This is a genomic window from Scytonema hofmannii PCC 7110 (assembly GCF_000346485.2).
GTDB lineage: Bacteria > Cyanobacteriota > Cyanobacteriia > Cyanobacteriales > Nostocaceae > Scytonema > Scytonema hofmannii.
Window position 1 is genome coordinate 6,868,283 of the sequence record NZ_KQ976354.1, and the last position, 57,671, is coordinate 6,925,953.

53 protein-coding genes and 2 pseudogenes (2 of these 55 running past the window's edge) are annotated in these 57,671 nt (G+C 43.1%); 30 read left to right on the plus strand and 25 right to left on the minus strand.

What is annotated here, in order from left to right; all coding sequences use genetic code 11:
• A protein-coding gene (locus tag WA1_RS28645; RefSeq protein ID WP_017747169.1) for a TetR family transcriptional regulator crosses the window boundary here: on the plus strand, positions 1-262 show its 3' portion. Its footprint begins 950 nt before the window's first position; the window shows 262 of its 1,212 coding nt (coding positions 951-1,212); its start codon lies off the left edge, out of view; the stop codon is at positions 260-262.
• A 206-nt stretch (positions 263-468) separates the two neighbouring features.
• Here the strand turns inward: WA1_RS28645 and WA1_RS28650 are convergent, their stop codons facing one another.
• Positions 469-1,476, minus strand: a complete 1,008-nt coding sequence (locus WA1_RS28650; protein WP_017747168.1) for a Gfo/Idh/MocA family protein — start codon at positions 1,474-1,476, stop codon at positions 469-471.
• Between the two features lie 591 nt (positions 1,477-2,067).
• Between WA1_RS28650 and WA1_RS28655 the strand changes: the two genes are divergently transcribed.
• Entirely contained in the window at positions 2,068-2,367 is a 300-nt protein-coding gene (locus WA1_RS28655; RefSeq protein ID WP_017747167.1) for a ferredoxin, read from the plus strand.
• Between the two features lie 370 nt (positions 2,368-2,737).
• Here WA1_RS28655 and WA1_RS28660 read toward each other — a convergent pair whose 3' ends face one another.
• Complete coding sequence (locus WA1_RS28660) at positions 2,738-4,345, minus strand: SpoIID/LytB domain-containing protein (protein WP_017747166.1); 1,608 nt, start codon at positions 4,343-4,345, stop codon at positions 2,738-2,740.
• Positions 4,346-4,395: 50 nt separating this feature from the next.
• Between WA1_RS28660 and WA1_RS57350 the strand changes: the two genes are divergently transcribed.
• The 5 genes from WA1_RS57350 (at position 4,396) to WA1_RS28675 (ending at position 6,995) form a co-directional block, all read left to right on the plus strand.
• Positions 4,396-4,557, plus strand: coding sequence for a hypothetical protein (locus WA1_RS57350; RefSeq protein ID WP_017747165.1), 162 nt, complete (start codon positions 4,396-4,398; stop codon positions 4,555-4,557).
• A gap of 428 nt (positions 4,558-4,985) precedes the next feature.
• Entirely contained in the window at positions 4,986-5,249 is a 264-nt protein-coding gene (locus WA1_RS28665; RefSeq protein ID WP_017747164.1) for a ParB N-terminal domain-containing protein, read from the plus strand.
• Positions 5,250-5,401: 152 nt separating this feature from the next.
• Complete coding sequence (gene grpE, locus WA1_RS28670; protein WP_051077107.1) at positions 5,402-6,034, plus strand: nucleotide exchange factor GrpE; 633 nt, start codon at positions 5,402-5,404, stop codon at positions 6,032-6,034.
• A gap of 177 nt (positions 6,035-6,211) precedes the next feature.
• Entirely contained in the window at positions 6,212-6,475 is a 264-nt protein-coding gene (locus WA1_RS53380; protein WP_272819445.1) for an ATP-binding protein, read from the plus strand.
• A 184-nt stretch (positions 6,476-6,659) separates the two neighbouring features.
• Positions 6,660-6,995, plus strand: a complete 336-nt coding sequence (locus WA1_RS28675; RefSeq protein ID WP_017747162.1) for an STAS domain-containing protein — start codon at positions 6,660-6,662, stop codon at positions 6,993-6,995.
• Here WA1_RS28675 and WA1_RS28680 read toward each other — a convergent pair.
• From WA1_RS28680 to WA1_RS28695, 4 genes are all read right to left on the minus strand, one after another.
• Entirely contained in the window at positions 6,992-8,128 is a 1,137-nt protein-coding gene (locus WA1_RS28680; protein WP_026135074.1) for a SpoIIE family protein phosphatase, read from the minus strand. The genes WA1_RS28675 and WA1_RS28680 overlap by 4 nt on opposite strands.
• Before the next feature lie 50 nt (positions 8,129-8,178).
• Positions 8,179-8,946: a DUF1350 family protein gene (locus WA1_RS28685; RefSeq protein WP_017747160.1), complete on the minus strand. Its 768-nt coding sequence runs from the start codon at positions 8,944-8,946 to the stop codon at positions 8,179-8,181.
• 179 nt (positions 8,947-9,125) lie between these two features.
• Complete coding sequence (locus tag WA1_RS28690) at positions 9,126-9,839, minus strand: rubrerythrin family protein (protein WP_017747159.1); 714 nt, start codon at positions 9,837-9,839, stop codon at positions 9,126-9,128.
• Between the two features lie 377 nt (positions 9,840-10,216).
• Entirely contained in the window at positions 10,217-11,953 is a 1,737-nt protein-coding gene (locus WA1_RS28695) for an iron uptake porin (protein WP_017747158.1), read from the minus strand.
• 537 nt (positions 11,954-12,490) lie between these two features.
• Between WA1_RS28695 and WA1_RS28700 the strand changes: the two genes are divergently transcribed.
• The 4 genes from WA1_RS28700 to WA1_RS28715 all read left to right on the plus strand — a co-directional run bounded on the left by WA1_RS28700 (position 12,491) and on the right by WA1_RS28715 (position 15,625).
• On the plus strand, positions 12,491-12,919 hold the full coding sequence (locus tag WA1_RS28700; protein ID WP_017747157.1) for a MarR family winged helix-turn-helix transcriptional regulator: 429 nt from the start codon (positions 12,491-12,493) through the stop codon (positions 12,917-12,919).
• A gap of 97 nt (positions 12,920-13,016) precedes the next feature.
• Positions 13,017-13,631, plus strand: a complete 615-nt coding sequence (locus WA1_RS28705; protein WP_017747156.1) for a Crp/Fnr family transcriptional regulator — start codon at positions 13,017-13,019, stop codon at positions 13,629-13,631.
• A 143-nt stretch (positions 13,632-13,774) separates the two neighbouring features.
• Positions 13,775-14,686, plus strand: coding sequence for a helix-turn-helix domain-containing protein (locus WA1_RS28710; protein WP_017747155.1), 912 nt, complete (start codon positions 13,775-13,777; stop codon positions 14,684-14,686).
• Between the two features lie 201 nt (positions 14,687-14,887).
• Positions 14,888-15,625, plus strand: coding sequence for a response regulator transcription factor (locus tag WA1_RS28715; protein WP_017747154.1), 738 nt, complete (start codon positions 14,888-14,890; stop codon positions 15,623-15,625).
• A 59-nt stretch (positions 15,626-15,684) separates the two neighbouring features.
• On the opposite strand, the gene pgeF is transcribed toward WA1_RS28715, so the two are convergent.
• A complete protein-coding gene (gene pgeF, locus WA1_RS28720) occupies positions 15,685-16,497 on the minus strand; it encodes a peptidoglycan editing factor PgeF (protein ID WP_017747153.1) in 813 nt (270 codons plus the stop codon).
• 96 nt (positions 16,498-16,593) lie between these two features.
• Here pgeF and WA1_RS28725 point away from each other — a divergent pair, with 96 nt between their 5' ends.
• Both WA1_RS28725 and WA1_RS28730 read left to right on the plus strand, forming a co-directional pair.
• Positions 16,594-17,400, plus strand: a complete 807-nt coding sequence (locus tag WA1_RS28725; RefSeq protein WP_017747152.1) for a biotin--[acetyl-CoA-carboxylase] ligase — start codon at positions 16,594-16,596, stop codon at positions 17,398-17,400.
• 133 nt (positions 17,401-17,533) lie between these two features.
• Complete coding sequence (locus WA1_RS28730) at positions 17,534-19,171, plus strand: M23 family metallopeptidase (RefSeq protein WP_017747151.1); 1,638 nt, start codon at positions 17,534-17,536, stop codon at positions 19,169-19,171.
• A gap of 75 nt (positions 19,172-19,246) precedes the next feature.
• Here WA1_RS28730 and WA1_RS28735 read toward each other — a convergent pair whose 3' ends face one another.
• A complete protein-coding gene (locus tag WA1_RS28735) occupies positions 19,247-19,927 on the minus strand; it encodes a riboflavin synthase (protein WP_017747150.1) in 681 nt (226 codons plus the stop codon).
• Between the two features lie 339 nt (positions 19,928-20,266).
• On the opposite strand from WA1_RS28735, the gene WA1_RS28740 reads away from it, so the two are divergent.
• Positions 20,267-20,764 (plus strand): bifunctional nuclease family protein, encoded by a 498-nt coding sequence (locus WA1_RS28740; protein ID WP_017747149.1) that lies wholly within the window; start codon positions 20,267-20,269, stop codon positions 20,762-20,764.
• A 138-nt stretch (positions 20,765-20,902) separates the two neighbouring features.
• On the plus strand, positions 20,903-22,033 hold the full coding sequence (locus WA1_RS28745; protein WP_017747148.1) for an aldo/keto reductase: 1,131 nt from the start codon (positions 20,903-20,905) through the stop codon (positions 22,031-22,033).
• 131 nt (positions 22,034-22,164) lie between these two features.
• Here the strand turns inward: WA1_RS28745 and WA1_RS28750 are convergent, their stop codons facing one another.
• The 3 genes from WA1_RS28750 to WA1_RS28760 are packed head-to-tail and all read right to left on the minus strand — an operon-like array spanning position 22,165 to position 26,005.
• The gene (locus tag WA1_RS28750) at positions 22,165-24,444 is read right to left on the minus strand and encodes a xanthine dehydrogenase family protein molybdopterin-binding subunit (RefSeq protein WP_017747147.1); all 2,280 of its coding nucleotides are present in this window, start codon (positions 24,442-24,444) and stop codon (positions 22,165-22,167) included.
• Complete coding sequence (locus tag WA1_RS28755; RefSeq protein WP_017747146.1) at positions 24,444-25,436, minus strand: FAD binding domain-containing protein; 993 nt, start codon at positions 25,434-25,436, stop codon at positions 24,444-24,446. Before WA1_RS28755 ends, WA1_RS28750 begins: the two co-directional genes overlap by 1 nt.
• Positions 25,433-26,005, minus strand: a complete 573-nt coding sequence (locus WA1_RS28760; protein WP_017747145.1) for a 2Fe-2S iron-sulfur cluster-binding protein — start codon at positions 26,003-26,005, stop codon at positions 25,433-25,435. The genes WA1_RS28755 and WA1_RS28760 overlap by 4 nt, the downstream gene beginning before the upstream one ends.
• 287 nt (positions 26,006-26,292) lie before the next feature.
• On the opposite strand from WA1_RS28760, the gene WA1_RS28765 reads away from it, so the two are divergent.
• Complete coding sequence (locus WA1_RS28765) at positions 26,293-26,565, plus strand: hypothetical protein (protein WP_017747144.1); 273 nt, start codon at positions 26,293-26,295, stop codon at positions 26,563-26,565.
• The gene (locus WA1_RS28770) at positions 26,562-27,230 is read left to right on the plus strand and encodes a hypothetical protein (RefSeq protein ID WP_017747143.1); all 669 of its coding nucleotides are present in this window, start codon (positions 26,562-26,564) and stop codon (positions 27,228-27,230) included. The genes WA1_RS28765 and WA1_RS28770 overlap by 4 nt, the downstream gene beginning before the upstream one ends.
• 195 nt (positions 27,231-27,425) lie before the next feature.
• Here the strand turns inward: WA1_RS28770 and WA1_RS28775 are convergent, their stop codons facing one another.
• The 7 genes and pseudogenes from WA1_RS28775 to WA1_RS28795 all read right to left on the minus strand — a co-directional run bounded on the left by WA1_RS28775 (position 27,426) and on the right by WA1_RS28795 (position 31,985).
• Entirely contained in the window at positions 27,426-28,265 is an 840-nt protein-coding gene (locus tag WA1_RS28775; protein ID WP_017747141.1) for an alpha/beta fold hydrolase, read from the minus strand.
• A 65-nt stretch (positions 28,266-28,330) separates the two neighbouring features.
• Positions 28,331-28,549, minus strand: coding sequence for a hypothetical protein (locus WA1_RS28780; protein WP_017747140.1), 219 nt, complete (start codon positions 28,547-28,549; stop codon positions 28,331-28,333).
• Entirely contained in the window at positions 28,515-28,649 is a 135-nt protein-coding gene (locus tag WA1_RS55515; RefSeq protein ID WP_272819249.1) for a hypothetical protein, read from the minus strand. Before WA1_RS55515 ends, WA1_RS28780 begins: the two co-directional genes overlap by 35 nt.
• Positions 28,646-28,882, minus strand: coding sequence for a hypothetical protein (locus WA1_RS28785; protein ID WP_017747139.1), 237 nt, complete (start codon positions 28,880-28,882; stop codon positions 28,646-28,648). Before WA1_RS28785 ends, WA1_RS55515 begins: the two co-directional genes overlap by 4 nt.
• 9 nt (positions 28,883-28,891) lie before the next feature.
• Positions 28,892-29,863, minus strand: coding sequence for an MBL fold metallo-hydrolase (locus WA1_RS28790; protein ID WP_017747138.1), 972 nt, complete (start codon positions 29,861-29,863; stop codon positions 28,892-28,894).
• 309 nt (positions 29,864-30,172) lie between these two features.
• A pseudogene (locus WA1_RS53385) lies at positions 30,173-30,442 on the minus strand (helix-turn-helix transcriptional regulator); the annotation flags it as partial.
• Positions 30,443-30,962: 520 nt separating this feature from the next.
• A complete protein-coding gene (locus WA1_RS28795; protein ID WP_017747137.1) occupies positions 30,963-31,985 on the minus strand; it encodes a D-alanine--D-alanine ligase family protein in 1,023 nt (340 codons plus the stop codon).
• 309 nt (positions 31,986-32,294) lie between these two features.
• Between WA1_RS28795 and WA1_RS28800 the strand changes: the two genes are divergently transcribed.
• Positions 32,295-33,002: a DUF4142 domain-containing protein gene (locus WA1_RS28800; RefSeq protein ID WP_066613051.1), complete on the plus strand. Its 708-nt coding sequence runs from the start codon at positions 32,295-32,297 to the stop codon at positions 33,000-33,002.
• Positions 33,003-33,079: 77 nt separating this feature from the next.
• On the opposite strand, the gene WA1_RS28805 is transcribed toward WA1_RS28800, so the two are convergent.
• Positions 33,080-34,096, minus strand: a complete 1,017-nt coding sequence (locus WA1_RS28805; RefSeq protein ID WP_017747135.1) for a ribose-phosphate pyrophosphokinase — start codon at positions 34,094-34,096, stop codon at positions 33,080-33,082.
• Positions 34,097-34,736: 640 nt separating this feature from the next.
• On the opposite strand from WA1_RS28805, the gene WA1_RS28810 reads away from it, so the two are divergent.
• From WA1_RS28810 to WA1_RS28820, 3 genes are read left to right on the plus strand one after another with little or no spacing between them, the layout of a single operon-like run.
• Positions 34,737-36,509 carry a protein kinase domain-containing protein gene (locus WA1_RS28810; protein WP_017747133.1) on the plus strand — a complete coding sequence of 591 codons (1,773 nt, stop codon included), beginning with the start codon at positions 34,737-34,739 and terminating at the stop codon, positions 36,507-36,509.
• Positions 36,506-37,198 carry a dethiobiotin synthase gene (gene bioD / locus WA1_RS28815; protein ID WP_017747132.1) on the plus strand — a complete coding sequence of 231 codons (693 nt, stop codon included), beginning with the start codon at positions 36,506-36,508 and terminating at the stop codon, positions 37,196-37,198. Before WA1_RS28810 ends, bioD begins: the two co-directional genes overlap by 4 nt.
• A gap of 17 nt (positions 37,199-37,215) precedes the next feature.
• Positions 37,216-38,481, plus strand: coding sequence for a M20 metallopeptidase family protein (locus WA1_RS28820; RefSeq protein WP_017747131.1), 1,266 nt, complete (start codon positions 37,216-37,218; stop codon positions 38,479-38,481).
• A gap of 303 nt (positions 38,482-38,784) precedes the next feature.
• Here WA1_RS28820 and WA1_RS28825 read toward each other — a convergent pair whose 3' ends face one another.
• The gene (locus tag WA1_RS28825; protein ID WP_017747130.1) at positions 38,785-39,195 is read right to left on the minus strand and encodes a CocE/NonD family hydrolase; all 411 of its coding nucleotides are present in this window, start codon (positions 39,193-39,195) and stop codon (positions 38,785-38,787) included.
• A gap of 75 nt (positions 39,196-39,270) precedes the next feature.
• Positions 39,271-40,272: a DUF389 domain-containing protein gene (locus tag WA1_RS28830; protein ID WP_017747129.1), complete on the minus strand. Its 1,002-nt coding sequence runs from the start codon at positions 40,270-40,272 to the stop codon at positions 39,271-39,273.
• 495 nt (positions 40,273-40,767) lie between these two features.
• Here WA1_RS28830 and WA1_RS28835 point away from each other — a divergent pair, with 495 nt between their 5' ends.
• Entirely contained in the window at positions 40,768-42,327 is a 1,560-nt protein-coding gene (locus WA1_RS28835) for a cation:proton antiporter (RefSeq protein WP_017747128.1), read from the plus strand.
• A gap of 10 nt (positions 42,328-42,337) precedes the next feature.
• On the opposite strand, the gene WA1_RS28840 is transcribed toward WA1_RS28835, so the two are convergent.
• Positions 42,338-43,717 (minus strand): sensor histidine kinase, encoded by a 1,380-nt coding sequence (locus WA1_RS28840; RefSeq protein WP_017747127.1) that lies wholly within the window; start codon positions 43,715-43,717, stop codon positions 42,338-42,340.
• Positions 43,718-43,780: 63 nt separating this feature from the next.
• Between WA1_RS28840 and WA1_RS28845 the strand changes: the two genes are divergently transcribed.
• Positions 43,781-44,482: a response regulator transcription factor gene (locus WA1_RS28845; protein ID WP_017747126.1), complete on the plus strand. Its 702-nt coding sequence runs from the start codon at positions 43,781-43,783 to the stop codon at positions 44,480-44,482.
• Between the two features lie 90 nt (positions 44,483-44,572).
• On the plus strand, positions 44,573-47,476 hold the full coding sequence (locus WA1_RS28850; RefSeq protein WP_017747125.1) for an HAD-IC family P-type ATPase: 2,904 nt from the start codon (positions 44,573-44,575) through the stop codon (positions 47,474-47,476).
• Between the two features lie 137 nt (positions 47,477-47,613).
• Here the strand turns inward: WA1_RS28850 and WA1_RS28855 are convergent.
• Positions 47,614-48,237: pseudogene (locus WA1_RS28855) on the minus strand (acetate/propionate family kinase); the annotation flags it as partial.
• 760 nt (positions 48,238-48,997) lie between these two features.
• Here WA1_RS28855 and WA1_RS58810 point away from each other — a divergent pair.
• From WA1_RS58810 to WA1_RS28880, 5 genes are all read left to right on the plus strand, one after another.
• Complete coding sequence (locus WA1_RS58810) at positions 48,998-49,633, plus strand: urea transporter (RefSeq protein ID WP_017747123.1); 636 nt, start codon at positions 48,998-49,000, stop codon at positions 49,631-49,633.
• Positions 49,594-50,109 (plus strand): EF-hand domain-containing protein, encoded by a 516-nt coding sequence (locus WA1_RS58815; protein ID WP_017747122.1) that lies wholly within the window; start codon positions 49,594-49,596, stop codon positions 50,107-50,109. Before WA1_RS58810 ends, WA1_RS58815 begins: the two co-directional genes overlap by 40 nt.
• Before the next feature lie 53 nt (positions 50,110-50,162).
• Positions 50,163-51,644 (plus strand): bifunctional metallophosphatase/5'-nucleotidase, encoded by a 1,482-nt coding sequence (locus WA1_RS28870; RefSeq protein ID WP_017747121.1) that lies wholly within the window; start codon positions 50,163-50,165, stop codon positions 51,642-51,644.
• 46 nt (positions 51,645-51,690) lie between these two features.
• Positions 51,691-52,674 (plus strand): nucleoside hydrolase, encoded by a 984-nt coding sequence (locus WA1_RS28875; protein WP_017747120.1) that lies wholly within the window; start codon positions 51,691-51,693, stop codon positions 52,672-52,674.
• A 74-nt stretch (positions 52,675-52,748) separates the two neighbouring features.
• Complete coding sequence (locus WA1_RS28880) at positions 52,749-55,145, plus strand: pyridoxal-dependent decarboxylase (protein ID WP_017747119.1); 2,397 nt, start codon at positions 52,749-52,751, stop codon at positions 55,143-55,145.
• A gap of 292 nt (positions 55,146-55,437) precedes the next feature.
• On the opposite strand, the gene WA1_RS28885 is transcribed toward WA1_RS28880, so the two are convergent.
• Both WA1_RS28885 and WA1_RS28890 read right to left on the minus strand, forming a co-directional pair.
• Positions 55,438-55,857, minus strand: a complete 420-nt coding sequence (locus tag WA1_RS28885) for a CheR family methyltransferase (RefSeq protein ID WP_017747118.1) — start codon at positions 55,855-55,857, stop codon at positions 55,438-55,440.
• 83 nt (positions 55,858-55,940) lie between these two features.
• A complete protein-coding gene (locus tag WA1_RS28890) occupies positions 55,941-56,264 on the minus strand; it encodes a carotenoid oxygenase family protein (RefSeq protein WP_336389812.1) in 324 nt (107 codons plus the stop codon).
• A gap of 479 nt (positions 56,265-56,743) precedes the next feature.
• Between WA1_RS28890 and WA1_RS28900 the strand changes: the two genes are divergently transcribed.
• A protein-coding gene (locus tag WA1_RS28900; protein WP_158516713.1) for an ABC transporter ATP-binding protein crosses the window boundary here: on the plus strand, positions 56,744-57,671 show its 5' portion. Its footprint extends 824 nt past the window's final position; 928 of the gene's 1,752 nt are visible here — the first part of the coding sequence; the start codon lies at positions 56,744-56,746; its stop codon lies off the right edge, out of view.

The window sequence follows — 57,671 nt, forward strand, 5'->3', positions numbered from 1 at the left end:
TAATAGTGTGCCAATCTCAGAGATAGAAATACACCAACGCTGGCAAATTTTAACCGAAGGGTTATTGACACCTGAAGGGCAACAACCAGTTATTGAGCAAGCTCAACAAACGTGGTGTGTGGATATGTTGATGAAGGGAATGAATTTGGAAGATATGAGTTTAATTACATGTTGGAACTTGACTAAACTACAACCGTATGCTCGTCGAGCTAGAGAAAAAGCGGCTCTGAAGCAGGCTATTGTTTTAGATCGGAAACCTTAGGAAGAAAGGGAGTAGGGAGTAGGGAGTAGGGGGTAGAGGGTAGGGGGTAGGGGCTATTCCCTCTCCAGTATGAACGGGCGGGGACGCCCGTTCCACAACAAAATGCCACAACAAAATGCTGTGGTTCTAGACTCTGGTCACTGGTCACTGGTCACTGGTCACTGGTCACTGGTCACTGGTCACTGGTCACTGGTCACTGGTCACTGTTAACAAGCACTGTTAACAAGCACTGTTACGCCCTCTTCAGTAGAACGCCTTGCTGCATCTGCAACTCTAAGAGTGTATAAACTTTCCTCTGGAGTTAGATACAAGGGAGTGCCATTGATTAAACGATCCAAAACCATTGTTGTATCTTTAGCAAATAAACCTCGTCGAGTTCCAATTTCTATAGGTTTTCTTTCTCCTGCTTGTACCAGAACACCCGTATCGTCATTAAAAAGAAGTCCTCCATTTTCGCCATGAACTTCAAACTTACGTTCTAGTTGCCATAGAGTCTCACCTTTACCATAAATAACGTGACCTAACAATCCACTGCGAAAGGAAAGTTGAGCTTCACAGAAACAGCTTTGGTAATAATCTGTTTCTACTGTCCAAAATCGGTTATGACAATTTACCGACATAACTTCACCAAATAAATCTATAAGACGGTGCAATCGGGACAAACCACCTATCAACGGAAAACCAAAAAGCTCGTGATTGTACGTCCATTTTCGAGGTGCGGGATGTTCGGGTTTGATAGTGTTGTAACGGACAAAAAATGCTTGACCAATTTTCGGTAAGTGTTGCTTTACAGCTTGATGTAATCCACCCAACATTTCAATATGTTCGACGTGTAAAAGTCGGTTTTGTGTTTTTGAAAGTGCGATTAATTCTTCAGCTTCTACCACATCAAAAGAAAGTGGATATTCTACTACCACATGTTTGCCATTCTTCAACGCTTCCCGTACAACTGCGCCGTGATCCCTATTGACACTACAAATGACAACCAAGTCTACATTTTCTTGCTGCACAAGATCTTGCCAAGAATCGACCATTTCTGCTTGGTAGTTTCTGGCAAAGGCTTCTGTCTTTTCTGGTGTATTGCCAGCCACTGCAACTAAATGGGAACGCTCATCTTGTAGAAATGCCTCAGCCCTGAGCTTTGCGGCAGCTCCAGTACCAACTAAACCTACTCGTACAGAATTTTCTTGCAAAAATACTGAGTTACTATACATTGGAGTCACCAATCTGTCTACCCTATCGTACTTACACTTAGATTTTTCATCAAAGTGCGTTTTTCTACTTCCAGTTTTGTCTAAAAATTATAACTTTCTTTAATAAATTAGCAATGAGGAATCCTGTTTGATTTCTAAAAATATACGTAGGTAGGGCTAAAACCCATTAGAAGTGTTCTATGGTGGTCTTTCGCTCTACCTACAGTAGTTAGTACCTACTGACGCATCTAATCTCTCAGTATAATTAAGGAAGTCTTTGGCTTGTAGTCGTAAATTCTTTCGCTAATTAGGCAATTGTATAATAAACTGCGATCGCAAGTAACGAATTGACCTGTATTTAAATTTTTTTTGTAGTCATAAAATTATCTAATCATCTAGCAAGTTGCTGCTGATTAATATAAGTAAAACTAATCGTGATTGGGTAACTAAATTTCATTACTAATCGGGCTTAAATTCCAGTTGCATCCTTTTAGTTTTCTCGTAGTATCAAAAGTGAAGCAAATTTGGAACAGCGGCAGATCTGTAAAGATAAGCCGTTATATTTGCTTTAAGATAACTTATACTGCCGTTGAACAAAGAGAGGATTACCAAATGCCTACGTACAAAGTCACACTTATCAATGAAAGTGAAGGTGTAAACAAAACAATTGATGTAGCAGATGATGAGTACATTCTAGACATTGCTGAAGAGCAAGGTCTAGAACTGCCTTACTCCTGTCGTGCTGGTGCTTGCTCCACTTGTGCAGGTAAAATGGTTTCTGGTACTGTTGACCAGTCTGACCAATCATTCTTGGATGATGACCAGATTGAAGCAGGATATGTACTGACCTGCGTTGCTTACCCAACCTCTGACTGCACCATCGAAACTCACAAAGAAGAAGAACTTTACTAGAGGCCATTCCTCTTCATACCATTTTGGATAGGTGGATTTTAGATGAGTGGATTGAGACAGCCTTGCTTAGACTTAATCTCAACCAACTATCTGTCTCATTCTTTTTTCAATTTGGTATTAAATATCAGCTTTTTCCAAAAACAATTGCTGTCGTAAAGACAGCATAAGAAAAAAGCAGCACAGACAAAAGATTGTTGGCTTTGCTGTGTCTGCTTTATACACCTACTTTGGCAATTAGTCTAAGTTTATGTTAAATAGTACCGAACGCAGCGCTAACTGTGTTCGGTGCTTTATTGACCTAATATTTAGTGTGACACCTATTTGCAAGGCATGGGGCATTTGTCACTGGTCACTGGTCACTGGTCATTTTCTATCCTGGTAGTTTGTTGTTTTGCTCGATCGCATTCCTGAAAACTTCCATTTTTGTTCCAGGATAATAAAATTGGAGGATTTTTGGGCTTGACCAGCCGAGGCGGGCTAAATTTTGAGCACCTGTTTGGCTTAAGCCTACTCCGTGTCCCAACCCACCACCAATAAAGGCGTATCCCCAAAGACCAGGTTGCCCTTTATTGAGGGGTTTTAGATAGAAAAATGTACTGACAGGAGCGGCAAAAGCACTGCGAACTTCGTCTTTATGTAGTGTAAAAGCACCTATATTTGTATCGACTTCTAATTTGAGAATACGTCCGCTCTTGCTTCTTTCTACGACTTGCATCTCTTTAATAGTTTTAAATTTTGCATAGGGGCTTTTCTTCACTTTCAGAAATTTTTGCAAGTCTTGGGCAATATCTTCTAGTTTAGTTTCCCTTTGCCACCGGAATAAGTCCCTCTGACTCTCGTTAAATCCTTGCTTGAGATTGATAAACTGTTGAAAGTTATTTTCATTCTTCAAACTTTGCCCGGATAAATTCCATAGATTGTTACTTGGGGCATCTACCACGGGTTGTAGGTAAGGACGGTCATCACCATTCCAAACATCACTAAAAGACGCTGTCACGCCACCAGTGGTGGAAGAATAGAGGGCATCTACTAGCTGATTTTGATAGATCAGTACCATACCTCGTGTTGCTGCGATCGCTCGATCCGTATTCGCAGTGACTCCATTCAAACCATAGTAAACTTGACAGTGAGTATCCGCGCATAATTGATACCCATCTATAGCAAATCTATGTACATTTCTTAAGGCATAAGTCCGCGCAATAACTGCTTGCACTTCTAACGCTGCTGTTGGTGATGAAGCGCCAATTTCATAGGGTACAACTCCACGCAGATAGGTTTCTAAAGGCACTTCGTTAACCAAAGTAAAACTTCCGTATGCATTGGGCTGAACTTCCATCCTTCCGGCATACAGACGTGCATTCTCCGGTTTTTGACTTTCATTGACCCGAATTAAATTCTGGTTGCTGCTAATCTGTATATTCTTCTGAGTGTAGCTTTTGCCATTTGCTTGCCAGCTTAAAAGCGGTACTTGTTGCAAAATTTGGGTATCGACAAATACCGTCTTATGACCGGCGGCTAGTACGCTTTGTACGAGCAAGCGTCTGAGTAAAGGCGTTTTGTATACAGACCGTTTTGCCCACACTTGCCAGCGATCCGGCTGAGCAATCTCCACTTCTATGCCCCGTTCTCGCCACTTTCTAGCACTATCTTCAGCAGTCTCATAAGTACGGTAGACTCCTAAAACCACTCTTTCCTCGACTGCGGCTTGCGGTAAAGGTTGCATTTTAACTTCTAGCTTTACCGGCTTGTTGGTGACAACGATTTGTTGTCTGTTGCCGTCCTGAAATTTTAGCTTCAGACTATCGCCTTTGGTAGGTTCGAGTAACAGCTTTTCTGTAGGTTCGTCTCCAAACCGCTGCACTATGCCAATCCTGAGTTCTGCATCCTTTGTTTTGCCCGCAGGTCCCGATGCACCTGTTAGACCTAGTAAACAAAATAAGGGGAGTAAGGTATAAGAAATACGCCAGATAATTTTCATGAATCTTAGTATTGCCGCCAGATCTATCTAGGGGTAGTTGTTTTTTGATTATGAATGATGAACTGTTGCTGGTCAGCTTACGTCGTTTAATTTGGGAAGTTTTATTTGGTTCAGTCACTGCCCTATTTTTTAAGGCAGGACTAGGTTTGTCAAAGAACTTGCTTAGAAGTTCAACAACTATAAAGAGCGATAATGGCTTTGCAACTATTTAGTTGAGTGTTGCGATTGCCACATTTATCACCTCCTTTGCACATCTTACAATAATGTGCAATATTATTCCGGATAAACAAAAAATACAGTTCATTGGTACGAAACAGTGCCGATACCGTTGATTCTGTTACCCAAACGATTGGCTTATTTACTGCAATCGTTATAAGAATAAATACTTAATTTCACTTCCTACAAAATCTATGGAGAAAGATGAAATCTCAGCATTTTCTACATGGAGACGGCTATTTCACCACCAGTGTTCCTCATCATACTTTTGCAATATCATAAAATTTCTGGAACAATGTCGTGTTTGTACCATAAATTTTTTGATGATAGTACTACCCATCTGACTTACACAATCAGTTGCTAGTTAAAGTCATAACGACTATGATTTATCTAAAGGCAATAAAATTTACTAACAAAACATACTATGGTCAGAGTTCAAGAAATTCCTTTAAACCAAATACAGCGACCTTTGCCCAGAAAGAACGATCCAGAGAAAGTCCTAGCTTTAATGGAATCGATCGCAGAGATTGGACAGCAAGAGCCAATAGACGTTTTAGAAGTTGAGGGAAAATATTACGGATTTTCTGGGTGCCATCGCTACGAGGCATGCCAACGTTTGGGTAAAGAAACTATCATAGCCAGAGTCCGCAAAGCCCCTAAAAGTGTTCTCAAGATGCATTTGGCTTAAGAACAGTGACCAGTGACCAGTCACCAGTGACCAGTGACCAATTTTTGTTTAAGATTTGAGTAGACGCGTAAAAACTAAGGGTGGCTTCAATCCAAAATCCAAAATCCAAAATCCAAAATCCTGGTAGTTTTACCCAAAAGTTGCAGGACTTAATGCAACGGGTGGAAATTTCTAGCTTTAAAGCTCTGAGTCTTGCTGCTGGCGTCTCAGAGCGCCAAATTTTGCGTTTGCGACGGTTGGGAGTTGAACAGATGCGAGTGGATGTGTTGCTCAAGCTATCGCAAGCGCTACAAGTTTCTTTAAATGAATTTATTACAATTTTTTCTCAACTGGAGTTGGTAAAGGATGCAACTCCACCAAGTCAAGAATTATTAAAACAAATCATGGATATAAGAAAAGAGTACGAGCGAGTACAAGACCAACTTCAACAGCAACGGCAAGTTTTGATACAAGAGTTCCAGCAGTCGAGTTTGCAACTGCTGGAATCTTTGTTAGTGCAGTTTCCTACGGCGGCACACAAAGCTAGAGAGAATACTCAATTACCTGCGGTTAATATTTTGCCACTGATACAAAAGCCTTTGGACAAACTTTTACAGCAATGGGGTGTGGAGGCGATCGCATCTGTGGGAGTAGAATTACCTTACGATCCCCAATTGCATCAGTTAATGGAAGGCAGGGTACAACCAGGCGCAATGGTCAAAGTCCGATATACGGGTTATCGTCAAGGTGACAAGCTGTTGTACAGAGCAAAGGTTAGCCCAGTAACAGTGAACAGTGACCAGTGACCAGTGACCAGCGATCGGTGTCGGGGGATGAAGTGATGAGAAAAAGTAAAGAATTGTAAAGTAGATTATGAATTTGTAACTGCCACGTTGAATTTTGATGAAAGTGGATGGGAATACTATTAAGGGGAAGCTACCCTTCCGATTTCTAATTCTCAATGTCCAATCCCCAAAACTCGTATTTATACTGAAGTTTTTCAACAAAATTATGTGAAAATTTCTATTATTGATAATGGAGTGAGAATCTCAAAAGAGATAAAACAACGACTTTTCGATCCTGTCTTTACAACTAAGTTAATTAACAAAGGGAGTGAAATGGGGCTTTTTATCAGTTACCAGATTGTTACGCAAAAACATGGTGGTTCGTTGGAGTGTTTTTCCATACCAACGGGCGTTGCTCCTGCATGCGATCGTTGTTCCGCTTCGCCAATAAAGAGTCATTAGTATGGTGGAACAAGAGTTTACCCGGATATGAATAAGAAATTAAAACGAACAATTCATGATTAATTTACATTAATAACTTATATCTTACATTTTTTCTATGGCAGTCATTTTTCAAATGAATTACTATTGAGATGTACTGACCAACTCAACACATCATTAGTATAACTACAAGTTCCAAAATCATATGGCAAATCCAGTTGTGAAAGTTATTCAACCCAATGGAATTTTAGACTCTACTCAGGGGCAAGAGTTTAGACAAACAGTTAACGAAATTTTGGAACAAGACAATGGCACAAGAATCGTATTAATCGATTTTAAAAATGTGACATTTATGGATAGCTCGGGTTTGGGCGCTTTGGTTTTAGCCTTTAAAGCTCTGCGTGCAGCAGATAAAAAACTGATTATCTGTGCCATAAACGAACAAGTTAGAATCTTGTTTGAATTGACTGGTATGGATAAGGTATTTGAAATATTCCCCAATGAAGAGGAATTTAATAAAACTGTTATGTCTAGAAGTTAATCAAACTGAATTTGGATTATAGATAAGTCATCATCAATAGCATCTTTGGAGTTTAAAGTATTGATATAATTGAGTATAGAATCAAGGTTATTGTCAAAGCGGTGCTCTAAGTTAATCAGAACTTGAATAAAAGCATCTAAAGTCCAAACAGTGCCATCTGATAGACTGATCTCATAAGCCCCGTCACTAAAGATGTAAAGGCAACTGGATTCTTCTATATGACAGATGCCATCAACATACTTTACTTGAGGAAACATGCCGACTGGCATACCGGGTGTCCTCAATCTTTTAACCACATTGGTTTTTGAAGATTGCTTGGATATCAAAATAGCAGGTGGATGACCGGCGCTAGCATAGGTTAACTGTCGCTTGTTTCGGTTGTAAACTCCATACCAAATGGTAAAGTACTTATCATTTTGATAATTCATTTGAAAGGTGTCATTCAATGCCCTCAATACGTCGCTAGGCTGGTAATAATTTAGTCCTTTAAGAGCATGCGATCGCAGTAAATTGAGTACGGAAATTGAGGGAAGAGCCGCTCTCAATCCATGTCCGGCAGTATCTAAGAGATAAATCGCCAGATAATCAGGGTCTAACCAATAATAATCCAGGCAATCACCTCCGAGCTGTCGTGAGGGAATGAATCGGAAATTAATTTTAAAGGGTTGCATCATTGGAGGTGGCAGAAGAGACTTTACATATTCTGCCGCTTCTGACAATTCTGACTCCAGAATTTGCTTTTGAATTTGTAAATCTCGGCTAGCTTGATGCAAGCGCAACCCTGCTCTAACTCGAGCTTGTAATTCATTTTGTTCAATAGGTTTTGTAATAAAGTCATCAGCGCCTGCATCTAACCCCTTAACACGGTCAGCCACTGAATCTAAAGATGTTAGTAGGATAAAAAAGGTGGTGGACAATTTGGGATTTGCTTTAACTTGTTTACAAACCTCGATTCCGTTTAAACCGGGCATTATCCAATCACAAATAATAAGTGCAGGACAGCAAGAAATTGCCTTGGCAATTCCTTCCTCTCCATCATTGGCTACCATCACCCTGTAACCCTGTCTTTCTAGCATTCTTTTCAGAAGTATTTGTACGGCAGGGTCATCATCAACTACTAAAATTTCAAACACATTAGTCATTAGTCATTGGTCACTGGTCACTGGTCACTGGTCACTGGTCTTTATGGAGGTGATAGGGGATTTAGCCACAACAGGACAGTACGTTGCAACTCCTGAAGGTCACGGTATACTTCTTGCCTGAACCACTGTCCTAAGGCATCAAAAGGCGAAAACGATTCACCTGTTTGCCATTTAATATCTTGCCCTAAAGGAGTTGTGTGAGTTCCTGTAAGTGTTTGTACTGTCACCATGTCTGAAAAGCGCTGTTTTAATAGTTCAGTTAAAGCAGCTGATTGGTCAAGGGTGTCGTTGCTAAATTTTACTAGCAGGTTTCGACGGACTACATATTGCTCTTGTACGAGTTGGTTCATTTTTAACGGCGAAGGAGTAAACTCGACAGCAGCAGCCAGGTTGAACTGTTCGACTAGGGGAATGGCATCTCTGGCGGCATAGTTGTTATAGGATATCAGGATATTACCAGCACGTTCTACAGCAAAGAGGCTGCCAATCAGCAAGTGGAGTTTACACCCCATGCTGTGTCCAACCCCATAAATGGGAAGGTAGCGCTTGCGAATCGCTGACGAATCTTGTAAGCGTTCTAAGGCGCGTTCAAAATTTAGCAGTACAGACTTTGCGATCGCGTAATGATCCAAAGTATTGATGAACGGCGTAGCAATAACAGCATAGCCTTTAGTTGCCAGTTGTTCTAGTAACCAGCGATAGGTAATGTGAGGTGCTGTCGCGACAAATGCACCTCCGAGAAAGTGAACGATGCCAATGGGATTTCGCGGAATGAGAACCCAGTTACCAGATATTTCTTTCCAGTCCATGTACGGAAAATTAGCAGTAGAAATTTAGAAGTTAATACTTCTTCATCGTATAGCTTGTTTACCTGTCTGGAAAATGGGGAGTGGCGAGTGGGGGGGCAAGATGCCCATTCTCGATCAAAGGCGGGCAAGATGCCCGCACCACAATCACCGGATAATTTATTTACCAGAAACCCCGATAATTAAGCCGCCACAGCTTCTTCATAGGGAACGAAGGTTTTCTTCGTAGCGCCACAAATTGGACAGTGCCAATCTTCAGCAATTGCCTCAAAGGGTGTCCCAGGTGCAATTCCTGAATCAGGATCGCCTGCGACAGGATCGTAAATCATGGAACACTGACGGCAAATCCATTTCTGAGTAGCTGGATTGCTACTAGTTGCTTTTTGTGCGGGTGCAACTCCATCTAAAGATTGTAATGCTTCTGTATACTGACGGGCATGATGGTGTTCGATGGGTGTCAGCAATCCAAAGTTGTGTACTGCTTTACGGAATATTTGAGCGTGTTCGCGAGACTCTACCTGCTGCGCTTCAAATTCTACTGCTGCTTTGGTATCCCGATCTGCACGTGCTGCTTCTGTAAAGTCAGGATACATAATCGTATATTCGTAGGTTTCACCCTCGATCGCTAATTCCAAACAACGGGCAGCAATGGCTTTCTTCTCCTCTTCAGTTAAGGAAGCGATATCATTCACTACCAACTCTGGATGCATTAACCTGAAGTGAGCAAAAGCGTGTTCTGTCTCTTGATTTGCTGTTTCTCGAAACAGTTTTGACAATTCCGTCATTCCTAACTGACGGGTAACTTCTGCAAAGAACAGATACTTGCGGTTCGCCATTGATTCTCCAGCAAAAGCGTCAGCTAAATTCTTTGCGGTGTTAGAGTTGGATAAGTCCATTACTTCTCTTCTCTTAGTTATTAATTTACGGATTGCCGCTATCGGGACAATCTTGATAACTCGTACTCATAATGAATACGCTTAATTAGATTGTACTCATTACGAGTATGGATAAGCAAGTTTTTTAAGATCTTTTTACTTACGCATTTGTGGTATGTAAAAATAAAACCCCCTGGAGTTGGGGGTCTAAAGGTATTATGGTTGTGGCCCGGAGGGCTAACTATATATAGAAGACAGTACATTTAACTTATGCAGAAAAATAAAAACCCCCTTATTTTGCGTAGGGGGCTACCGTATTGTGGTTGTGGCCCGAGGGCTTAGTTATATATAGGAGCAAATCGGTTCTGTTTATGCACTTCTTAGAAAAGATCGCATCTCTAAAAAGAAAGAACTGTTCGCAATGTGCCTGTTACAATCGTACCGTTTGATTCTTGGTTAGAGGGATTGGTAATCACTTGAACCAAAGGCGTCACTTGGATGTTGTAACTTATAGGAAAGTTATAAAACGCTTCAAAGTTGGTTTGAGTCGAGTCACCAATTTCATTAGCAATGAAGGGTTGCCCTGCGGCGATACCAGCTAAAGCACCCCTAGTAAACAAGTCTGGAAAAGCGACTCCTGCCATCCAGTAGTTAGGTTTGATGTCGCCAACGAAGGTGTTGTCGTAGTTCCCATAGCCATAACGACCAAATATGGCGAATTTTGATGAAAGTGCTAGCTCGAAATTAGCCCCAAACACGTCGTAGCGGTTATCTAGAACTTCACCACCACTGTACTGAAGGCGTAAAGCAAATTTTCTAGAAGGAGCATATTCTAGTTCAAATGTACCTTGATATGTGTCACCAAATATGCCAGCGTCGCCAAAGTTTCGATTGGGACTAATGGGATACAGTAGGGGAATAAACGATGCTGTCCCTCGGAGAACATCACCAGCATTTTCTAGATTCAAATTGCCTGGTTGGGATGCTCCTGATGCTGCATACAAAGCTCTGACTGAGAATGCTCCTCCACTAGGCTTCCAATCAATTGCTGCACCTGATGATGGACCGCTAATCGGGAAGAGAAGATAGTTGTTGGTAAATGCTTGAGTGCTAAAGTCGCGGAAACTAAGGTAAGCATAGCTGTTGCGATCAATATAGTCAGTTGTGCGAATATCAGGTCCAATAGAAACTCTGAAGTCTTTGAACGGTTGAAAAGTGTAAGATACCCTTGCCAGCGCAATATCAGTGTCATTGGGTGGTTCAACAGAAAAGTCAAGGACGCTACCAAAGGTTGGCTCTAAAAATCCCGCCGCATCGTCAATACCTCTAACTGGACCACTACCTGTGTTGATAGTTGTACCACTGCCCGTGTCAATACGAATCAGTAACAAATCATTACCAAAGAAACTTGTGTTGAAATCTATACCGGCTCGGTATGATATCGTAGGGTTTGGGTTTTCAGTGGCAAGGACTTGATCTCTGGGATCGATAATGCGATCGCCATCAAATCCACCTGCATTCAATCCTATGACCACTTGACCGGTTAATTTTGTGGTTGTGGAGAATTGATTTGCCTCTATTTCCGCCGTTTTTGCTTCCAAAGCATCGACTCGTCCCCGCAATGTGGCTAATTCTGAAGAAAACTCTTGTTGAAGTCTTTGCAAAGTTGCTAGGTCATCACGAGAAACTAAATCTGCTGTACTTGCTGCAATCAGTTCATCAATCCTTGCCAAGGCAGCATTTAAACCTGCTGCAAATTCATAACGTGTCATGGCACGGTTTCCCCGAAATGTTCCATCGGGGTAGCCTGCAATAACTCCATAACGCTCAACTAACGATTGGAGTGCTTGAAACGCCCAATCAGTAGGTTGCACATCTCTCAGTTGGCTAACTGAGGTCACTCGATCGCCTGGATTAGAAGCTCCAGAAGTTGGGGGTTCTCCCTGTTGAGGTGACTGAGTGAGAACTGGCTCTATCTGAGTGATGGGTTTGGTTACCGATTCAGAAGTGTTGCGAACTGGTTCAGATTCAGCAATGTTTTGGGTTTGAGTTGTCTCAGCTAGTCCGGCATTGTGCGAAAGCATTAGGTAAGAGCAAGCGATCGCACCAGTAAAAGTTTTGAAAATCTTTCTCATATGATGAGGGGCTTTATAGTAAATAGCGGTCTGTTTTATTTTGTGAGGAGCTACGAGATCCCCGACTTCTTTTAGAAGTCGGGGATCTGAAAACTTACCGACGAAAACAACTATAAGTAAAACTACCGCTTAAGGTTGTGCCATGTAAAGCTTTTTTTACAAATTCTCAAACAAACATACCTTTTCCGGTTTTTTCGGTCTTGTCTGTTCTTGCTGAAAATATTCTTCATCTTGCGAACTTTTGTCCGGTTTTCAACACCAACCGTAACTTGCAATTTTGAAGCCAAAAATTTTAAAGTTTACTTAGCTGGCTAAATTTACCAAAATAAGGAAGAAGAAAGAGGAAAGAGGGAAGAAGGTTGGGATTTTCGTTTATATCTCAAAGTCTAACTCTCTTTCTTCTGACAAATGGGTCAAAAGCCCCTCAATTTATTGATGGATTCATAAAGGTTTTTCACTCTGAAAATCCCCTCAATTTATTGATGGGGATACAACTTCCTTCTTCCTTCTTTCTCCTTACGAGCGTTAACTTTCCCTATGACTGAAAAACCAATGCAGGAAACCATTGGCTACCTGATGGTACAAGTTTCTAAGGTTCACCGCAACGAAGCTTGTAAAGTTTTGGGTGACATGGGGCTGTATGTCGGACAAGAAATTTTATTGATGCATTTATGGGAAAATGATGGGTTAATCCAATCCGATCTGGCTTTGAAGATGCAAGTGGAAGCCCCAACACTCACGAAAATGCTGAATCGTATGGAAAAAGTTGGTTTATTGCAACGACGCAGGGATGAAGAAGATGCACGTATTTGCCGGATTTACTTAACTGATGCGGGGAGATCGCTCCAAAAACCAGTCACTCAAGCTTGGAATCTTCTAGAAAAACGCATCTTAGCTAATTTAACACTAGAGGAGCAACTGCTGTTGCGCCGGTTGCTTTTGCAGGTTCACAACAACCTCAGCTAGGAGTTATTTTTTTGAAATTTTATTTAGTTGGCTAAGTATTCTGTCGCTCGTCATTTTAGTTATTAAATACCGAATTGCAAATTATCGAGGAGCTTGTATGGATCTGTTGACATTGAATAGTTTGCCAGAAGAATTACGCGATGCTGTAGTGCATCATGACTTATCAACAGGAGAAACTCTATTCCAACAAGGAGATCCAGCATCGTCTTTTTTTATTGTCGAAACGGGACGTATCAAACTTATGCGCTATACAAGCGATGATAAAGTCGTAACTTTCCAAGTTGCGGAACAAGGCAATAGCTTGGGTGAAATTGCTTTATTTTTTCAAACATACCCCTGCACTGCAGTCGCAGAAGTGGCTTCTCGAGCGATCGCGTATCCCAAAGAGCCTTTATTATCAGCAATATATGCAAATCCTGAGTTAGCAGAAGATTTCATGGCAATGCTAGTACAGAAAATCCAAGATTTGAAATTACGCATAGAATTGCGAGATATTCGAGCAGCCCACGAGAGATTGCTGCGTTACCTGCGTTATTTAGCACAGTCCGACGAACAAAACATTGTCAACGTCGATCGCCCCCTCAAAGAAATTGCAGCTGATTTAGGTTTGACACCAGAAACCCTATCACGAGCATTAGCTCGGTTGGAACGGGAAGGTAAAATCGCACGTACCCGCCTGCAAATTACACTTCAGCAATCGTCAGCAGCTTGATTTAAATCATTGCAATTGTTGTACCAAACCCTTTAATATGCCCAATGGTTTGAAAAATGATGAAATATAAAGGGTAAAAGCTAACATTTCATAGTTCATACAACAAAGCTGAATACTTCATACTTTAGTTGACTAGCTTAATCATGAGCAACAGCGAGCAATTAAAACAGGAAAAGACTTTACTCGTTGACTTTAAACAGGAAAGAGCAACCGAGCAAATCTTGTCTAACCCGCCTTTGATAACCAGTTATTATTCAGGATGGGATGGGATATATTTTGAGCATCATCATCAACCTAATAACGATACATTCGAGCATAGTCTGACAATGCACACCATCAGTGTTGCCTTGGGTAATCTATCAACAGAACGATGGTTTAATGGAAAAAGACAAAGTGAACATCAAACAAAAGGAACTATTGCCATTATTCCAGTTGATATACTCCACCGTTGTTTGTGGGAAGAAAAAATTCAATTTATGTTTGTGTCAGTTGACCCCTTACTTCTAAAAAGATTGGGGATGGAAGTTTCTGCATCAGAAGATATTGAATTAATTCCTCACTTTGCCACACAGCAAGATCCACTCATTCTCGGCATACTTTTATCTCTGAAAGACGAGCTAGAGTCAAAAATGAGTGGGGATAGTTTATACGTTGAGCAACTGAGAACAACGCTAGTTATTCATCTTATAAAGAAATATTGTGTCAAAAAAAATCAAGTAGTTAAATATACTGATGGATTGCCAAAATATAAGTTGCGTCAGGTTCTAGAGCACATTCACAGCCATCTGAATTCAGAGATCAAGTTAGCTGAGTTGGCAGGAGTAGCAGGTATCAGCCAGTACTACTTTTGTCAACTCTTCAAAAATTCTCTAGGTATAACTCCTTACCAATATGTACTTCAGCAGAGAGTGGAACAAGCAAAGCGGTTGTTAAGAAGTGGGAAAATGGCAATCTGTGATATTGCTCTGATATGCGGTTTTGCAAATCAAAGCCACCTGACCAAGCACTTTCGCAAAATAACAGGGATGACGCCTAAAGATTATCAGAAACAGTAGGGGGTAGGGGGGAATCAGATGCCCGACTTCTTTAAGAAGTCGGGCATCTTACACTCTGCTTATAAAATAAAAGCTTTGCCTATGACTAATGACCAATGGCACATGACCATTGAAAAAAAACACAGAAATTTCTTAATTTAGGGATACAAGCTACGTGTTCTTTCCCTTAATATAAATAATTTAAGGAAAAGGAGACCTGCCATGAGAATATTGCTGGTGGGGGACGATCAACCTTCAATGGTCATGCTTAAAAGGAAACTGCTTGCAGCTAACTACATCATTGATGCAGCAACTGGTGAGGAAACAGCACTGGCTTTGGTACAAGCATCGATGTATGACCTTCTCTTGATAGATATGCAGTTTTCTAAAGTAGATTGTGTCAGTTTATGTAGTCGATTGCGATCGCAAGACTGCATAACACCAATTCTACTACTTCTGGAAGAAGGTTCTACCACAGATAAGATTGCGGCTTTAGATGCAGGAGCAGATGATTATGTTCTCAAACCCTTGAACCTGCAAGAGTTAATGGCAAAGATTCGTGTTTTACTGCGTCGGAGTCAGGGAAACTCTAGCTATACTCTCGTGCTAACTTGGGGAGATTTACGACTTAACCTTAGTTCGTGTGAAGTCTTTTATCAAGAGGAACGTTTGAGCCTGACTCCAACTGAATATCGATTATTAGAACTTTTCTTGAGCAATCCCCAAAGAGTTTTTAGCCGTAGTGCTATTTTAGACCGTCTTTGGTCATTTGATAGCGCTCCTGCCGAAACTGCTGTGACAATGCATATTAAAGATCTGCGACGAAAGCTTAAGACTGCCGGAATTGCAGAAGAGGTGATTGAAACAGTTTATGGTTTGGGATATCGACTCAAAAGCTTAATTAACAAAAAATCTGTAACAAAAATTCCACAGAACTTAAATATAAAGGTTAGTTGTTAGTTGTTAGTGGTCACTGGTCACTGGTCACTGGTCACTGGTCACTGGTCACTGGTCACTGGTCACTGGTCACTGGTCACTCTTTTACTGACAATTCCCGACCACTGGACTTTTTTCTGGTGTTCTCGGCGGTAAGAAAAGAAATACTCTGGAGTTTGGTAAGTACAGTAAGGTGCGATCGCAATTTGTTCCACACTAATGCCTAACATTTCCATCTGTAAAGTATTGACTCGCCGCACATCCAATCGCACTCGCCCTGGTTCTGGATCTGGAAGTAGGGGAGATAGTGATATATCTTGCAGTGCATCTAGAATTGCTTTTTCATCATTATGTGGTATGAGGCTGGCTCCTACTTCTGCTGCCACATGCTCGGAGACTTGGTAAACTTCTCCAGCGATGGCAGGTCCCATGGCAATTCGTAAATTTTCTAATTTGCTCCCTTGTGCTTGCAATCGACTAATAGCTTGCGGTACTATCTTGAGCGCAGTCCCGCGCCAACCAGCATGAACCGCAGCAACCTGTCCTGTCTTCTCATCAGCAACCAGTACAGGCGTGCAATCTGCCGTAGCTACCCATATAGCTTGTAAGGGCGCAGTACTGATTAAACCGTCTCCCGATGCAAAAGCAGAATCGACTTCACCTTCATTTATTATGGATTTTGTCAACCAATCTTCGATTTCTTGTGGCGAGAAAATAGTGTTACCGTGTACCTGTTTTAAGCGGTAAACCGATGCTTCGGGATGCAATGCCTTTGTGATTTCAAAAGGGGAACTAGGTGAAAACTGCTTGGTAAAAAAGCCGTGATACCAAGGTTCCAATAAACTGCAGGTCAGGTATGGAAGTCCAGACCATGTGCGCCAGTGCCAAGCGTGCATTGTTAACTATACCTAGAAACAAATAGAAATCACTCAATCCATACTAACGCAAACTGGGACAGTGACCAGTGACCAGTGACCAGTGACCAGTGACCAATGACAAAAATAGATAAACAACAGCTAGAAACTGCTATTCAAGCAGGGCGCAAACACGTACACCTACCGTTTTCGCTACACCTTTTTGATACAGTATCTTCAACCAATCAGATCTTGTGGAATTTGCTGAGTCAAGGGGCTGAACCGGGATGCACGGTCATTGCTACACAGCAGACAGCAGGTAGAGGTCAATGGGGTCGGCAATGGATTTCTGATGATGGAGGATTGTATCTTTCATTGGCGATCGCACCCAAGCTAGATGTAACAAATGGTTACCAACTCACTTTGGCAACGGCTTGGGGAATTGCTAAACAATTGCAAGAAAGTGGTGTTCCCACTCAAATCAAATGGCCCAACGATTTAGTTTTAAAGCGTCGCAAGCTAGGTGGTATTCTAACGGAAACGAAAGTACAGCAAGGACGAATCGCGCAAGCCATCATTGGAGTTGGCATAAATTGGGCAAACCCAGTTCCGGAAACTGGAATCAACTTAAAAACTTGGCAGGCGTTGAATGATTCCAAATCAATTCCAACTCTTGAAATTCTCGCTGCTACTGTTCTCATTGGAATAGAATCTGGGATACAGTGTTTGTTGGCAGAAGGAGCCAATATATTAATATCGCGCTATTTAGAGTTACTGAGCAATATGGGCGATCGCGTATACCATAATGATATTGCAGGCACTGTAGTAGGCGTAACACAGCAGGGTGCTCTTCGGGTATGCACGGAAGCATGTGAATTTGTAACAGTACAATCACGAGAAATTTACTTCCAACCCGGTACAATCAGTTTGGGTTATGACGGCTAATGGTTGGTAGTTAGTAGTTAGTTGTTAGTGGTTAGTTGTTAGTTGTTCTACCCCTATCCCCTACTCCCTACTCCCTACTCCCTACTCCCTACTCCCTAACTCTTAAGCTCAATCACACGATTTCAAAGAACACATGACGCAGCGCAATAACTCTGCCTTTGATCGTTGGAATAAACCAGAAGAACGACCCTTGTCGAAAAAACGGTTTGCGTCCACGCTCCCCGCACAAAGCCTTAGTTTGCTGGGTAGTCTTGGTATATTAAGCAGTGGCGGTTTGGTTTTTGCCCAAACGGAATCCGCCGTGGATAATCTTGTTCCCACTGTTGAAACACAGCAAACAGCACCAAATCCAGTCCGAAGAAGTACATCCGGACAAAATTCAAGTGCGCCTGCACCAGAAACATATCGAGAGCAACCGGAATTTTCTCAACGTAGAGCGAGACTGAAACAAAGATTATCTCGGTCAAAGTCTTCTAACCCTACAGTTGTTATCAGACAATCCAGACCTCAAGAAGTTTCCAAACCTGGCATCTCTGTGAGAAAGTTAAGACCAGAAGTAGAGATTTCTGTACCTACAGCAACTGCTAGAAAACTTAGAACAAGGTTAAGAACTCCAAGGATTGCTCCTGCTATTACTAGAGAAGAAAAGCTTCAAGTAGAAACTTCGCGGTCAAGGGTATCTGTTGCTGGAGACGAAAAACCCCAACAAGAGGGTTCCCAGCAAAGTTATTCCTCTGCGCCCGGAGTTCAATCTACTGATAAGGACTACAACAACACTTATATTGACCCCACCAATTACAGCGCTGATACTACAGAAAGATACGAAGCACCAAATTCTGTGGTGATAACGGAACGTTCTGCTGATAGAGCGTCTGTTGCTAATGCTTCAAAAGAGCGGACTTCAACACCAAGTTGGCTTAGAAGAAGTCAACGGGCAACTCTAGCAACCGTGCCTCCCCTTCAGCGTAGTACAACTAGGGCAAACCGCTCTTTTGTACGCAACACTCCCAGAGTCACTTCTGGCATAGTGAGCAATAATTTTTTACGTAATTCTTCTAGAATAGCTTCTGCTAGTGTGCCGCAAAGCACTATTCGACGCCATCGTTTTATACCTAACGATTTTACTCCTAGCACAACAGTCAGTTCTACTCCTATTGCCCCACATGGTGGCACTTTGCTTCCGCCTGTGACCGCAGAAAATATCGCACCTCGCGAAAGCACGGTGGTTTATGACATTCCACTAGCAATAACATTGCCACAAATTGCTTACAGTGGAGTTTATGCTGGTCGGGTTCCCTATAACGGTTCGGGATTGATGTTCCCTCTTTCTATCCCCGCCCCAATTACTTCTCTGTTTGGTTGGCGAACTCACCCCATTACAGGGGATCGCCGTTTTCACGCAGGTACAGACCTAGGTGCAGCAATGGGAACACCTGTTGTGGCAGCACAATCTGGTTTGGTAGAGATTGCTGACTACATGGGTGGTTATGGTTTAACAGTTGTACTCAACCACAGCAACGCCCAACAAACTTTGTATGGTCATATGTCACAACTTCTTGTTCAACCCGGTCAACGTGTGGAACAGGGAACTGTGATTGGACGAGTTGGCAGTACTGGTAACTCTACAGGTCCTCACTTGCATTTTGAGGTGCGTCAACTGACACCTCAAGGATGGGTAGCAACCAACCCAGGTGCTCAATTAGAGTATGCCCTCGGTCAATTGGTTCAATCTTTACAGACAGCTCAAGTTACCAGGCAACCTGGTAGCTGAAGGAAGAAGGGAGTGGGGAGTAGAGAGTAGGGAAAACAACTCACCATTCCCTATTCCCCATTCCCTATTCCCTACTCACAAATACCCATGTTCTGTTAGGAAGGAGGGTGTGATGCCATCAAACTCGTTGTTTGTCGTTGGTTTTGGGTCTTGATTGCCAACGGAAAGAAATTTTTCGACGTATTTGCCTAAAATATCCCCTTCTAAATTTACCCAACTGCCTGGGTTTAAATATTGAAAATTGGTTTCGGCGTAGGTTACGGGAATGACGGCGACTTTGAATTGCATTGTTTCTGGTTGATAATCGGCAACAGTGAGACTAATGCCATTCACTGCTATGCTGCCTTTGGGAACAATATAGCGGGCGATCTCTTTTGGTGCATTTAACGTCATTTCCCAAGAGGTTGCTGTTTGTTCGACAGATAATAGTTGACCCATTCCGTCTACGTGTCCCATCACAAAATGACCGCCTACCTTGCTTCCCACTCGTAATGATGCTTCTAAGTTGACGTACCTCTGTTGTGTTTGCTCTTGTCCTAAGGTGGTGCGGCGTAGGGTTTCTGGTGAAGCAGTAGCAATAAATCCATCTTTTAGAATTTTTTCTACCGTTAGGCAGATGCCGTCTACTGCAATACTGTCACCAAGCGCTAAATCTTGCATAATGGCATTAGATAAGTGTGTGACACAAGTAATCTGCCAAGAATGCTCCCCTATGGGTTTTATTGTTCCTAATGACTGGATTAATCCTGTAAACACGGCGGTTTTGCTAAATTAACTCTATTTAAGGTAAGTTTTTGGCTGAAATCATCTGGTAATTCTCACACAAATTAAGAACTAATGTGTATAATTTCAAACAAAAATTTATGTCAAGTTATCAATACCTTGGTATTCATCACAAGGCATACTTGGGAAAGTAGATTATAGTCGATCTAGACCTAGTCGTCTTACTCTGGTATTCACACTCATTTAGGAGTTTAATAGAAGCAATTATAGAGAATAAACTGTTATGTTTAAACTTGTCCCATTATTGCCCAACCAAAAGTACGATTTGTTACATAGCTCTCTCACACGCAAAGGATTTTAGAGGCTTAGCCAATGATTGAGATGAAAGTCGCTGGCATAGCATTAGATGCCATAACACGCAGCCCAATTGTACTTCTGAAGGATTCTTCAGATCGCCGCGCACTACCAATTTATATTGGTCAGGAGCAAGCAAGAGCAATTATGGGCGCACTGGAGAATCAAAAGCCTCCAAGACCCTTAACCCATGACCTCATTGTGAACCTTTTAGAGACATGGAATATGACTTTAGATCGCGTTATTATCCATTCGTTGCAAAAAGACACATTCTATGCAGCTCTCATTCTCAAGCAAGGTGAGGTGAAAAAGGAAATTGACGCACGTCCAAGTGATGCGATCGCGATCGCTTTACGTACAAACACTCCGATTTGGGTTATGGAAGAAGTCATAGCTGATGCTTCCATCCCTGTAGATAGAGATGCTGATGAAGCCGAACAACAAGCGTTTCGAGAATTTGTCTCCAATCTTCGACCGGAGGATCTGATTAAACGTTTTGGTGATGGCGGAAGCTAGCAATTTTGGATTTTGGATTTTGGATTTTGGATTGAGGTAGCCTGGAGCGGGTGGAATCTCACCCAACTATCTGTCACATTCTTTTTTCAAATTGATACTACAATATCCTGTCTAAAAATCTAAAATCCAATTATTTTGATGAAATACCGACGCTTTGGAAAAACCAATCTCTGCTTGTCTGTCTTTTCTTTAGGGACAATGCGTTACCTGTCTCCGCCTGAAAATGCATGGCAAACTGTCCAAAAAGCTATAGCACTGGGGATCAATCATTTAGAAACTGCCAGAGGTTACGGTAAGAGTGAAGAATACCTGGGGGGTGCGATTACTCTTGGTTTGCCAGTTTCTCGTTCTCAGGTGTATATTACTACAAAAATCCCACCTACTGCAGATGCCGATACAATGCGTCGGTGTATTGATGAATCTTTAGACAAATTAAATATTGACTATCTCGACTGTCTAGCAATTCATGGATTGAACACTTGGGAACATCTCGACTGGGTAAAAACCAAGGGTGGCTGCATGAAGGCAGTGGAGGAAGCGAGGGAAGATGGTAGAGTGCGACACATTGGTTTTTCCACTCACGCACCTTTGGAAATTCTTTTAGATGCAATCAATACAGATTTTTTCGATTTTGTCAATCTGCATTATTACTATTTTTTCCAACGCCATGCTCTAGCCATTGAGAAAGCGTATGAAAAAGACATGGGAATATTCATCATTTCCCCGGTTGATAAGGGAGGACGCTTATATACGCCACCTCAAACCTTAAAAGATTTGTGTCATCCCTTTTCGCCGTTGGAGTTGAACTACAGATTTTTGCTAAGCGACACCCGAATTACCACCCTCAGCGTCGGTCCTGCAAACCCAAACGAATTAGAGGAACCGTTGCTATTTAGCGATCGCGACGAACCGCTAACACAAGAAGAAATAGATACTTTTCAACGCTTAGAAGAGTACCAAAAATCTGTTTTAGGGACAGATAGATGCAGCCAATGCTATGAGTGCTTGCCTTGCCCTGAGAGAATCAATATACCAGAAGCGCTTCGGTTACGCAATCTCGCCACAGCATTTGATATGACAGATTTCGGGCAATACCGCTATCGAATGTTTGAAAATGCCGGTCATTGGTTTCCTGGAATGAAAGCCAATCGCTGTACGGAATGTGGTGAGTGTTTGCCCAGGTGTCCAGAAAATTTAGATATTCCTGCTTTGTTAAAAGATACTCATAATAAACTAAATGGAGCTTCTAGTCGTCGATTGTGGGAGTAGAGAGTTTGTCAGAAGATATCTCAGATGTCTAAGGTTATCTGGATTAAAAGTATCAGGACTCTCTTTAATAATTTTAAAAATACAATATCTCTTGTGGTGCGGGCTTCTAGCCCGCCACAGATATCAGATTATCACAGCAGTTTATCAAGCGTAATCGGCAACTCTCTAATGCGTTTGCCTGTCGCGTTGTAAATCGCATTGGCAATTGCCGCCGCCACGCCCGTGATGCCAATTTCGCCGATGCCATGCGCGCCTGATGGAGCGTGTTCGTCGGGAATGTTGTTGTAAATAATTTCGATATGCGGCACGTCCAGATTAACCGGAACGTGATATTCGGCGAGTGAGGCGTTCATGATTCGCCCCTTTCGCTCGTCAAATAATGTTTCTTCGGTTAGTGCCATGCCAATGCCCATAATAATCCCACCACGAAACTGACTGGTCGCAGTCTTCGGATTCAGAATTTTTCCGCAGTCGAATGACCCTAGCCAGCGTGAAACACGGACTTCGCCAGTTTCTTCGTTGACACGGACTTCGCAGAACTGTGCGCCGTATGAACCCATCGAATATTTTTGCATCTCCGAAGGCTGGCTCGATGTCGCTTCCGCTTCGACATAATCCTGCCCAACCCTTTTCAAAATTGATGCGTAAGTTTCGCCTTTTGACGAGTTTTCCTTGCTGAAAACCCCACCGTCGCGTGCCTCAATCTCTTCATATTTTAGACCCGCAAGTGGCGAATCGTCTCCGGCGATCGCGAGCAGTTCGCGCAAAGCTTTTTCAATCGTCGCTGCAATCGCCGCGAAGTTACTAGCAGTTTGATTCGAGCCACCAGCCAACGGTGCCTGTGGCAAATTTGAATCGCCGTATTCAAACGAAACTCGCTCGATTGGCAACCCTAATCTCTCTGCCGCATGTTGAATCTGCACCGTTGCCGTTCCCATGCCCATCTCCTGCGCCGAGGTTTGAACCACTGCCGTGCCGTCAGCAAAAATTCGGACGCGAGCGGTCGAAACGAAACGGTAATACGGATAATAAGCCGTCGCCACACCCTGCCCAACGAGCCATTTACCATCCTTTTGAGATCGCGGTGCTTGATGTTGCCAGCCGAATTTCTCCGCCCCACGCTGGTAAGCCAAGGTTAAATTACGCATCGAAAATGCGACATCTCTCACCGGGTCTTTCGTTGGCTCGTTGATGCGCCGGAGTTCTATCGGATCGATTTTTAGTTCATAAGCCAGTTCGTCAATCGCCGACTCTAACGCGAAGGTGCCGATTGATTCACCCGGCGCACGCATAAAAGTGTTCGCGACCGTATCGAGATTGACGACTTTCTGTCCGATGTAAAAATTTTCCGCAGCATAAAGATGTCGCACCGGAAAAGTGAACTGTTCGGGAAAATTGTTGTGCCTCGTTGCGGCGGTAATGCCACTATGAATGAGGGCAGTGAATTTTCCGTCTTTACCAGCGCCGAGTGCAACGCGCTGTTCCGAGGGTGTGCGCCCGCCGACAATACGAAAAATGCCTTGGCGTGACACAGATAGTTTTACAGGACAGTTGACAACTTTCGCCGCCATCGCGCAAAGTGCCGTATTCCACCACATCGTGCCTTTGCTGCCGAATCCGCCGCCAACAAACGGCGAGATGACCCGAACAGCTTCGGGTTGAATGCCGAATATCACAGCAAGCGTATAGCTTAAGTTGTGAATGCATTGCGTACTGTCGAAAACAGTTAAACTTTCATTATCGTGCCAGACAGCAACCGTCGCGTGCGGCTCGATCGCATTGTGGTTATAGCGCGGCGTGCGATAAAGATTGTCAACCTTAAATTCTGCTGCATCCAATGCGTTTTCGGCGTCACCGATTTTGATTTCAGGCGGCTCGCCAAGAATATTCTCAGGCGGTTTGGCAATCTTTTTCAAAGCGTCAAAAGAAACTTCCGCCTCTGCCGTTTCATATTCGACTTTAACAAGTGTGGCGGCTTCTTCCGCCCGATCCTGCGTTTCGGCGACGATGACAGCGATTGGCTGACCGTTCCAATGCACATCTGCTTCCTGTAATATTGGCAAATCGCTTGCCGCCGCACCATTGCCACTCAATCCGAACGTCGGCGGATTTTTTAGTTTCGGGGCGTTTTCGTGGGTGACGATCGCTAAAACACCGTTCGCTTTTTCGGCTCTCGATACGTCGATTTTCGTAATTTTTCCCTTGGTAACCGAACTGTAAACGAGGGCGGCATAAGCCGTATTTTCAACTTTATACTCTGCCGTGAAAGGAGCTTCACCTTTGACTTTCAATTGCCCATCAACACGGCTCAAAGGTGTTCCGAGATAACCGCGCCGGTGAGATAGCGCATTGGGTTCTTTGTCGGGTGCATACTGCATGACGGTTTCCATAATTTTCTGCGTGTTGCTCATCAGTTTGTTTCTCCTTGTTCCGCCAGTTCCTTCAGCACGCCAATAATCACCCGTTTCGCTAATTCGATTTTGAAACTATTGTTGGCAAATCCCCTCGCGTTTTCTAATTCTGCTTCTGCCCCACGCCAGAAATTCTCTTCGGTTGCAGGTAAACCCAGCAAAACCTCTTCGGCTGCAAACGCCCGCCAAGGTTTATGCGCCACCCCGCCAAGCGCGATTCGCACGTTTTTAATTTGGTTATTTTTGATTTCCAAAGCAGCCGCCACGCTGACCAATGCAAAGGCGTAACTCGCTCGATCTCGCACTTTTTGATACAGCGAATTTTTGGCAAAATCGTTTCGCGGAATTTCTATCGCCGTAATCAATTCGCCGTCTTGCAACTCGGTTTCAATGTGCGGCGTGTTTTCGGGAAGATGGTGAAAATCATTGAACGCGATTTCGCGGCTGCCATTTGCGCCTTGAACCAAAACTCGTGCATCAAGGGCAGCGAGCGCCACGCACATATCCGACGGATGCGTAGCAATGCAGGCATCGGACGTGCCCAAAATCGCGTGAATTCGATTGAAACCGTCGATCGCATCGCAGCCAGCGCCGATTTCGCGTTTGTTGCATCGCGCCGTGTCGTCATAAAAATAATAACAGCGCGTTCTCTGCAACAGATTGCCACCGACGGTCGCCATATTTCTGATTTGTCCCGACGCGCCATAGAGAATGGCTTGGGAAAGAACGGGAAATTTCTCGCGGATCGATTCGTGATTGGCAAGCGCAGTGTTTTTCACCGCCGCGCCGATTCTGATTGCGCCGTCGGCAGTTTCTTCGATGTTAGCGGGCAGATGCGTCACATCCACCAAGGCGTCTAATCGCTCAATGTTTTCGCGCATCAAGTCAACCAGATTCGTTCCGCCGCCCAAAAATTTCGCGCCTGCGTTTTGTCCGATTAAATTTATCGCTGCGTCTACGCTTTTGGCTTTCTGATAAATAAAATTTTTCATCGTGCCGCCTCACGATCAAATGCGGTGTGAATCGCTTCCGTAATGCCGACATAAGCACCGCAGCGACATAAATTTCCGCTCATCCGTTCTCTGATTTCTTCATCGGAAAATTCATATTCTCCATTCATACTAGGCGAAACCGCGCTCGGCAGATTTTGCTGAAATTCTCTGAGCATTCCGATCGCAGAACAAATCTGTCCGGGGGTGCAGTAGCCGCACTGAAACCCGTCGTGTTCGACGAACGCAGCTTGTAGGGGATGCAGTTCCCCCTCATTTGCCAAGCCTTCGATCGTCGTGATTTCCACACCTTCGTACTGAACGGCAAGTGCCAAACACGAATTGATGCGTTCGCCGTCAACCAGCACGGTACAGGCACCGCACGCCCCCTGATTGCACCCTTTCTTAGTTCCCGTGAGTCCAGCAAACTCGCGCAAAGCGTCGAGCAAAGAAACACGCGGCTCGATTTGTAAATCGTAAGCCGCTTCATTAATTTTTAAGTTGACCGCTATCTTGCTTGGCGGCAAATTTGCCATGCCAACAGCGTTTTTGTCAACAGATTTTTGATTCATAATTATTTCCCTTCAATCGTGTTGTCAACGGCGATCGCCCTTGGCGCAAGCCGTACCCGGCTTATCGCACCGTCGTTGCTTAGGTGAACTGACATGAACCCAAAGTTATAGAAAACTGCACGACGATCTTTATCATTTTTTACATAATATCTATAATCTTTTTGCCCTGCGGAATTTTAGTAAATTCTTGCGCGATTTCCATCCCGTATCCTTTTTTTGGGAGTCACGGCTACTAGGAGAACGATCGCATTAAAATAAGAACATAAAATTGCAACAAGGTCACGTCCATGACAGTTCGACAACCTAGCTACAGCAAAGAAGAGTTCGCTCGACGTGGTGATGAAATCTATGAATCTCAAGTACGCCAGCAAGTCGAGGAAGGTAATCATGGCAAGATCGTAGCAATCGACATAGAAACTGGAGCCTTTGAAGTCGATGCTAGTGAAATCGCAGCTTGTGAACGTCTTGAAGCCCGTTATCCAGATGCTCAAATTTGGATTGTTCGCATTGGCTCTCGTTATGTTCGTCGATTTGGTGGACGGACTCGGAGACTTACATGATTACCGGAGTTGTCAATGCAGATTTTGAACCCATTATTCCACTGTCAATTCGCCGCTCTGATGGCAAAATTTTCATACAAGATGCGATCGTAGATACAGGATTTAATGGTTGGCTTTCATTGCCTCAGATGGCAGGCGAGCAACAGTTATACATATTGTATTTTCAGGAACCTGGCAAAGCAGAGGCAGAATTAGAAGCCGACGTTCGTAAATCTCTTCGCATGATACTTTATTCTGCATCTGGAGACGCACCTCCCGAAAAAAGGTGGCGCTTTCTATTCGACAAATCAGAAAAACTTCTGGACAGTGTAGCCGAACCAGAGCAACTTCCGAGTTGGTTGAGCGAGCAAGACCTTGATTTTCTGACTCAGGAGTTTGAGCGAACCGGATTTCGAGGTGGGTTGGCTCGATATCGAAACCTGGACAAGGATTGGGAGCTCACGACCTTTTTGAGTGGTGCAAAGCTCCAACAACCTGCTTTGTTTATTGGGGGAGAGTTTGATACAGCCGTGATGTTAAATCGAGATATCATCAACCAGCTAGAAGAAATAGTGCCAAACTTGAAAAAAAAGGTATTGCTGCCAAATACCGGACATTGGATTCAGCAGGAACGCCCTACAGAGGTCAATCAATTGCTCATTGAGTTTTTGATGCAAGTAGCATAACTAGCATTGAATATATTTACTCATGTTAGATTTTTCCGTACCCAGTGTTCGACCCCCAAGACCTCAATGCCTCACTGGGCATTGAACGTCTTGTCCATCTCCCACGAAACTCCTCTACCCAATGTCCCTCCAGTAACTAAAGCTACTTTACCCTGAAGTATCATGTTTCTCCTTCTCGTTTAATTGGAATACCGATTAATTTGTCTGTTGAAGGAAGTCCAGCAACACTGGATTAACCAGATCCGCGTGAGTCCAGTTGATGGCGTGCGGTCCGCCAGGGATTATTACAAGTTGGCTGTTTTTAATGAGCTTTGGTAGTCTTGCTGCGGTTGACTGTAATGGTAGAATGCGATCGGCATCACCATGAACGATCAAAGTTGGCACGTCAATACGTGGTAAATCATTCCGAAAGTCAGTGAGCCATGATGGTACACAATCGAGAGTTCCCTTGGCAGAAGCTCCTGCTGCAACATTCCAACTCATCTGGATGGCATCATTACTGATGCGGTCGCCAAGCAGCATATCGACGTTAAAGAAGTCTCTAAAAAATGCAGAAAAATAAGCTGGACGGTCTTCAACGATTGCTTTCATAATGCCATCAAAGACGCTTTTGTCAACGCCTTCCGGATTGTCATCTGTCTTTAGTAGGAAAGGAGGCACTGGAGCCATCAGCACTGCTTTACTCACACGCTCTGAGCCATATTCGCCGAGATAGCGCGTCACTTCACCCGTTCCCATTGAGAAGCCGACTAGCACGACATCACGCAGATCGAGTTTGGTCATGAGTGTATTTAGATCTGCTGCAAAAGTGTCGTAGTCATAGCCAAACGATGGTTGGCTCGAAGCACCAAATCCTCGGCGATCGTAAGTAATGACTCGATATCCCTCGTTCAACAGAGCTAATACCTGCTTTTCCCAAGAATGACCATTCAGAGGAAATCCGTGAATGAGTACGACAGGTTGACCCGCCCCAAGATCTTCGTAATAGATATCGATGTTTGCAGAGTTTTCTTGACCAACAGTGATGTAAGGCATTTAGATCTCCTATAAATTTAACTTTACTACTAAACTACAACGATTGAGTTCAATTCGGGTTGTTGTTAGCGATTTGGCATCGCTAGATTTTCTGTAATTAGCGCCCAATTAATAAACACTGCTGCCATCGTTCCCTCTGCCACAACGGTGGTAATTGATGAAAAAAGACTCACCGTATCTCCTGCCGCGTACACACCAGGAACAGACGTTTGTTCGTGGCTCACTTGGACTGCACCACTATCAACAACGTTACACCCCAACAAACTCCAACCCAATGTAGCCACTACCAAGAACAATCAGATGTTCGGGCAGCTGTTCTAGCTCCATAATCGACTCACTCGTCAGAAACCCAGTTTCTTTGAGTCCCGGTACTGATGGAATCAACGGTCGCGTGCCTGTATTGATAAAGAATCGTTCTTAAGTATTTTTTCCTTGCTACAAGCGTTAATAAGACAAGAAAATACATCGTCTACTAGTGTTTCGATTCTTTTTTGACTAATTGAAGGTTTAGAAAAGTAAAAGTTTAAAATCATTGTTCCTTGAAATGTTGTAACAGCAGCACTAAAGATACCACCAAAAACCGCTTGTGCTGGAACAAAACTGATTTGTTCAAACATTGAACTTCTTTAATCGCGCCAACGATAATCCACAGGCACCCAGCTATAACCCTGCTTTTCTGCGCGGATGTGACCCACTCCTGGAAAGGGCAAATGTGCAGTAGCGACTAGGCGGCGTGATTTTTCTGCACGAGCAAACTGTTTCTCCCGTTGCTCTGCTGCGGCATTGGGATTGACATCATAGACAACTGCAATCTTAGGATTCGGAAATTGAATCGAGGCAAAGTGAACAATATCGCCACAAAATTCAATGCTCTCGCCCCCGCTTTCAACTAAATAAAAGCTGTGTCCGGGTGTGTGTCCGGGCGTAGGAAGCGCGATGATTCCTGCTAAGATAACTGTTTCTCCAGAAAACGATTTAAGCTTGCCTGCATCAAGGTAGGGTTTGACTGTTTTGACTGCTTCATCAAAATATTTGCGATCGAGACGCAATCGCTCTGCATTCGCGGCATTCGCGGGATCGAGCCAGAAATCGACATCAGGCTTGCCAACGTAAACTGTGGCAGTAGGAAACATCAGTCGTCCATTTTCGACCAGACCGCCGCTATGATCGGCATGAATATGAGTAAGGAGAATCATGTCGATCTCATTTGGTGTATAACCCGATGCTTTCAAGGAAGCTTGCAGCTTGCCACCTAGCTTTGGTCCAAACAATTGTCCTACCCCAGTATCCACCAATACCTGTTTATCTCCGGTATCGATAAGAAACGCATTGATTGAGGCTTCAATAGGGTTCGTGCGGAAGTTTCTATGGAGGAGACGCTCAATCTCTGCCGAGTTCGCATTAGTCAGAACCTTATTAAGATCTTGTGGTACTGTACCATCGCTAAGTGCTGTAATCGTAAATTCGCCTAACCTAAAAGAGTAGAAACCTGGTACTTGAGCTTTTGCAGTTTTATCTGCAGCCATCCCCGAAGAAATATACGAGGTTGTAATAATCAGTACTGTGGTTATTACAGCTAAAATTGTTCTAAAAAACATGACAGATGTATCCTATAATCTCTAGATTTATAAAGTAAACATGAGTAAGTTGGGATGAGGAACGAAACACAACATTTAACCGAATTATTGGGCGTCATTCGATCAAATTATTGTGTGTTATTTCGTTCTACCAACCTACACAATACATTTGGCAATTTAAGATTTACTTTATAAATTAGCTCTGATAACAAAGTCGAAACAAAGAGATAGGAAACCATAGTTGTTTATTCTTCATATCCTATTTATCTGAAGTGTAATGAGTTTCAATACTCGATTTCTTTCAGATTCTTACAACGATTTATCAGATTCTTATGGTGAAGCGCGAACCTGCTTTGGTGTCATTCCAGTGAGGCGCTTAAACTGTTGCGTCAAATGACTTTGGCTAGAGAAGCCCACTTGTAAGGCAATATCCGAAATTGACAAATCCGTTTTCGACAGCAGCATTTTTGCCTGTTTTACCCGTTGTTGAATCACATACGGGTGCGGAGAAATACCTATAGCACGTTTGAATAAACTGGCAAAATAAGTGGGGCTAATATTTATGACTTCTGCAATTTGTACCAGTGATAAATTTCGGTCAAGGTGGTCATGACTTAATGAAGTTAGCCAGCTTCAAGCGTCGGAGAAGGAACATGGCTGCTCACGACAGTGCAAAACCGTAATCCATTTACAAGCCTTTAAGCTGTGTTGAGGCAAACTATAACCCGATAGGGAGTGCTCAAACGAGCAACTTAATCTAGGATTTGGTTAATTTCCAAATTCTAGATTATTTAAACTTTTCACACACAGTTTTACTACGATTGACCAAGATTTACTACGTTTTAGTGCTATTTGATAACATGACTAACAAGTCTTCAAATTGGTCATTGGTTATTCCCAGTATTTGTTTTGCACGGTGTGGATATTGTTGAATATAATGAAGTGGATTTTTCATTTTGGTAGACGGTTAAAATTCCGTTCTACCATTTTTTTGGCACTCTGATAATATTTCGGACGAGTCTATTGCGGCAGTGGGTACTACCAAATGTGCGCCAATCGATGCCGTATTGATAATCTGTCCGCCGCCTTGTGCTTCCACGATCGGTAACCGGATATTATATCATGCCAACGTTTCATTGATCGCCGTCATCAATAACTCATCTAGAGGAATTCCCCCTACTTTCGCCATACAGGGAATCACACTTTTGGGGGAAAAAGAACAATACAAACCGGCTTCTAAGAACCAAGGTTGTCCCTTTGGGTCGATCCGGAAGTCAAATAAACTGTAGTGGCGACAGCCCAAAGCCTTATGACACTCCTTAGCCACTTGCTGAACCTTTCGGGTGATCGGGTCGTTAGGATCTACAATCCAAGCCTTGATATTATCTTTAGCGGTCAAACGCAAGTTGCCATCGTCCGTTTGTTGGAGTTTATCAGCATAGTTGCGGATGGGTTTGGAGTGGGGGTCTACCAGATACTCTTCAAGAGGTAAACCGACTAGCTCCCCATCTTTGACAATGATGCCGCATCTGACTTCTCGACCGAGTTCAATGAATGCTTCTACGATCGCCTCATCCGCATATTCAAATGCTTTCTTCAGGGCAGCGTCATAGTCAGTAGCCTCTTTGACTAAGGACACCCCTAAAGAGTTGTCAGAACTTGCGGGTTTGACGACTGTTGGAGGTGTAATTGTCGGAACGTCTCCTTGGCGGAGTACTTCTCCACGTGGCACTTTGACCCCTGCTGCTTCGACAATTGCTTTGGCTCTGGCTTTGTGGGCCGCTATTGCCGTAACATCCGGAGTATTGCCTATATAAAGGATCTTGAGCAGGTCGAATAGTGCCCGGTAGTGAGTCATTCCAGGAATACAAAACATTTGTGGCAACATGAGGTCAATGTTTTGTGCTGTTATAAACTGTATAGCATCAAACAGAGGAATCGGTTTGGCGACAGCAATATCTTCTCGACTGAGGGAGTGAGGAAATCGCCACTGGCGATCGGGTGTGATGTATGCAATCTGAAAGTCATAGCGCGATGGATCTGCAGTTGCTGCCAGACAGTCTTGGGCGTAAAGGCGTGACAAATCACAGTAAAAATCATTGTCTGCAGATCCAACTAAATGAAGAATACGAAGTACTGGCATGATTCATCTCCTTATATTAATTATTATTATTGTGCAGTTCAAACCTCTTCTCAAATTGTTTTTGGGGAATTATTTTTTTGGAGGTTTCTAAAGTGATTTTCTGGCTAAAATTCTGCTATATTATGTTGTCTTAAATGATACTGTCGCTTCTGCGAGGGTCATGGTTGGATCACCATCACGACGATCGCGAGGCGGAAATGAATCAAACTACATTACAAAATGTAAATCGGTCGGAAATCCTTACCAATGACATATGACCAATGACAAGGTGACTAGTTAACTTTAATTGTGTTGACTGACTTAATATTTATGTTTAATTTTAAAAAACTTTGTAAAGTTGTGGCAGATTTCAACTTGGTGAAGTACAGAAATACCCCACCTGCGCTATCGCGCACCCTCCTCTTGGTAAGGGGAGGGTTGGTTCGGAGTGTACCTCATTTTGATGCAAAGCTGTGTAAAATAATCATCGGTTTTGCTGTTTTTGTAATCATTGTATTTCTCAAGGCTTGCAGTGTAACTCCAGTCAATAAACCTATACCATTGTCAAATGAACCAGTCGCTTCATTAGATCGGCAGTTAGCTACTGATGCTTTTCAGGGAGGAATGGCAGAAATAGAACTTGGAAAACAGGCGTTACAGAGGTCTACAAATCCTAAAGTAAAAAAATTCGCGCAGCAGATGATCGAACAGCATACAAAGGCGCAAGAGAAACTTTTGCGATTATTAAATAAGAAGGAAATTGTACCTCCAAAAACAAGCGGGCTCAAGTATGAAACAGTCGGCGCGCATTTAATACAGCTTTCCGGGAGTCGTTTCGACGAGCTATATATGAAGGAGATGGGAGTGAACCGTCACCTTGAAGCTATAGCTACATTCCAGCGAGAAGTAACACTTGGAAAAGACCCCGATTTCAAAGCCTTTGCTAGTGAAGGGCTGCAAACAGCACGCAATCATTTTGAGATGGCTGGTACAGTAACAGGTTACAGTTTACTGGACAAGACAATAAATAAAGGATGAAGTCTGAAAAATTTCAAACTTCATCCTTAAAACTTGTAAATGCTCTAATTGTGATGGCGAAGACAGATTTTTCTTAATTAGCGAAACATACTACTTACAGAACTGTCTTCATGAATGCGCCAGATGGTTTCTCCCAGCAAGTTAGCTACTGACAGCATGACTAACTGAGGAAATCGATTTTTCTCTGGTACGGGAATCGTGTTTGTGATAATCACTTCCTCAAACAAACCACTTGATAAGCGCTCAACTGCAGGTGGTGAAAAGACGGCGTGAGTTGCACATGCATAAACTTGACGAGCTCCTTCTTCACGCAGGAGTTTTGCTCCTTCAGAGATAGTCCCCCCAGTGTCAATCATGTCATCTACTAACACTGCCGTTTTGCCTTTAACATCGCCGATAACGTTTAAAACTTCGGCCACGTTGTGAGCTTGACGGCGTTTATCTATAATTGCTAATGGGGCATCATTTAGCTTTTTAGCAAATGCTCTGGCTCGTGCTACACCACCAACGTCTGGGGAAACGACAACGAGATCTGGCAGTTGCTTGCTTGCTAAATAATCCAGCAGTACTGGTGAACCGTAAACGTGATCCAATGGAATATCGAAGTAGCCTTGAATCTGAGCTGAGTGCAGATCCATTGCTAAAATTCGGTTGGCACCTGCTTCTGTGATGAGATTGGCAACTAGCTTGGCAGTAATTGACTCTCTTCCTGCTGTTTTCCTGTCCGCACGGGCGTAGCCATAGTAGGGAATAACTGCAGTGACTTGCCGTGCAGATGCGCGACGACAAGCATCGATCATTATCAACAGTTCCATCAGATTGTCATTTACGGGATGACAACTGGGCTGGATGAGGTAAACATCACAGCCTCGAATGGATTCTTGAATTTGGATATAAAGTTCTCCATCCGCAAATCGTTTGCGAATCATTGGTCCCAAATCCATTCCCAGGTAACGGGCAACTTCTTGAGACAGTGGTACATTGGCAGAGCCAGAGAACAGCCGCAAGCGATTATTTTCAGTCACGCCTGTAGCAGTCGGCTGTACTTTTATGGCAGTAGAACTGAGCACAGCAGATCCTCGATGTGCATTCATGGCAATCCTATCATCAGAGATTTGAGAAATTTAACCGCAAATAGCCGGAAAAAATTATATGTGTGCTTTTTTGAAGCTTTCATAAAAATTTTCAACATACCTCAGTAAAACTACATATCTCTATTTCTCCAGCTTTTTTATAGACAAACAATTGATAGCTTAACTGACATTAAGTGTGTAAACCATACCTAGAGTTTAGTTTTTTCTTTTGACGAGCAAAATCTAAAGCGCAGAAGTCCACTACAGACACAATTCTTGCCTCTAACATCCTAATTTTTGACTGTAACCACTGGGTTACAGTTCAACTTTCTACTTAATTCTACATTAATAAGCATAAATACTTAAAATTAGTCATTTGTGGGCGACTAGATATACAATGATACTACCTTTAGTCAATATTGGTTAAACTATCTTGAAAACAGGGAGTAGGGAGTAGGGAGTAGGGAGTAGGGGAAACGGGATCGTCTTGCTTGTAAAGAAATGGATACAATCTATACAGCTTTGTAAAACAGAAGCCCTGGCTGATTCAATCCCTTGCTTTTTCACACTGATGTATCCAAAGAGCGTGTGAAAATAAAGCTTAGCAAGTACGTTTTACTGGCGGCTCCTCCTAGAATTGCTATTACACACAATTTAGACGATGCAACCACCGATTACATCTGGCACTATCCTGCAAAACCGTTACCGGATAATAAAAACTCTAGGTCAGGGGGGATTCGGTAGAACCTATCTAGCAGAAGATCAAAGGCGTTTTAACGAACTTTGTGCAATCAAGGAATTGATTCCAGTAGTAACGGGGGGTTATGCATGGGAGAAGGCAAAAGAACTGTTTCAGCGAGAAGCGGCAATCTTGTATCAAATACAGCACCCCCAAGTGCCACAATTTCGGGAGAGATTTGAACAAGACCAGCGCTTATTCTTAGTGCAAGACTATGTTGCTGGAAAAACCTACAGCACTTTACTGGATGAGCGCAAAGCGTCTGGTAAAGTATTTGCGGAGCAAGAAGTGTTACAACTGATACATTCTTTGCTGCCAATTTTGGAACATATTCACAGTCGGGGCATGATTCACAGGGATATTGCTCCGGATAATATTATATTGCGGGACAGCGATCGCTTACCAGTTTTAATTGACTTTGGTGTCGTCAAAGAACTGGCAACTCGATTAAACTCTCCAGATAATACAATCCAAGCAACAACTGTGGGGAAATTTGGTTACGCTCCGAGCGAACAAATGCAAACGGGTAGAGCATACCCCAGTAGCGATCTCTATGCGCTTGCAGTCACAGCGATTGTTTTGCTAACAGGGAAAGAACCTCAACAACTTTTTGATGACAACCAACTGAGTTGGAATTGGGAACGCTGGGTGACGGTGAATCCTCTATTGGCGCAAGTGCTGAATCGGATGCTGAGTCGAAAACCGAGCGATCGCTATCAAAGTGCTACGGAAGTTATGCAAGCGCTGCAAGTTGTAGGAAAATCAAGTCCTCCTACGCCTGACTTATCCAATGTTCAAACAATAGCAGTTGTTCAGCGTCCTGCTCCAGTTCCACCTGCGCCAGAGCAACCCGAACCAGTGATTCCGCCACCTGCTAACAATTCACTTCTAGATAATCCTATAGCGATTGGAGTCATTACCATTATTGTTATCGTTTTGGCAGGATTTGGTTCTTGGGCTTTTGTGCGGTCTTTCCGCGATCGACCCCAGCCATCATCAGAACAAACCACAGCCCCACAAACTTTCCCCTCACCCGTCATTCCTGGGGGAACACTAACACCAACACCAACGCCAACACCAACACCAACACCAACGCCAACACCAACGCCAACGACTTCTACCCCAACACCGATCCAAACCGAAGCACCTGGTGTTTACAGAAGACGGTTGAGTTTTGATACATCCAATACAGAAACCGTTCAGGGGATTCTTGCAGCCCAGGAAACCGCCTTTTATGCTTTTCGGGCTAAAGAAGGACAACAGTTGACTGTGAGTCTTGAGAAAGAAGGTGGTGTGTTACTGACAATCTTAGGACCTAATCGGGAACCAATTGATAATTCTGCCAAGCAGGTCTCATTTTATCAAGGAAAATTACCTGTTCCTGGTAGATATACCATACAAATAAACCCTGTCCCAGGGCTTGACCAAAGTGATTACAGTTTAAATGTTGTATTAGAAAACTCGGTACAACCAACACCAACACCAACACCATCGCCTTTAGAGCCATCATCCACCCCAGCACCATTACCCACGGAAATTACACCCACTCCTACACCCACAGAACCAGTGACCAGTGACCAGTTACCAGTGACCAGTGACCAGGGAGAAGTACTAATCCCTAATCCCCAGTCTCCAATCCCCAGTCCCCAGTCTCCAATCCCTAGTCCCCAATCCCCAATCCCCAATCCCCAATGACACAGCCATTAAACGTACTACTGATTGCAGGAACTGACACAAATGCTGGTAAAACTGTTTTGACAACAGCATTAGCAGCTTATTGGCAAAAATACTGCTCGAACCGCAGTTTGGGAATTATGAAACTCATGCAGTCGGGAGAGGGTGATCGCGAGTGGTATCAAAAAATATTTTCTTTGGAACAATCTCCTGAAGAAATCACACCTTTGTATTTTAAAGCACCTCTTGCTCCTCCAATTGCTGCAGCTAAAGAAAATCGAACAGTAGATTTAGCAACTGTATGGCAAGCTTTTACAGCTTTACAACAGCGTCGTGAGTTCCTTTTGGTTGAAGCTCTTGGAGGATTGGGTACACCCGTTACTGATGAATTGACGGTAGCTGATTTAGCAGGTGACTGGCGACTGCCTACAGTATTGGTAGTACCAGTGAGATTGGGTGCGATCGCGCAAGCAGTTGCAAACGTAGCATTGACAAGACTTTCACGCGTCAATCTTAAAGGAATTATTCTCAACTGCGTTCAACCCCGAACGGAAGCAGAAATTGCTGACTGGACTCCTGTAGACTTGATTCAATCGCTGACAAACATACCTGTTTTGGGTTGCTTGCCATATGTAGATAATTTGGCAGATCTGGACAAGCTTGCACAGCTAGCATCAAATTTAGATTTAGAAATAATGATGAATTTTTAAGTGAGAAAATGTGAACAATGATTTCTACACTCCCAAACTCCACTTCTGCTGATTTATCTCGCGTTCGCTTGTCCATTCGTTCGCTGCAACCCCAACTGGTTGAGTGGCGGCGACAGTTACATCAAAAACCAGAACTAGGTTTTCAAGAAAAATTGACCTCCGAGTTCATCGCCCAAAAGTTGCAGGAATGGGGGATCGAGCATCAAACTGGCATTGCTCAAACTGGCATTGTTGCAATTATAGAGGGACAAGGGACTGAGGATAAGGGTCTACCGATGGGGAACGAATCTTCTCAATCTCCAACCCCTAAAGTTCTGGCAATTCGAGCGGATATGGATGCCTTACCCATTCAAGAACTTAATGAAGTGCCATACCGTTCCCAACATGATGGAATTATGCACGCCTGCGGGCATGATGGACATACAACTATTGCTCTGGGTACAGCTTATTATCTCCATAAACATCGAGAATCTTTTGCTGGTACTGTCAAAATGATATTCCAGCCTGCAGAAGAATCGCCAGGGGGTGCAAAGCCGATGATAGACGCAGGAGTTTTGAAAAACCCTGATGTTGATGCGATTATCGGTTTACACTTGTGGAATAATTTACCTCTGGGAACTGTAGGTGTCCGGGCTGGTGCATTGATGGCAGCAACAGAAATCTTTCAATGTACAATTTTGGGTAAGGGCGGACATGGTGCTATGCCCCATCAAACTGTGGATTCAGTTGTCGTTGCTGCCCAAATTATCAATGCCTTACAAACTATAGTTGCTCGTAATGTCAATCCTATTGATTCTGCAGTGGTGACAGTGGGTGAGCTTCATGCTGGAACCAAGTGGAATGTGATAGCTGACACTGCAAAAATGAGTGGCACTGTTAGGTATTTTAATCCAGCGTTTGAGGGTTTCTTTAAACAGCGAATTGAGCAAATTATTGCGGGTATTTGTCAAAGCCATGGGGCAAGTTATGACTTAGAATACTACTCACATTATCCACCAACCATTAATGATGCTGGGATGGCGGAATTTGTGCGATCGGTTGCGGAACAAGTTATAGAAACCCCTGCAGGTATTGTCCCAGAATGCCAAACCATGGGCGGCGAGGATATGTCTTTCTTTTTGCAAGAGGTTCCTGGTTGCTATTTCTTCTTGGGTTCTGCAAATCCTGAAAAGGGTTTGGCTTATCCCCATCATCATCCTCGGTTTGATTTCGATGAAACTGCATTGGCGATGGGAGTGGAGATTTTTGTCCGTTGCGTGGAAAAATTCTTGAGTTTTACATAATGAGGGAGAGGGCGGGCGTCCATTTATGCGGGAGAGGGCGGGCGTCCATTTATGCGGGAGAGGGCGGGCGAGGACGCCCACCCCACAGGAATATGGTTGATTAATCAAAAAACTGCTGTAATTTGCAAGTGGCTCAGTTTCTTCTTTGTAAATGCTGAACTCTTGCTAGCGATCTGCCACATAAGTTTTGATGGGTAAAGTTGGTTGAGATTCCGGACGCTCTCGCCTATCGTTCCCAGGCTCCGCCTGGAAACGAGGTGGTACAAAGTTTCTACAGCCCCTTATAGCGAATGTGGTGAACTACTAGCCTCGCCTACCTTGCATGACTGGTAGGTCGATGTATGAAGCATTGACAGCATTTCGTTGTATGCTGATTTCTGGTGTACCAACTGCGGGATAGCGGGCGAATAAGTCTTTGTCGTGTCCGGCGATCGCCACCCGAACTCGGTGTCCTTGTTTGAATAGCACCGAGGTTGGTAAGAGATGAAACTGAAGTTCAGTTAACTGTCCTGCTTCAAAAGGCAAGCTATCTTGACGTTTGAAAGAATGGTAAGAACCAAAAACGGCATAGGGAGGATGTTCTTTGGACACCTTGCGGTGAATGGGTCGAAATTGTCCTTCTGTACTATATGTAACATTGCCATTTTCATCTACATCTTCCAGGTAGACGAAGAAGGCACCATCGTTAGCAGTAGAAGTAACGTAAAGGGTCATCTTCGACTATTAAAATTCTCCGTAGTGGAAGTTGAGCAGTTGTGTTGCCATCAAAGGGTATTGAATATGACATAATTAATCTGTTCGATCTTCTCGTCGCACTTCTTCGACTTGACCAACTTCAAATATGAGGGTAAAGGGTTGTCCCATCTCACGCTCAATAAATTCTTCTAACAACTGTACTTGTCGAGGAGTGACTGGGTTCTTAGCTCGCACGCTCAGGCGTACTTGAGGGGGATTGCTGAGCCAGTTAGTATTACTGCCAAGCAATTGCAAGCGCTGAAATGTAACAGTTTTATTTAACAGCGCTCGTCGAACGCTACTTTCTAATTGCGCTTGTCGCACAAGACGAACAAAGCTAACACCCAGGGGAACCAGTAGGATTGCAGTCAAAGCTAAAGCCCACATCAAGGGTTTTCTCGCCTGTACCAAGGAGGTGTACCTTGCTACCAGGAAGGTTACCATACAAGATAAAGCTATGCCCAGCAAGTTAGTAAGATAGAGCAAAGTAGCCCCCAAACTGAGAGACCAGTTAGCCTGCGCTATTCCCAAGCCAATTACGCAAACTGGTGGCATCAGGGCAACGGCAATGGCTGTTCCTGCCAAACTACCAGAAATTTTTGGTTGAATCTTCGCGTAGCCACTAATACTGCCAGCTGCCACAGCTATACCTAAATCTAAAAGTGTTGGTTCAGAACGTGCTAGTATCTCGCTACCGTAACTGGGCATTCGGACAATCCAACCCAGACAACAGGCAATGACCATTGCTAGCAGTGTTCCTACCACAACAGCGATCGCTCCCTTGCGGAATAGGACAACATTCCCTTGCAAAGCACCAAAGGCTAGCCCTCGGATTGGTAGCATCAGAGGTGCAACAACCATAGCTCCAATGATAACAGCAACACTGTTGGAAAGTAAACCAAAGGTGGCAATAGCACAGGAACTAACTATCAAAGCGAGGTAAGACAAATCTAAAGTTGATTCGTCTAACAATGAGCTTTGTAACTGTTCGATTTGGACAGGCTCGACTTCTTTCTGTTTCCAATCTCTGAAACGGTCTCGAATGTTACTTGCCAAGACTTTTTTCTCCTGAATGCAGAATTTGCTGTCAAGTCACTTTTATAGGAATCATAAATGATTTGTCAGAAATTTTAAGTACTGTAGGGTGGGCTTTAGCCCTACTAGTCCTGTCAAGGTGGCTCATAAAATTTTGATTCAGGTAACAATTTCTCATCTTTCTCCTCTGCGCTCTCAGCGCCTCTGCGGTTCAAAAGTAATTTATTTAACCACAGAGACGCAGAGTACGCAGAGTTAAGAGGTGAGAGAGCTATTGATTTCCTGAAGTTTTATCTACCTTGACAGGGCTAGCAATATCCACCCTACGTATAGTTCAAAAAACAAATAGGAGTTTTACATAACTTGTAAAATGTAAAACTACCAATCAACATAGATAAATTTAGATGATTAACCTCTACAACATATAATTTGGTTGATGACCGCTGGACTTGTAGTTAATAATATCTAAATTTAAGTATCGCGATCGCTAACAGTAGTTTTTACTCAAATATTCCTATGATGGTTGAATCTGCAATGGGCGAAGAAGTCTTAAGAGCAAATCTAACGCAGTTTCTTTTGGTACTTGCGGTTTCTTTGAGCGTAGCAACGTTACCGCAAATCTTTAGCTGGTTTCGCCAAATACCTTATACCTTACTGCTAGTGATTGTGGGATTAGGATTGGCTTTTGCTGATATCCGACTGGTGAATCTTTCTCCTGAATTGATTTTGTTGATTTTTCTACCGCCTTTACTGTTTGAAGCAGCATGGAATTTAAAATGGTCAGACTTAAAGCGAGATTTGTTCCCAATTTGTTTGTATGCAGTCCTTGGGGTAGTCATTTCAATTTTGGGGGTGGCAATAGGTTTAAATCAATTCGCCGGACTCTCATTGAGTACTGCTCTACTCATCGGTGCTAGTCTTTCTGCTACCGATCCAGTCTCAGTGACTGCTTTATTCCGAGAATTGGGCGTTCCCAACCGTCTGACAACACTCATGGAAGGCGAAAGCTTGTTCAATGATGGTATGGCGGTGGTTGCTTTTACTTTTTTGGTGGGACTCCCTCTGGGAAATGCGGAATTGGCACTCCAACCTATTTTAGTACAGCTGTTTGCAGTTGTCGGTATTGGCGTGGCAGTGGGAGGACTCATTGGTTTTGGTATTTCCTATGCAACCCAACGCTTTGATTTACCGCTGGTGGAACAGTCCTTAACCTTAGTTGCTGCCTACGGTACTTACCTAATGACTGAAAATTTGGGTGGATCTGGGGTGATTGGAGTTGTTACCACGGGCTTAATTTTGGGCAACTTTGGCTCTCGTATTGGCATGAATCCGCGTACAAGGTTAATTGTTTCCGAATTTTGGGAGTTTATAGCGTTTTTTGTCAACTCGATAGTCTTCCTCTTGATTGGGGATCAGGTGCGATTTGCAAGTTTGAAGGAGAACATAACTATTATTGCTGTGACATTGGGAGCAATGATTTTGATGCGCGCAATTGCAATCTTGTTGCTCAGCAAGTTGAGCAATCTTTTACAAGCATCAAAAATTCCTTTTCCAGACCAGACTGTTCTTTGGTGGGGTGGCTTGCGCGGTTCTGTATCTATTGCTTTGGCATTGAGTGTACCCACGATTGTGCAAGAGCGAGAAAAAATTATTGCTACAGTCTTTGGAGTTGTGTTGTTTACTCTGCTATTCCAAGGGCTAACGACTAAACCTTTATTGCAAAAATTAAATCTTTTGGGGGATTTACCTTTGCGTCAGCAGTATGTAGAATTAATATCCCGTCAGACTGCTCTTAATCGCGTTCTCCAGTATCTAGCTCAAGTCAATGACCGACCAGGGATTGAACCGGAGTTTTACCGCTACCAACAAACCTTGGTTAAAGGAGAAATCAAGCGGTTAGAAACAGAAATTGATTCTTTACAGAATGAATACCCCAATTTGCAAAGCTTCACTAACGAACAACTACAGACGGAAATTCTAGCAGTTGAAGCAAACACTTATGCTGAATTTGTGCGTTCGGGTTGGTTAAATCGAGAACTTTCACCCTTTCTCTCTGAGGTTCATGACGATTCTTGAATGTCAAAGACTAGCGATCGCTAGTTTTTGATAGTTGTGGAATGACTACAGTAAACTGAGTTCCCACTCCCACTTCACTCTCTACAAAAATTTCTCCCTGGTGCAAATCCAGAGACTTTTTCACCAGAGCTAATCCCAATCCCGTACCAAGAATTCCTTTCACATTATTACCGCGCTTGAAAGGCTCGTACAATTCTTGTTGAATTTCTTTTGGAATGCCAATACCAAAGTCCCTCACCTGAAATGTCACAGCTTCAGGTTCGCATTTCAAAGTAAAATAAATATCTTGACTTTGAGGCGAATACTTAATAGCGTTGGAAAGTAAGTTACTCAGAATAGAATACAGCAAATTTTCATCGACTTTAGCGTGAGTGCATCTCCCTTGTTTGTCAAATCTAATCAAAGGCTGAGAGTGGCTCATAATTTGCATATCCTCAATTAAATTCAGACAAAAAGTTTGCATTTCAACAAGTTCGGGTTTGTACTCCACCTTTCCCGCTTCTGCTCTTGCTAAAGTTAGAATATCTGAGAGTAATTGAGTCATTAACTTAGCTGAAGATTGAATGCGATAAAGATTTTTGAGTTTTGGCTTCGCAACAACTGAGTGCAGGCTTTCTTCCAAAAGTTGTGCTGAGCCTAAAATAACACTCAAAGGAGTACGAAATTCATGAGAAGCCATGGAGAAAAACTGAAGCTTGAGTTCACCTAATTCTTTTTCTTGAGCTAGCTTATTTTTAAGATTTTCTGCTTGCTGGCGCTTATTCATTTGGCGATAGAGTTGACCGTAAACCCCAAATAGGATAACAAATGTGAAAAAAGTTCCTATGATTTCAATGAGCATTCTAGATTGGATAGTGGTCTGAAATTCTTTCACCCACACTTCTAATGCCTGTTCTTCATCAAGTTGCATTTTGTCAATAATTTGTTGAATTTCCGTCAGATTGTGCTTGCTAAGAGCAGCGAGATTTGCCTGATTTGATGCAAAATACTGACCTTTTTGGTAACGTTCAATAGACTTTTGAGAAAGAGCAATTCTTCGCTCCAGAAGGGCTTCTAACTTTATCAACTGTTCATGCTCCTTGGAGTTTTTCCCTAATAATCTTCCCAATCTCTTAAGTTTTGGTTCGATTGTTTGAATTGCCTGATGGTAACGCTTTAACTCTGACTTATCTCCCAAAAGGATGTAACCGCGTCGCCCAGAGTCAGCATCATTTAAGATAGCAGTAATTCCAATGAGAGTTTCAAGGACTTCATGGCTTTGTTTAACTTTGTCGGTGCTTTTCTCCAAACTTGTTGCATTTTGGTAAGAAATGCCACTCATAACAGCCGTAACTGCTATTGCTATACCAAAACCACCTGCAATCCACTTTCCCTCAAAAGACCACTTCATAATGTTTTTTACCTGGTAACCTAAAATTTAAAATCCAAAATCCAAAATCTTAAGTTCTAAATAATGCGTATTTTGGTAGTTGAAGATGATGTCCAAATTGCGGATATGCTGGCAGAGGCTCTAACTAACCGCCAGTATGTAGTGGACGTAGTACAAGATGGCGAAACAGCATTGAACTATGTTCAAACCCTAAATTATGACTTAATTCTGCTAGATATAACTTTACCGAAACTAGATGGAATTGGGTTTTGTCAACAACTGCGCGATGGTACTAAGACGATCGCAGATGGTGGGCTTAACCTATCCATTCCCATCCTCATGCTTACCGCTCGCGATACCGTAGCAGACAAAATTGCAGGGCTAGATGCTGGAGCAGATGACTACATGGTTAAGCCCTTTGACCTGGGAGAGCTCATGGCTCGCGTGCGGGCGCTCTTACGGCGAGGAAGTTCTAGAGTCGGAGCAAAACTTTTTTGGGGGAATTTGTGCATCAGTCCCAGTACCTACGAAGTCACTTATGAGGATCAGTTTGTGAATCTAACTCCAAAGGAGTATGCGATTCTGGAGCTATTGGTTTCTAGCGGTCGTCGAGTGTTAAGTAGACCGGGAATTATTGAACGAGTCTGGTCGCTAGAAGATCCGCCAAGTGAGGAAACGGTCAAGTCCCACATCAAAAGCTTGCGGCAAAAACTTAGAGAAGTTGGTGCGCCCGATGACTTTATTGAGACAGTTCACGGGCTTGGTTACCGCCTCAAGCTGCTTTAACTCTACCCGGTTTTTACCCGATTTCTCCCTAACTTTTCAACTTTTTTTTAATAACCTAACAACAGAGAATTAACTCCTCTAACATCACACATGATTCTTGTGTTAATGCAAGAATCATTTTTTATTTTGGTCATTGGTCATTGGTCACTGGTCACTGGTCACTGGTCACTGGTCACTGTTAAAGAGGTGAGTATGGCAATATCTCTGGACAAATCAGTTACAAATACTTATCAGTTTTCTCGCACTCAATGGCATCAAGTTCATTTTAGAGAAGTTGCTTTTTTCCTGGATACTAACCTAGAAACGGGGTTGGCATCTGCTGAAGTCGAACGACGACAAGCGGAGGTTGGTCTGAATGAATTAACCAACAAACAAGGTAAAAGCGTTTGGTTGCAGTTTTTGCTGCAATTTCATCAGCCTCTTTTTTATACTTTATTAATAGCAGGGTGCATCAAAGCTATACTCGGTTCCTGGACAAATGCGATCGCAATTTGGGGTATAGCAGTCCTCAGTGCTCTTATTTTCTATTTACAGGAATTGAGTGCGGAAAGGTCAATTGCTACTGTTGTAAAAGCAGTCACAAACAAAGCGGGTATAATACGTGATGGAAAAACGGCTCGTATCCACGCTTGCGAATTGATACCGGGTGACTTAGTACTCCTGAATGCTGGCGATCGCGTTCCAGCTGACCTGCGGCTTGTGAGTACGCACAACTTGCAAATGAATGAGTTTTCTCTAACTTGTGAATTTAATCCTGTTGAAAAAAGCACCATTTCCCTCAATGAAAATACTCCCTTAGCTCAGCGTTGTAACATGGCTTATGCAGGAAGCTTTGTCACCTCCGGACAAGGAAGAGGGATTGTTGTAGCCACAGGGAACAGCACGGAATTGGGGAAAGTATCTCAATCCATCAAGCAACAAACTAGCTTGAGTACACCTTTAATCCGGAAGTTTGGCTACTTCAATCGAATTTTGCTCTGTGTTGTGTTCGTACTGGCAAGCTTAACCTTTGTGTTGGGATCGGGACAAGGACGCTCTTGGCGTGAAATGTTTGAAGTGGTAGTGGCTCTAGTAGTGAGTGCCATTCCTGAAGGATTACCTGAGGTACTGACCATCATTCTAGCAATTGGGGTGGCGCGAATGGCACGTCGTAATATCCTTATCCGCAAACTTCCTGTAGTAGAAACACTGAGCAGTACTACCGTCATCTGTCCTGACATGAGAACACTCACCGAAAATCAGATGACTGTACAACTTATCTGGGCTGGTCAGCAAAGATATGCAGTAGACGGTTTGGGCTACAGCCCAAATGGGACAATTTGGGAAGTTGGTCATTGTCAACCTATTCATTTTGGCGGGCGATTTTTAAATTTTGGCTTGGGCGAAACAAGTGAGTCAGGAAGCAACCCTAACTCCAAACGGCAAAATCCTAAAATAAACATTGCCTTACGGGAATGCTTAGTTGCGGGTTTGCTGTGCAATAACTCCCACCTAGAACCCAAACAAAATCAATGGGTTGTGGTTGGTGATGCTACCGAAGGTGCTTTAATTATTGTTGCCCGTAAAGCTGGTTTGAGTCAGTCTAGCCTCACAGAAGTCATGCCTAAGTTGGATGTGATTCCTTTTGAATCCGACCTCCAATATATGGGAACCTTGCATGGAACAAAAATCAACGATAAGCGTAAAAACATATCATCCTTCATTTCAGATTCCTCAGAAAAAAGGATTTATGTAAAGGGTTCGGTGGAAGTCGTTCTCAACCGTTGTAGGCAAATGTTGGATTCTGACGGAAATCTTGTTCCCCTCAACCGCCCATCTGTGGAACTTGAAGTCGAGATGATCGCAAAGCAGGGGTTGCGGGTGCTGGCATTTGCCAAGAAGTTGATGGTAGGTAACTGTAACTCCTTAGCTCGCGAACATCTGGAATCAGATCTGATTTTTTTAGGACTACAAGGCATCTTTGACCCACTTCGATTGGAAGTGTTTGCAACCATCCAATCTTGCTATTCTGCGGGAATTCAAGTAAAGATGATTACCAAAGACCATATCGTTACGGCGGTAGCAATTGCCAAAAAGCTGGGGCTGCAAAACAAAAATCAATTGCTAGCGTTTGAGGGACAACAGCTAGCACGTATGAATGGGAGGGAACTCGCACAAGCAGCACAAGCAGGAGTCGTCTTTGCCAGAGTAACTCCCGTCCAAAAGCTACGTCTTGTAGAAGCGTTGCAGTCTAAGGGTGAGATTGTGGCGATCGCAGGAGATAAGGTGAATGATGCTGCATCTTTAAGACAGGCGAATATTGGTATTGCAAGGGGTGATGCGGGAACGGATGTTGCTAAAGAAACTGCCGATCTGCTGCTCATGGATGACAACTTTGCTTCTATTGAAGCAGCAGTTGAGGAAGGACAAACAGTTTACCAGAATCTGCGTCATGCGATCGCTTTTATCCTACCTGTTAATGGTGGTGAGTTAATAGCGGTTTTACTCAGCGCCCTCATGTCACGAGAATTGCCTCTCTTACCGCTACAAATCCTGTGGCTGAACATGGTTAACTCAACCTCTCTGGCTATCCCCTTGGCGTTTGAACCTAAACCCCGTCAGATGATGTTTCCAGATGCACGCTGTCGTAACAAACCCTTGCCATCCCAACAGATGTTCTGGCAGATTTTGATTGTGTCTGTGTTCAACGGAATATTGATTTTTGGAATGTATGAATGGATACGCCAGACTACAGGAGAAATTGCTGTGGCGCGGACAATGGCAATCCAGACATTCATTACTAGTAGAATTATATATTTATTAAGTATCAGCAACTTAGGGAGTACAATTGCTGCCAAACTCAAAGGTCAGGCAATATCAATTCAGAATTCTCCTGCGATTATCATTGGCATTTTTTGCACTATTGTCTTGCAAGTCCTCTTTAGCCAGTGGAGTTTTATGAATGCTTTGTTTGACACTGTACCACTCAATGTAAACCATTGGTTTACTTGGTGACTCTTTTGAAAATAGGGAGTAGGGGGTAAGGAGTGGGGAACTCAGAACCCCTACGAAGTGGGGATTAGGGGAAGAGGGATTTTTATGATTGGTGGGGAAAATTTTTTTATCGCGACTGTCTTAGAGAATGTCAATCTTCAAGTTCTACTCGAAAGATACAAGCATTCCCGAGCGATCACCCAGTCTTCTTGGGTATGAATCACTAACACCCGCACTTTTGAATCAGCTGCAGCAATATCCACATCTTCATGCAAGTGAATATTTTTTTCTGGGTCAAGTTTCAATCCTAAAAATTGAAAGGCTTCACAAGCAGCAGTGCGAATGATGGGAGAGTTTTCTCCAATTCCTACTGTAAAGATGAGAGCATCTAAACCTCCCAGACTAGCAAGCATGGCACCAATGCCAGACCGAAGACTATGCACGTAGATGTCAAGAGCTAATTGAGCACGTGAGTTGCCTTCTGCAATTGCCGCGAGAATCTGACGCATATCTGCTGATACACCTGATATTCCTTTTAAACCAGAAGCTTTGTTCAGCAATCTATCTAACTCATCAGCGGTGCAATTTTCCTCACGCATGAGGTGAATGAGAATACCAGGGTCAACAGAGCTAGAACGAGTGCCCATCATTAAGCCTTCCATCGGCGTGAACCCCATTGTGGTATCAACACTACGCCCGTCACGAATAGCAGCTAAAAAACAACCGTTACCTAAGTGACAAGTCATTAAGCGCAACTGTTTGAGGTCTAGACCTAACGTTTGATAGGATAAATTTTTTAATCTCAGCCAAACCAATACCATCTTCACATTTGGTGGGACTCTGGGCTTACCATCCCAGGAAGATTATTTGAGTGAAAACAGGGCTGTTGCAAAGCTTATTTAGATTATGTGGCAGCCAGCCTGGAAGTCGCTGGCAGTTCCCCAGCAGAAGCAGCAGGCTAGAAGCGGTTTCTGCTGCTGCCCCAATCGCCTGAATCGCAGGTGCCACGGAAACGCTCGATCCCATTGATGGCAATCCGTCCACTGCGTCGATCAATCTCAACACCTACGGTGTACACAGAAGTCCTAAAATCCTTGCCTGGTAAGATAAAAGCCTTAGTAGGTAAGGTTTTGAGTTAAGCCTGCTGATTCTCAATAGTGCCAGCTTAATGATAGAGGTTAAACGGAAAATCAAGGATTTCAAAAAATCATTTTCCGTTCTTTTCCGTCCATTTGATTCCTAACTCGACTTGTGTGTACACCGTAGCCCCTTTACAAGGGGAGGGTTAGGGTGGGGTAAAAAATATTTGATACATCAATTATGACTTTTAAAACATCCTCTAAGGAAGAGAGTAAAAATTAAATTTACAAAAAAAATGTAAATAAATGTTGTTGCTTTGATTGAATATGCTGAAATAGCAAATAATTATATTTATCTTTAAAAAAAGTATTTATTTGTCCTTATGTTGCATATTTTCGGAGCGGGCAATGATAAATTTAGGTTTTCGAGGTTCACTCTGTGCAAATGGTGAGTTAGTAGTTTATGAATAACAACCCTACTCCGACTATTGAAGGCGGCGAACCGCTACCTTTGCATGAACTGATACACCACATTCTAGAATCTAAGACAACAGCCACTGAGAGATTGTTTTATGGAATCCCAGTTTTGGGAACGATGCAGCTGCTCAACCAACAGCTTGCCAATCAGCCCGGTTTGAATTTTTTCAATGCAACCTTGCGCGGCATCGGACAGGCTATTTTTGTTAACAATCCCATTAGTGGGCTGCTGATTATTATTGCCATGTTCATCCAGTCTCCCTGGTTGGGGATTATGAGTTTGATAGGGACTGCCTCTGCAACATTAACAGCGATCGCTTTCAAATTGAATCCTAGCGCGATTCAAAATGGCATCTTTGGTTTGAATGGGCTGTTTGTTGGGGCAACATTGGCGTTTTTCGGGCTGTTTGGTGGCAAAGGAGTCTGGAATCCTAGTTGGATCGTCGCAGCAATTATGCTTTCTGCTCTATCAACCATCGTCTTGCAGACCGTAGGAACATGGTTTGCTACCCGCTTCCCTCCTTATTGCCAGTCTCGCTTTATACAGTTGCAACTCCCGAAGAACACCGACAGCGTTTCCTGGTGGCTCGCGACATCATCACCCGATTTCGCAAACAACTGACGGCTGCGATCGAGGGGGAGCGTCATAACGTCCTATTTGAACAAGCGTCTCCTGAAATTAAAGGTAACCTTCGCTATATCTTTGATGCTATCGATCGCGATCGCAGTGGTGAACTCTCAACTCACGAATTAGCGGCACATCTGCAATCAGCAGGAAAAGGCTTCCAGGAGGGTGAGTTGACGTATCTATTCAAATCGATAGATCGCGATGGCAGTGGAGAAATCGATTTTGAAGAGTTTGGCGAATTAATGCTGCGTCACCGCCGTCTCATGTCGAGGTACACGGAATTTGTCACGTATTTTCTACCGCTTGATGCTGACGAAGATGAATTCATCAGTACCAAGGAAATGAATACGGCGCTAGCGAGTGTGGGAGAACCGCCTTTATCTAATGATGAAATTGCCTTTCTGCGCGATCGCACAGGCGGTGAGCCGTTGACTTGGAATCGGTTTATTGAAGTGCTGCTAGTGACTTGAACCCACATTTCCCTGACTACAAAACTCAATAATTCTATTCGAGGTAAAAGATTATGACCTTCACCGAACGGTTTAAAAGTTTCACGATTTTGCATTCAAATGATATGCACGGAGACTTTCTGGCAGAAGCTACAGGTGTAGCAGAAGGCCATGTGATTGGTGGAATGGCGCTACTTTCCGGCTATATCAATCAGGTACGCCAGGAAGAGAAAAACGTGCTTTTTGTCATTTCTGGTGACATGCTCCAAGGCTCTACGATTGATGTGGAGTATAAAGGTCTTTCAACCATAGAAATTATGAATTACCTGGCTCCAGACGTAGTGACTCTAGGGAATCATGAACTAGATTATGGGTTCCCTCACTTACTTTTCCTGGAAAAGATGGCAAATTTTCCGATTGTGAATGCCAACTTATATATCAAAAAGTACAACAAGCGCTTAATGAATCCCTATCTGATCCTCAATGTCGATGGATTCGACATTATGTTCATCGGGATTATTACTGAAGAAGCTCTGAAAACATTAAAACGTGATAGAAGTATTGGTACATTCGTAAGTCTTGAAGATGCCGCCTCAGAAGTTGGTAAGATTTGCAACGCCTACAAAAATGACGACATTGACCTGACAATTATCCTGACCCACATTGGTTTTGAAGAAGATAAAAAACTAGCAGCAATGCTAAACCCGGAATGGGGTGTGGATCTGATCATTGGCGGACATTCCCATACATTTTTAGAACAACCTGCCCAAGTTAATAACATTCTAATTGCCCAAGCTGGAGTTGGCACAGACCAAATTGGACGCTTTGATGTTGTAGTGGATGACGATACTAACAGCATCGTTGAATGGAAGTGGCAACTCCTCCCTGTGGATAGTAATTTGGCACCGCCAGATCCCGAAATCGAAAAGCTGATCGCTACCTTTAAAGAAGATGTAGATCGTAAATACAATCGACTAATTGGACGACTAGCCCGTAAACTGACTCATCCTAGGCGTGAAGAAGAAACTGAATTGGGTAACTTATTCGCTGATATTTTTGCTCAACTAGATAAGTTAGATGTAGTTTTTGTAGCCAGTGGTGCAATCCGGGGAACAGAATTAGGACCGCTAGTAACATTGAGCGATCTCAAACAAATCTTTCCTTACGAAGATCCTATACGTAAATATAGGGTTACAGGCGTACATCTCACCAAAATATTCGCACACATTATGAGATTAGAAAACAGAATACCCGGTGAAAGTGAGTATCTTCAGGTCAGTAAAGCTGTTAAGGCCGTTTATAGAGACACTGAAGAAAAGCTTGAATCTTTAAGCATTAATGGACAACCTGTACAAGACGACCAACACTACACCATCTGTATGGATGGCTATCGTTTCCAAAATTCAGAGCATATTCTAGGCATGACCCATGAAGAATTAACAAAATTAGCTACTCCAAAGGTAGTCACAACATCTTGCCAGGATGTCATTGAAGAATACTTTAGTCATCATCAAAATCTTGACAGCTATATCGAAGGAAGATTTGTCTACAAGTAAAGGTTTTATATCGCCTTCAGATAAGTTCTATGGAGTAGCAATTAGCATGATAGTCCTTCAAAACCAGATCGTACCAGTAATAATAGATACAGACGGTGGTGTTGATGATGCCTTAGCTCTGATTATGGCATTGAATTCACCTAAATTAGACCTAAAAGCAATTACCGTTGTAGCTGGCAATATTAACGTAGATCAAGCTGCTAATAATGTGTTGCGCGTAGTGAGTATTGTTGAACCCGATACTTCGCTCATTGTTGCCAAAGGCTGTGAAAAACCACTTGTGAAACCTCCGTTCAATGCAGCAGGAATTCATGGTGGAGATGGTTTGGGTGAGTTAGAGCAATTTAAGGAAGCGGATGGTACACCGCGCTACCCCAAACTTACTACTAAGCCATCTACAGAGAATGCTATTAATCTGCTTCTCAAGGCAGCTCAAGAGTACGATAATCTGACCATTATTGCTTTAGGACCGCTTACGAATGTAGCAACAGCGATTCAGAAAGATGCCACAACCATGAAAAAAATAGGGCGGATTATCATCATGGGTGGGGCTGTTACTGTACCCGGAAATATTACAGCAGCAGCTGAATTTAACTTTTTTGTAGATCCCGATGCGGCTCAAGTCGTCATGGAGTCGGGAATTCCCTTGACTTTGGTTGGTTTAGATGTGGCGATGAAAGCCCCTCTACCACGCCAAGTTGTTGAAGATAATTTACAGCGTCGTCCTTCAAAAGTCACCCAGTTTATTGCCGACTGCACGGGAATTTATATGGCTTTCTATCGTGACAATGAAGGCTTTTATGGGTGTTATTTACACGATCCCTTGGCGATGGCGGTTGCAATAGATCCCAGTTTGGTAACTACAGAATCGCTGCATATGATGGTTGAAATTCAGGGACGATTTACGACTGGAATGTCACTAGCCGATCGACGCGATCGCAGAGATGAGAAAACTAACGCTCCCAACGTAGAGGCTTGCTTAGATGTGGATACTGAACGCTTTTTACGTCTATTCGATCAACTTGTCTGATGAGTGATATGTGAGTGGATACCTTTCCACTGTTAAACTACTTACTAGTAAAACTTAATAAATAAGAGTGAACAATGAATAATAACTCTCAAAACAATGGGTTAGGCGCAAATAATGGACTGAATAAATTCTTCAAATTTGGAGACGTTCCCCATCTTGAAGGTTTGGGAACTCGTTCAGTGGAAGCATGGTTTTTAGGTACAAAAGCAGAAAATGTTGATGAATTTGAGCGTTTAGTTGTAGAAGCGATTCGCGACCACGCATTTTGGCGTCGAAACTTTCATCCTGGCGATCCAACTCATGTTACCGAGCAAATTAAACGACAACCAGATTACTTACAAGCGATTGATAGTCTCAAGGAAAATTACCGTTCGTTGCTAGCGTTTTTGAAGAAATCTGTGCCTTTCTTCAGTATGCGCTACCAAGGTCATATGAACTGGGATATGACAATGCCATCAATCTTGGGCTATTTTGCAGCAATGCTGTATAACCCAAATAATGTGGCTTTTGAAGGGTCAAGCGCAACAACGCTTTTGGAAATTTTGGTAGGAGACGACCTTTGCCGAATGCTGGGATACAGCATAGCAGATGAGGCAGAAATCGAAAAAGGAGCTATTCGCCCCTGGGGACATATTACTTGTGGGGGAACTGTTGCCAATATTGAGGCAATTTGGTCAGCAAGAAACTTGAAATTCTATCCCCTTGCCTTGCAAGCAGCTTTGCAAAATGAAGTGTCACTTAAAGCCGCACAAGATATTAATATTTCTTTACCTACTGGTGGGTTAAAACCTCTTATTGAACTGGACACTTGGTCTGTACTTAACTTAAAAGGTGATGACATTCTGGCATTACCAACTCGACTCTATCAGGAGTATCAGATTAAGAGTGAAACCCTCACAGAAGTCTTGTCTGAGTATTCGCTGCAAAACCTTGGAATGGCGCAATTTTCAAATCGCTTCCTCAGCAACATCAAGTCTTCTCCTGTCTTCCTCGTACCTGCAACCAAACATTATTCATTTCCAAAAGCAGCTGCTTTGCTGGGAATTGGAGCGTCAAACCTGATTGACGTTCCTGTCGATGAAGACGCCAGGATGAGTATTGCTGAAGTTAGAAAGATTCTTCAAGTTTGTCTAGCTGAACGCAAACCTGTGTATACTGTAGTTTCGGTCATGGGAAGTACAGAAGAAAGTGCAACTGACCCCCTTAAAGATATTCTGGAACTGCGAGAAGAATTTCGCTCTCAAGGGCTAGAATTTACAGTTCACGCTGATGCGGCTTGGGGTGGTTATTTTGCTTGTTTGCTTCGTGAAGATGAGACTAACAATTCAATAGAACTTACGAAGACAAAAGAAGAATCACTCCTTGAGATTGGATTAAGTTCTTATGTCACCAAGCAGTTCCAAGTCTTAGGCAAAGCTGATTCCATCACGGTAGACCCTCATAAATCCGGATACATTCCTTACCCAGCCGGAGCATTATGCTATCGCAATTCAGCAATGCGGGATTTAGTGACGTTTGCTGCTCCCTATATGTACCATGGTGAAGCAGAACCCACTGTTGGTATATATGGTTTGGAGGGATCAAAGCCAGGAGCCGCCGCAGCCTCTGTTTATCTCAGCCATCAGGTTATTCGTCCAACAAAGAGTGGATACGGCAAAATTATTGGTAAGGCTCTATTCAATTGTAAGAAACTTTATGCGCGGCTCCTCTGTATGGCGCATCCAGACGACAGATTTGTTGTCGTTCCCGTCCCTCGACTTCCCGCAGAAATCTCTGGTTCTAATGTAGAGGAACAAATTCAATTCATTCGTGAAAGAATTGATAAAGCAAGTAACGATCAACTCTTGGCTGATAAAGAAGCAATGCACCTGCTTTCAGAAATCGGTCCAGACCAAAATATCATCACCTACGCGTTTAATTTCAAAAATCCTGACGGTTCGCTCAACACAGATTTAGCTTTGGCAAACCGTTTGAACAGAGCTATCTATGATAAGCTCAGCATCGATCCGGGTGAGGATATTTATAGTTATAAACTTATCGTCAGTACCACAGATTTTGATATTGCTCATTACGGAGAAGTTTTTATCGAAAACTACAAACGCCGTCTGTTAGGAGTATCTAACGCACCTGGCTCTTCAATCACGGTACTACGCTCTACAGTACTCGATCCGTGGCTTACAGAAACATCAAAGAGTTCATTTCTCAATCTTATTGAACATGAGTTGCGTAACTGCGTTTCTGATTCTCTGTTCCGAGATGCTCTTCTTCAAGTGTTTGAAGATATTGACAAAAATAAAGATGGAGTTTTGGAAATCTCTGAAATTGAGTCTAAATTCAAAGCTTTGGGTTATGGAGATAAAGACATCAATATGTTCTGGAACATGAGCGATGTCAACAAAGATAGTACTTTGTCAATAGAAGAATTTGTACAACACTTCTCACAATTCCTAGTATTGTCATCTCGCCATTAATGGCAAATACGCATATCAATGCATATTTTACTTAGAGATTGTTAGCAGTGAGTTGCTTTGTAGTTAGTGGTGAAAACTTTACTTTATAAGTGTTACAACTACTAACTACTACATTAACAATTTGGTTGGAATAGGCAACCACTGATTGCAAAATGTTTCATCACTCCCTCCTGTTTATGAGAAACTTTCTGAAAAGCTTTCCTGGCGCAATTACTTTCTCCTACCTACTTTTTTTCACCAATTGCGGAGTGGCTGAGCCGCCTCTAACCAATACAACAAATAGTCTTGTTGGTCAAGTGACCTCAGTTAGCCAATTGACAGATGTGCAGCCTACAGATTGGGCAGCTAACCCAGCTTCAGTAAGTGCGATCGCGATCGAGTATGGTTCTTCACCTGTTGAACATGGTATACTCAAGACACGCATTACTCGATCGCGATGGTTTGGAAACCATTCAGACATGACATAGCGGCTTAAAAATACAAAAGGTTCTCTGTCCCGAAAAAACCACGTCTCTGGCACGACTACCATTTCAATCAATTGTTCTAGTTCCTGAGTTGATGTTTGCAATCGTACCAGATAATCTGTTATGTCAGTCAAACCACAATTTGCCATGCATTGAGAAATTGCTCTCTTCATGGTGACAGAGCCAAGGGTACTCGGATCTAACCCTATCTTCTGTTTCAGTAAATTCTCAATTGATAACTGAGTCATGATTCAGCTTGTCTAAACGAGCTAAGCCAAAAATACTATTTTTTCACGATTTATATTTTATCGTACTTTTGTCAATATGGACTTCACGATCTCCGGGTTTTAGCAGTTGCCAATTCTTCTGAACAAACCCAGGCGCAATGGAAGCCAAAGGGAACTCGTTGAGGGAGTATCACGCGGGCTACTGGTTCAGCAATGATATTTTGGGCATCTAAAACCAGCAATTCTGAACGCTTTTCAACAGCATCATGAATATAAGTTAATACCCATCCGTCGTCTTCAGCTTTGCCATTGGGACGAGGAGCAAAGACACATTCACCGCCAAACCGTCCACAACCAAAATATTTAGATTGCGCTGTTCCGACTTCTAAATCATACAAAGTACAAATAGCCGCTGATGGCAAGGTCATGATTGAAGAATTAGATTTGGTGCGCCAGTTCATTTGGGATAAGGTAAATAAGAACAAACTTGTGATTGACTTCTTCGATTGCATATAAAACTTCCACTGGATGAGTTCAAAGCAAACTTTGAGTCGATCGCAAGGATTAATCAAGACTTTGTGATGACTCAACAACATTCTCTAGCGATTTGGAATATTTTTGCTTATCTTGAAACTTTAGCCACCACAAACGAATTAATCGAGTTTTCCTTATTGCTAAACAAAGGTGATATCTGAACATGATTCACCAAGATTGGGGTAGAACCAGAATAGTCTTTCCCAGCTTTTGGCAATAGCTGACACTACCATCACTCTCATGACAGTTGAGGATGTGGAAAGTAGGGTGATAAAAGTAAAATAGAAAACTCCAGTCACGAGTTTGTCGGCTTTCCATGTTGCAGCCCGTCGTTAAGCCGGATGCGAACATGGTCAATTGAGGATACCTTATGTTGCCAAATGTCCGACGGTTTATCGCGATTTACAAGGGCTATAAGTGGTCTTTTTGGGTGTCACAAATTTTGCTGACGATCGCAACGATTTTTACTCTGCTCATTCCCCTGATGACTCAGAGTTTGATCGATGGGGGCTTATCCCAAGGAGATCGGGATGCTACAGTGCAAAGCGTGCTTTGGATGGTGCTATTTGCGGTGTTAGCAGCGGTTTTTACAATCGCCAATTCCTTATATGCCGTCACGTTCGCCGAATATATAGCCCATGCCGTGCGGATGTTTCTGTACCGCAAAATTCAAACCTTTTCCTTTGGCAACCTGGATCGGTTCCCCACCAGCGATCTCATGGTGCGAATGACTAGCGATGTTGATGCGATCAAAACAACCATTCAACTGACAATCCTATCTCTAGCCCAAGTTCCAGTCATGTTTGTCGGAGCATTGGCGCTGATTTATCTGAACAGCCCCAGTTTGATGTGGATTCTGTTCGTCGTTATCCCCGCGATCGTGGCGATCCTCCTTGTCTTAGTGATGAAATTAGGGCCACTTTTCCAAATTCAGCAACAGAAGTTAGATACCCTCAACAATGTGTTGCAAGAAAACTTGGTAGGGGTGCGGGTGGTCAAGGCATTTGTGCAAAGTGACTACGAAAATCGTCGGTACAATCGTGTCAACCGAGACTTACGCAACGCCTCCCTGCGTCTGATACAATATGTGGCATTTCTGTCTCCCAGCTTGTATCTAGTGATGAACGTAGCAACAGCAACTGTCCTCTGGGTTGGAGGGCACAGCTTAAATCAGGGTGCTGTCACTGTGGGCGAAATACTGGCCTTTACCCAGTACCTCGTTACCGTTCTGGTGCCTCTAGTGATACTGGCTGCAATCGCGCCTCAGTTAACGGCAGCAGAAGCTTCTGCCCAGCGGATTT

What these genes read in the sequence shown, in the direction of transcription:
- WA1_RS28650 (WP_017747168.1), bottom strand. Translation starts at nt 1,476, where the DNA reads ATGTATAGTAACTCAGTATTTTTGCAAGAAAATTCTGTACGAGTAGGT.
- WA1_RS28655 (WP_017747167.1), top strand. Translation starts at nt 2,068, where the DNA reads ATGCCTACGTACAAAGTCACACTTATCAATGAAAGTGAAGGTGTAAAC.
- WA1_RS28660 (WP_017747166.1), bottom strand. Translation starts at nt 4,345, where the DNA reads ATGAAAATTATCTGGCGTATTTCTTATACCTTACTCCCCTTATTTTGT.
- WA1_RS57350 (WP_017747165.1), top strand. Translation starts at nt 4,396, where the DNA reads ATGAATGATGAACTGTTGCTGGTCAGCTTACGTCGTTTAATTTGGGAA.
- WA1_RS28665 (WP_017747164.1), top strand. Translation starts at nt 4,986, where the DNA reads ATGGTCAGAGTTCAAGAAATTCCTTTAAACCAAATACAGCGACCTTTG.
- grpE (WP_051077107.1), top strand. Translation starts at nt 5,402, where the DNA reads ATGCAACGGGTGGAAATTTCTAGCTTTAAAGCTCTGAGTCTTGCTGCT.
- WA1_RS28675 (WP_017747162.1), top strand. Translation starts at nt 6,660, where the DNA reads ATGGCAAATCCAGTTGTGAAAGTTATTCAACCCAATGGAATTTTAGAC.
- WA1_RS28685 (WP_017747160.1), bottom strand. Translation starts at nt 8,946, where the DNA reads ATGGACTGGAAAGAAATATCTGGTAACTGGGTTCTCATTCCGCGAAAT.
- WA1_RS28690 (WP_017747159.1), bottom strand. Translation starts at nt 9,839, where the DNA reads ATGGACTTATCCAACTCTAACACCGCAAAGAATTTAGCTGACGCTTTT.
- WA1_RS28695 (WP_017747158.1), bottom strand. Translation starts at nt 11,953, where the DNA reads ATGAGAAAGATTTTCAAAACTTTTACTGGTGCGATCGCTTGCTCTTAC.
- WA1_RS28700 (WP_017747157.1), top strand. Translation starts at nt 12,491, where the DNA reads ATGACTGAAAAACCAATGCAGGAAACCATTGGCTACCTGATGGTACAA.
- WA1_RS28705 (WP_017747156.1), top strand. Translation starts at nt 13,017, where the DNA reads ATGGATCTGTTGACATTGAATAGTTTGCCAGAAGAATTACGCGATGCT.
- WA1_RS28710 (WP_017747155.1), top strand. Translation starts at nt 13,775, where the DNA reads ATGAGCAACAGCGAGCAATTAAAACAGGAAAAGACTTTACTCGTTGAC.
- WA1_RS28715 (WP_017747154.1), top strand. Translation starts at nt 14,888, where the DNA reads ATGAGAATATTGCTGGTGGGGGACGATCAACCTTCAATGGTCATGCTT.
- pgeF (WP_017747153.1), bottom strand. Translation starts at nt 16,497, where the DNA reads ATGCACGCTTGGCACTGGCGCACATGGTCTGGACTTCCATACCTGACC.
- WA1_RS28725 (WP_017747152.1), top strand. Translation starts at nt 16,594, where the DNA reads ATGACAAAAATAGATAAACAACAGCTAGAAACTGCTATTCAAGCAGGG.
- WA1_RS28730 (WP_017747151.1), top strand. Translation starts at nt 17,534, where the DNA reads ATGACGCAGCGCAATAACTCTGCCTTTGATCGTTGGAATAAACCAGAA.
- WA1_RS28740 (WP_017747149.1), top strand. Translation starts at nt 20,267, where the DNA reads ATGATTGAGATGAAAGTCGCTGGCATAGCATTAGATGCCATAACACGC.
- WA1_RS28745 (WP_017747148.1), top strand. Translation starts at nt 20,903, where the DNA reads ATGAAATACCGACGCTTTGGAAAAACCAATCTCTGCTTGTCTGTCTTT.
- WA1_RS28750 (WP_017747147.1), bottom strand. Translation starts at nt 24,444, where the DNA reads ATGAGCAACACGCAGAAAATTATGGAAACCGTCATGCAGTATGCACCC.
- WA1_RS28755 (WP_017747146.1), bottom strand. Translation starts at nt 25,436, where the DNA reads ATGAAAAATTTTATTTATCAGAAAGCCAAAAGCGTAGACGCAGCGATA.
- WA1_RS28760 (WP_017747145.1), bottom strand. Translation starts at nt 26,005, where the DNA reads ATGAATCAAAAATCTGTTGACAAAAACGCTGTTGGCATGGCAAATTTG.
- WA1_RS28765 (WP_017747144.1), top strand. Translation starts at nt 26,293, where the DNA reads ATGACAGTTCGACAACCTAGCTACAGCAAAGAAGAGTTCGCTCGACGT.
- WA1_RS28770 (WP_017747143.1), top strand. Translation starts at nt 26,562, where the DNA reads ATGATTACCGGAGTTGTCAATGCAGATTTTGAACCCATTATTCCACTG.
- WA1_RS28775 (WP_017747141.1), bottom strand. Translation starts at nt 28,265, where the DNA reads ATGCCTTACATCACTGTTGGTCAAGAAAACTCTGCAAACATCGATATC.
- WA1_RS28785 (WP_017747139.1), bottom strand. Translation starts at nt 28,882, where the DNA reads ATGTTTGAACAAATCAGTTTTGTTCCAGCACAAGCGGTTTTTGGTGGT.
- WA1_RS28790 (WP_017747138.1), bottom strand. Translation starts at nt 29,863, where the DNA reads ATGTTTTTTAGAACAATTTTAGCTGTAATAACCACAGTACTGATTATT.
- WA1_RS28795 (WP_017747137.1), bottom strand. Translation starts at nt 31,985, where the DNA reads ATGCCAGTACTTCGTATTCTTCATTTAGTTGGATCTGCAGACAATGAT.
- WA1_RS28800 (WP_066613051.1), top strand. Translation starts at nt 32,295, where the DNA reads ATGTTTAATTTTAAAAAACTTTGTAAAGTTGTGGCAGATTTCAACTTG.
- WA1_RS28805 (WP_017747135.1), bottom strand. Translation starts at nt 34,096, where the DNA reads ATGAATGCACATCGAGGATCTGCTGTGCTCAGTTCTACTGCCATAAAA.
- WA1_RS28810 (WP_017747133.1), top strand. Translation starts at nt 34,737, where the DNA reads ATGCAACCACCGATTACATCTGGCACTATCCTGCAAAACCGTTACCGG.
- bioD (WP_017747132.1), top strand. Translation starts at nt 36,506, where the DNA reads ATGACACAGCCATTAAACGTACTACTGATTGCAGGAACTGACACAAAT.
- WA1_RS28820 (WP_017747131.1), top strand. Translation starts at nt 37,216, where the DNA reads ATGATTTCTACACTCCCAAACTCCACTTCTGCTGATTTATCTCGCGTT.
- WA1_RS28825 (WP_017747130.1), bottom strand. Translation starts at nt 39,195, where the DNA reads ATGACCCTTTACGTTACTTCTACTGCTAACGATGGTGCCTTCTTCGTC.
- WA1_RS28835 (WP_017747128.1), top strand. Translation starts at nt 40,768, where the DNA reads ATGATGGTTGAATCTGCAATGGGCGAAGAAGTCTTAAGAGCAAATCTA.
- WA1_RS28840 (WP_017747127.1), bottom strand. Translation starts at nt 43,717, where the DNA reads ATGAAGTGGTCTTTTGAGGGAAAGTGGATTGCAGGTGGTTTTGGTATA.
- WA1_RS28845 (WP_017747126.1), top strand. Translation starts at nt 43,781, where the DNA reads ATGCGTATTTTGGTAGTTGAAGATGATGTCCAAATTGCGGATATGCTG.
- WA1_RS28850 (WP_017747125.1), top strand. Translation starts at nt 44,573, where the DNA reads ATGATTCTTGTGTTAATGCAAGAATCATTTTTTATTTTGGTCATTGGT.
- WA1_RS58810 (WP_017747123.1), top strand. Translation starts at nt 48,998, where the DNA reads ATGAATAACAACCCTACTCCGACTATTGAAGGCGGCGAACCGCTACCT.
- WA1_RS28870 (WP_017747121.1), top strand. Translation starts at nt 50,163, where the DNA reads ATGACCTTCACCGAACGGTTTAAAAGTTTCACGATTTTGCATTCAAAT.
- WA1_RS28875 (WP_017747120.1), top strand. Translation starts at nt 51,691, where the DNA reads ATGATAGTCCTTCAAAACCAGATCGTACCAGTAATAATAGATACAGAC.
- WA1_RS28880 (WP_017747119.1), top strand. Translation starts at nt 52,749, where the DNA reads ATGAATAATAACTCTCAAAACAATGGGTTAGGCGCAAATAATGGACTG.
- WA1_RS28885 (WP_017747118.1), bottom strand. Translation starts at nt 55,857, where the DNA reads ATGACTCAGTTATCAATTGAGAATTTACTGAAACAGAAGATAGGGTTA.
- WA1_RS28890 (WP_336389812.1), bottom strand. Translation starts at nt 56,264, where the DNA reads ATGACCTTGCCATCAGCGGCTATTTGTACTTTGTATGATTTAGAAGTC.